General features: G+C 49.8%; 47 protein-coding genes, 2 rRNA genes and 1 pseudogene (1 of these 50 running past the window's edge). 23 read left to right on the top strand and 27 right to left on the bottom strand.

Translation table 11 applies throughout. The features are described 5' to 3' along the window. From C7W93_RS00250 to C7W93_RS00230, 5 genes are all read right to left on the bottom strand, one after another. A protein-coding gene (locus tag C7W93_RS00250; protein ID WP_108440386.1) for a GMC family oxidoreductase crosses the window boundary here: on the bottom strand, positions 1-1,318 show its 5' portion. It extends 296 nt beyond the left edge of the window; 1,318 of the gene's 1,614 nt are visible here — the first part of the coding sequence; its start codon is at positions 1,316-1,318; its stop codon lies beyond the left edge, outside the window. 174 nt (positions 1,319-1,492) lie between these two features. Next, the gene (locus C7W93_RS00245; RefSeq protein WP_108438229.1) at positions 1,493-2,689 is read right to left on the bottom strand and encodes an MFS transporter; all 1,197 of its coding nucleotides are present in this window, start codon (positions 2,687-2,689) and stop codon (positions 1,493-1,495) included. 19 nt (positions 2,690-2,708) lie between these two features. After that, on the bottom strand, positions 2,709-3,797 hold the full coding sequence (locus tag C7W93_RS00240; RefSeq protein ID WP_108438228.1) for an oxidoreductase: 1,089 nt from the start codon (positions 3,795-3,797) through the stop codon (positions 2,709-2,711). A 3-nt stretch (positions 3,798-3,800) separates the two neighbouring features. After that, positions 3,801-5,177: a cytosine permease gene (locus C7W93_RS00235; RefSeq protein WP_108438227.1), complete on the bottom strand. Its 1,377-nt coding sequence runs from the start codon at positions 5,175-5,177 to the stop codon at positions 3,801-3,803. Between the two features lie 389 nt (positions 5,178-5,566). Beyond that, positions 5,567-6,340, bottom strand: a complete 774-nt coding sequence (locus C7W93_RS00230) for a DeoR/GlpR family DNA-binding transcription regulator (RefSeq protein WP_108438226.1) — start codon at positions 6,338-6,340, stop codon at positions 5,567-5,569. A gap of 164 nt (positions 6,341-6,504) precedes the next feature. Here C7W93_RS00230 and C7W93_RS00225 point away from each other — a divergent pair, with 164 nt between their 5' ends. Beyond that, on the top strand, positions 6,505-7,536 hold the full coding sequence (locus C7W93_RS00225) for a glycoside hydrolase family 3 N-terminal domain-containing protein (RefSeq protein WP_108438225.1): 1,032 nt from the start codon (positions 6,505-6,507) through the stop codon (positions 7,534-7,536). Between the two features lie 18 nt (positions 7,537-7,554). Further along, positions 7,555-8,571: a glycoside hydrolase family 3 N-terminal domain-containing protein gene (locus C7W93_RS00220; RefSeq protein WP_108438224.1), complete on the top strand. Its 1,017-nt coding sequence runs from the start codon at positions 7,555-7,557 to the stop codon at positions 8,569-8,571. A 302-nt stretch (positions 8,572-8,873) separates the two neighbouring features. Here C7W93_RS00220 and C7W93_RS00215 read toward each other — a convergent pair whose 3' ends face one another. Then, positions 8,874-9,821 (bottom strand): LysR family transcriptional regulator, encoded by a 948-nt coding sequence (locus tag C7W93_RS00215; RefSeq protein ID WP_108438223.1) that lies wholly within the window; start codon positions 9,819-9,821, stop codon positions 8,874-8,876. Positions 9,822-9,947: 126 nt separating this feature from the next. On the opposite strand from C7W93_RS00215, the gene C7W93_RS00210 reads away from it, so the two are divergent. The 7 genes from C7W93_RS00210 (at position 9,948) to C7W93_RS00180 (ending at position 20,190) form a co-directional block, all read left to right on the top strand. Then, entirely contained in the window at positions 9,948-11,456 is a 1,509-nt protein-coding gene (locus C7W93_RS00210; protein ID WP_108438222.1) for a CoA-acylating methylmalonate-semialdehyde dehydrogenase, read from the top strand. 11 nt (positions 11,457-11,467) lie between these two features. Beyond that, the gene (locus tag C7W93_RS00205) at positions 11,468-13,171 is read left to right on the top strand and encodes a GMC family oxidoreductase (protein ID WP_225869709.1); all 1,704 of its coding nucleotides are present in this window, start codon (positions 11,468-11,470) and stop codon (positions 13,169-13,171) included. Positions 13,172-13,197: 26 nt separating this feature from the next. After that, positions 13,198-14,022 (top strand): sugar phosphate isomerase/epimerase, encoded by an 825-nt coding sequence (locus C7W93_RS00200; protein WP_108438221.1) that lies wholly within the window; start codon positions 13,198-13,200, stop codon positions 14,020-14,022. A gap of 37 nt (positions 14,023-14,059) precedes the next feature. Beyond that, positions 14,060-15,667 (top strand): GMC family oxidoreductase, encoded by a 1,608-nt coding sequence (locus tag C7W93_RS00195; RefSeq protein ID WP_108438220.1) that lies wholly within the window; start codon positions 14,060-14,062, stop codon positions 15,665-15,667. Positions 15,668-16,230: 563 nt separating this feature from the next. Beyond that, a complete protein-coding gene (locus tag C7W93_RS00190) occupies positions 16,231-18,039 on the top strand; it encodes a thiamine pyrophosphate-binding protein (RefSeq protein ID WP_201747124.1) in 1,809 nt (602 codons plus the stop codon). Positions 18,040-18,108: 69 nt separating this feature from the next. Then, the gene (locus C7W93_RS00185) at positions 18,109-18,807 is read left to right on the top strand and encodes a hypothetical protein (protein WP_108438219.1); all 699 of its coding nucleotides are present in this window, start codon (positions 18,109-18,111) and stop codon (positions 18,805-18,807) included. A gap of 555 nt (positions 18,808-19,362) precedes the next feature. Beyond that, the gene (locus C7W93_RS00180) at positions 19,363-20,190 is read left to right on the top strand and encodes a helix-turn-helix transcriptional regulator (RefSeq protein ID WP_108438218.1); all 828 of its coding nucleotides are present in this window, start codon (positions 19,363-19,365) and stop codon (positions 20,188-20,190) included. Between the two features lie 345 nt (positions 20,191-20,535). On the opposite strand, the gene C7W93_RS00175 is transcribed toward C7W93_RS00180, so the two are convergent. From C7W93_RS00175 to C7W93_RS00140, 8 genes are all read right to left on the bottom strand, one after another. Continuing rightward, positions 20,536-21,672 (bottom strand): porin, encoded by a 1,137-nt coding sequence (locus tag C7W93_RS00175; RefSeq protein ID WP_108438217.1) that lies wholly within the window; start codon positions 21,670-21,672, stop codon positions 20,536-20,538. Between the two features lie 407 nt (positions 21,673-22,079). Next, positions 22,080-22,817 (bottom strand): cysteine hydrolase family protein, encoded by a 738-nt coding sequence (locus C7W93_RS00170; RefSeq protein ID WP_370446367.1) that lies wholly within the window; start codon positions 22,815-22,817, stop codon positions 22,080-22,082. Between the two features lie 163 nt (positions 22,818-22,980). Further along, positions 22,981-24,627, bottom strand: coding sequence for an ABC transporter ATP-binding protein (locus C7W93_RS00165; RefSeq protein ID WP_161539844.1), 1,647 nt, complete (start codon positions 24,625-24,627; stop codon positions 22,981-22,983). A 10-nt stretch (positions 24,628-24,637) separates the two neighbouring features. Further along, positions 24,638-25,588: an ABC transporter permease gene (locus C7W93_RS00160; RefSeq protein WP_225869708.1), complete on the bottom strand. Its 951-nt coding sequence runs from the start codon at positions 25,586-25,588 to the stop codon at positions 24,638-24,640. Then, the gene (locus C7W93_RS00155) at positions 25,585-26,520 is read right to left on the bottom strand and encodes an ABC transporter permease (protein WP_108438215.1); all 936 of its coding nucleotides are present in this window, start codon (positions 26,518-26,520) and stop codon (positions 25,585-25,587) included. The genes C7W93_RS00160 and C7W93_RS00155 overlap by 4 nt, the downstream gene beginning before the upstream one ends. 43 nt (positions 26,521-26,563) lie before the next feature. Next, complete coding sequence (locus tag C7W93_RS00150; RefSeq protein ID WP_161539843.1) at positions 26,564-28,126, bottom strand: ABC transporter substrate-binding protein; 1,563 nt, start codon at positions 28,124-28,126, stop codon at positions 26,564-26,566. Between the two features lie 187 nt (positions 28,127-28,313). Beyond that, complete coding sequence (locus C7W93_RS00145; protein ID WP_108438213.1) at positions 28,314-29,381, bottom strand: LacI family DNA-binding transcriptional regulator; 1,068 nt, start codon at positions 29,379-29,381, stop codon at positions 28,314-28,316. A gap of 395 nt (positions 29,382-29,776) precedes the next feature. Continuing rightward, on the bottom strand, positions 29,777-30,919 hold the full coding sequence (locus C7W93_RS00140) for a PLP-dependent aminotransferase family protein (protein WP_225869707.1): 1,143 nt from the start codon (positions 30,917-30,919) through the stop codon (positions 29,777-29,779). A gap of 462 nt (positions 30,920-31,381) precedes the next feature. Between C7W93_RS00140 and C7W93_RS00135 the strand changes: the two genes are divergently transcribed. From C7W93_RS00135 to C7W93_RS00120, 4 genes are all read left to right on the top strand, one after another. Next, the gene (locus C7W93_RS00135) at positions 31,382-33,502 is read left to right on the top strand and encodes a hydantoinase/oxoprolinase family protein (protein WP_108438211.1); all 2,121 of its coding nucleotides are present in this window, start codon (positions 31,382-31,384) and stop codon (positions 33,500-33,502) included. Further along, positions 33,499-35,331 (top strand): hydantoinase B/oxoprolinase family protein, encoded by a 1,833-nt coding sequence (locus tag C7W93_RS00130; RefSeq protein ID WP_108438210.1) that lies wholly within the window; start codon positions 33,499-33,501, stop codon positions 35,329-35,331. The genes C7W93_RS00135 and C7W93_RS00130 overlap by 4 nt, the downstream gene beginning before the upstream one ends. A 1-nt stretch (position 35,332) precedes the next feature. After that, on the top strand, positions 35,333-36,466 hold the full coding sequence (locus C7W93_RS00125; protein WP_108438209.1) for an alanine racemase: 1,134 nt from the start codon (positions 35,333-35,335) through the stop codon (positions 36,464-36,466). 139 nt (positions 36,467-36,605) lie between these two features. Then, positions 36,606-37,052 (top strand): cupin domain-containing protein, encoded by a 447-nt coding sequence (locus C7W93_RS00120; protein WP_108438208.1) that lies wholly within the window; start codon positions 36,606-36,608, stop codon positions 37,050-37,052. 227 nt (positions 37,053-37,279) lie between these two features. On the opposite strand, the pseudogene C7W93_RS24875 reads toward C7W93_RS00120, so the two are convergent. The 5 genes and pseudogenes from C7W93_RS24875 to C7W93_RS00090 all read right to left on the bottom strand — a co-directional run. Beyond that, positions 37,280-38,072, bottom strand: a pseudogene (locus C7W93_RS24875) (transposase); the annotation flags it as partial. 375 nt (positions 38,073-38,447) lie between these two features. Continuing rightward, positions 38,448-38,897 (bottom strand): DUF1178 family protein, encoded by a 450-nt coding sequence (locus C7W93_RS00105; protein WP_108438205.1) that lies wholly within the window; start codon positions 38,895-38,897, stop codon positions 38,448-38,450. Between the two features lie 114 nt (positions 38,898-39,011). Further along, a complete protein-coding gene (locus C7W93_RS00100; protein ID WP_370446366.1) occupies positions 39,012-39,704 on the bottom strand; it encodes a peptidoglycan DD-metalloendopeptidase family protein in 693 nt (230 codons plus the stop codon). A 280-nt stretch (positions 39,705-39,984) separates the two neighbouring features. Continuing rightward, entirely contained in the window at positions 39,985-40,419 is a 435-nt protein-coding gene (locus tag C7W93_RS00095; protein WP_108438203.1) for a hypothetical protein, read from the bottom strand. Between the two features lie 149 nt (positions 40,420-40,568). Next, positions 40,569-40,832, bottom strand: a complete 264-nt coding sequence (locus C7W93_RS00090; protein WP_108438202.1) for a hypothetical protein — start codon at positions 40,830-40,832, stop codon at positions 40,569-40,571. A gap of 283 nt (positions 40,833-41,115) precedes the next feature. Between C7W93_RS00090 and C7W93_RS00085 the strand changes: the two genes are divergently transcribed. Both C7W93_RS00085 and C7W93_RS00080 read left to right on the top strand, forming a co-directional pair. After that, positions 41,116-41,430: a high-potential iron-sulfur protein gene (locus tag C7W93_RS00085; protein ID WP_108438201.1), complete on the top strand. Its 315-nt coding sequence runs from the start codon at positions 41,116-41,118 to the stop codon at positions 41,428-41,430. A gap of 311 nt (positions 41,431-41,741) precedes the next feature. Then, the gene (locus C7W93_RS00080) at positions 41,742-41,960 is read left to right on the top strand and encodes a hypothetical protein (RefSeq protein ID WP_108438200.1); all 219 of its coding nucleotides are present in this window, start codon (positions 41,742-41,744) and stop codon (positions 41,958-41,960) included. A gap of 383 nt (positions 41,961-42,343) precedes the next feature. On the opposite strand, the gene C7W93_RS00075 is transcribed toward C7W93_RS00080, so the two are convergent. Next, complete coding sequence (locus C7W93_RS00075) at positions 42,344-42,913, bottom strand: DUF4337 domain-containing protein (protein WP_108438199.1); 570 nt, start codon at positions 42,911-42,913, stop codon at positions 42,344-42,346. Positions 42,914-43,264: 351 nt separating this feature from the next. Here C7W93_RS00075 and C7W93_RS00070 point away from each other — a divergent pair, with 351 nt between their 5' ends. Continuing rightward, a complete protein-coding gene (locus tag C7W93_RS00070; RefSeq protein WP_108438198.1) occupies positions 43,265-44,437 on the top strand; it encodes a D-alanyl-D-alanine carboxypeptidase family protein in 1,173 nt (390 codons plus the stop codon). A 184-nt stretch (positions 44,438-44,621) separates the two neighbouring features. Here C7W93_RS00070 and C7W93_RS00065 read toward each other — a convergent pair whose 3' ends face one another. Further along, positions 44,622-45,371 carry an SDR family NAD(P)-dependent oxidoreductase gene (locus tag C7W93_RS00065; protein ID WP_108438197.1) on the bottom strand — a complete coding sequence of 250 codons (750 nt, stop codon included), beginning with the start codon at positions 45,369-45,371 and terminating at the stop codon, positions 44,622-44,624. Between the two features lie 317 nt (positions 45,372-45,688). Here C7W93_RS00065 and C7W93_RS00060 point away from each other — a divergent pair, with 317 nt between their 5' ends. After that, entirely contained in the window at positions 45,689-46,699 is a 1,011-nt protein-coding gene (locus C7W93_RS00060) for a diguanylate cyclase (protein WP_108438196.1), read from the top strand. A 35-nt stretch (positions 46,700-46,734) separates the two neighbouring features. Here the strand turns inward: C7W93_RS00060 and C7W93_RS00055 are convergent, their stop codons facing one another. The 4 genes from C7W93_RS00055 to C7W93_RS24865 all read right to left on the bottom strand — a co-directional run bounded on the left by C7W93_RS00055 (position 46,735) and on the right by C7W93_RS24865 (position 49,268). Next, positions 46,735-47,874 carry a sensor histidine kinase gene (locus C7W93_RS00055; protein WP_108440381.1) on the bottom strand — a complete coding sequence of 380 codons (1,140 nt, stop codon included), beginning with the start codon at positions 47,872-47,874 and terminating at the stop codon, positions 46,735-46,737. A 124-nt stretch (positions 47,875-47,998) separates the two neighbouring features. Beyond that, positions 47,999-48,217: a hypothetical protein gene (locus C7W93_RS00050; RefSeq protein ID WP_108438195.1), complete on the bottom strand. Its 219-nt coding sequence runs from the start codon at positions 48,215-48,217 to the stop codon at positions 47,999-48,001. Positions 48,218-48,370: 153 nt separating this feature from the next. Then, positions 48,371-48,775, bottom strand: a complete 405-nt coding sequence (locus tag C7W93_RS24870) for a hypothetical protein (RefSeq protein ID WP_225869706.1) — start codon at positions 48,773-48,775, stop codon at positions 48,371-48,373. A gap of 46 nt (positions 48,776-48,821) precedes the next feature. Beyond that, positions 48,822-49,268 carry a S9 family peptidase gene (locus C7W93_RS24865; protein WP_225869705.1) on the bottom strand — a complete coding sequence of 149 codons (447 nt, stop codon included), beginning with the start codon at positions 49,266-49,268 and terminating at the stop codon, positions 48,822-48,824. Positions 49,269-49,894: 626 nt separating this feature from the next. On the opposite strand from C7W93_RS24865, the gene C7W93_RS00040 reads away from it, so the two are divergent. The 6 genes from C7W93_RS00040 to C7W93_RS00015 all read left to right on the top strand — a co-directional run bounded on the left by C7W93_RS00040 (position 49,895) and on the right by C7W93_RS00015 (position 54,758). Then, entirely contained in the window at positions 49,895-50,317 is a 423-nt protein-coding gene (locus C7W93_RS00040; RefSeq protein ID WP_225869704.1) for a transposase, read from the top strand. Continuing rightward, positions 50,305-50,649, top strand: a complete 345-nt coding sequence (tnpB, locus tag C7W93_RS00035) for an IS66 family insertion sequence element accessory protein TnpB (protein ID WP_146177496.1) — start codon at positions 50,305-50,307, stop codon at positions 50,647-50,649. The genes C7W93_RS00040 and tnpB (C7W93_RS00035) overlap by 13 nt, the downstream gene beginning before the upstream one ends. Before the next feature lie 75 nt (positions 50,650-50,724). Beyond that, the gene (locus C7W93_RS00030; protein ID WP_108438193.1) at positions 50,725-52,266 is read left to right on the top strand and encodes an IS66 family transposase; all 1,542 of its coding nucleotides are present in this window, start codon (positions 50,725-50,727) and stop codon (positions 52,264-52,266) included. A gap of 145 nt (positions 52,267-52,411) precedes the next feature. Next, positions 52,412-52,807, top strand: a complete 396-nt coding sequence (locus C7W93_RS00025; protein ID WP_161539841.1) for a transposase — start codon at positions 52,412-52,414, stop codon at positions 52,805-52,807. Then, entirely contained in the window at positions 52,804-53,151 is a 348-nt protein-coding gene (gene tnpB / locus C7W93_RS00020) for an IS66 family insertion sequence element accessory protein TnpB (protein ID WP_108438191.1), read from the top strand. Before C7W93_RS00025 ends, tnpB (C7W93_RS00020) begins: the two co-directional genes overlap by 4 nt. Positions 53,152-53,180: 29 nt before the next feature. Beyond that, positions 53,181-54,758: an IS66 family transposase gene (locus C7W93_RS00015; protein ID WP_108438190.1), complete on the top strand. Its 1,578-nt coding sequence runs from the start codon at positions 53,181-53,183 to the stop codon at positions 54,756-54,758. 152 nt (positions 54,759-54,910) lie between these two features. On the opposite strand, the gene rrf is transcribed toward C7W93_RS00015, so the two are convergent. After that, positions 54,911-55,023, bottom strand: a 5S ribosomal RNA gene (gene rrf, locus C7W93_RS00010). Positions 55,024-55,200: 177 nt separating this feature from the next. Then, a 23S ribosomal RNA gene (locus C7W93_RS00005) occupies positions 55,201-57,671 on the bottom strand; the annotation flags it as partial.

The raw sequence follows: 57,671 nt of genomic DNA, 5'->3' as shown, positions 1-57,671 counted from the left end.
TGGCTGGCTGCTTCATGATTTCCTGTGCCCTGAAGAAGCCTTCTGTAAGGCATGCTATATCGTAATCGTCGGACAAATAATTAGGCGCAATACGAGGTACGTCGAACGGATCGCCACTTCTTAGAGAAACCCGACCTCTTGAGCGAGGACGTACTTGTCCGAAATTGATGGTGCAACCATTTCCGCCTGGGACTGCGTTCACGCCCTCTTCAATTCCCGCGCCGACGACAAAGAAATATTGGAGATCGGGGATAGGGTCCGATAACGTCCCTCGGGAGAACGCACCGCCCTCAATAAGATTGGACGAAATGGGGCCGCTTTGATTAACCAGATATTGAAGCGCCGCCCACGGTTTCCATCTCAGCAATTTGTACTTATCATAGCTATCCGGGCCCTTCAGCTGGTACACCAGAGACATCTCAAGATGGTCTTGCAAGTTTTCTCCAACACCTTGCAAATCGACGTGCGGTGTGATGCCATGCTGTCGCAAGTGATCGGCTGGGCCAATCCCGGATAGCATGAGTAATTTCGGCGAGTTGATTGCTCCTGCCGAAATGATCACTTCACGTTCGGCACGCAGCGTAACCCGCGTTCCGTTTTCAAGGTATTCGACACCCACTGCGCGTCCTTGCTCGATCAGGATCCGAGTTACTTTTTTGCCCGTCAGTACCTGAAGATTTTTTCGAGATTGCGCAGGTTTCAAAAAGGCACTGGATGCGCTTGATCTCTTGCCATTTTTTGCGGTGATTTGATATAGCCCGCATCCTTCCTGATTGCCCGCGTTGAAGTCATCGACGTAGTTAAATCCGGCCTGCTGACACGCCTGCAGCCAGCGCTTGGTAAGCGGGTGGACATACCTCGGATCCGAAACGCCCAGCGGGCCACCGACACCATGGACATCATTGCAAAAGCGCTCGTTGTCTTCCGAGCGCTTGAAATAGGGAAGCACGTCGTTGTATGACCAACCATCCGCGCCAGACGCCTGCCAGAGATCGTAGTCAGCCGGGTTGCCGCGAATATAAATCATGGCGTTCACCGAGCTTCCGCCACCTAGAACGCTGGCCTGAACCATTGTGTCTTGATTCTCGCGCGGATGTCCCTCGGTGGGCTCCCACGGGTATCGCTTAAGCAACTCCCCTTGCGCCGTCTTGTAATAGGTGCCGGGAAACTTAATATATGGACTCGAATCTCGTGGTCCTTCCTCAAGTAGGGTGACCGTCACATTGGGATCTTCAGACAGCCGCGCAGCGATGACACAGCCGGTGGAGCCTCCGCCGACAATGATATAGGTTTGACTAACGTTATTACTGCTGGGCATTTTTATACTCTTTTCTACTTGCAAGTGGCCAGGCATTTACGATGCCTGCATCGTTCCAGACAGAATCAAACCAGATACGGCAACTTTTCAAGATGTTTCAATCGCCAGAATTCCACAGCTATTCCGAAAAAAATTTCAACATCAACTATGCCGTACCCGGTTATCTTTGGACGATTAGTGATGTGAAGGCAGCTTAATTCGTCCGAATATCCTTGCTGAAATGACGATAAGAAATAGCGCAGTCAGCGGCAGAAACAGGCCAACGGTTTGATTGAAACGACCGGCTACAATGCCGATTGCCAGCGGTTCCACCAATGCGCCTACATAGCCAACGATAGCGCAGACGCTTACCCCTTTTCCTGGTGCTGTTGGGACAAGCGCCGCAGCCCGTGTATATAGCATCGGAACCACATTGGCGAGCCCAAGTCCGGCCATAATGAAACCGGTCATTGCCATGATGGGAGTAGGAAAGACGATCGCAATCAGTACACCTGCACAGGATAACAATCCGCCTGCGGCAACCATCGCCACCGGTCCGATACGTCGTATCACCGCGTCACCGAACAGACGACTGAGCGCCATTCCCAGAGCGAAGCCACCGTTACCAAGCGTCGCCATCGCGGCGCTGGCGTGTGCTACATCACGGACATACTTGTAACTCCACTCAAACAAGCCGAACTCGGCGAATATTGCCAGCGATGCAAGCAACGCGATGCTCAACAATTTACCGTTGGTCCAGGGCGAAACGTTTTTTGCCTCACGCACGGGCTCTGGGCGTAAGTCGCCGATTGTCGGATAACACGACATGACGATGACCAAGATGAGGACCATGGCCACAAACAGGCAGTTCGCTGGACTCAATCCGTGGGAAAACAAAACGCCACACATTGCAGCTCCGGCCAAGGCGCCAAAGCTATAGGACGAGTGAAAAGTCGACATGATCTCCGCTCCCCAATCCCGCTCAACCAGGGTTGCGTGCGCATTCATCGAGATATCCATCACACTATTCGCGGCCCCCAATATAAAAATAGCCCCGGCTAGCAAGATCATCGTCGGCACGTTCCCAGGAATAAGCAGCGTTACCGCAACCAGTCCGCCCCCCACGAGAATCACGCGGCGGCTGCCGAATTTCGTCGTCAACCATCCGGTAATGAGCATCGATACAATGGCGCCGATCGCATAAGGGCCGAGAACAATACCGTAAGACTCTGGGTCAAGCTTAAGTTTGGTGGCAATCCCGGCAATGGCAGAAGACCAGGCCCCCATCGCAATACCGTTCACAAAAAATACTGCAGCCAGTGAATAGCGCGTCCATCGAAGTGAGTTATCTCTAGTCGCCGCAGCTGACTTCAAAGTTAATGTCGATTCCATTGAATACTCCAGTGCAGGTTTAGGTTGGAAAGGCTTTGCGCTCTTCGTCGGACAAATCCAACTCCAGCGTCGTTTTTATCGCTGCGGCCCGCGCTGCAGTCTCTAATACAGCCATCAAGACAACCGCCTGATGAGGCGTCACGGGATTCGCACCCTGCCCCCGCAAAGCGCGGTCGATCGAGGCGTAATATTGGCCTTGATCTCCCCTGCTCGCAGGAAGCAATTCGCGTTGCGTACGGTCACTGCTTTTGAATAACCACGCATCATCCGGATCGATACCCCAATCAGCATCAGCAGGCGAACCGCCGTTGATCATTTGCGCTTCTTGCGGATCTGCGCCATATTTGATTAGGCTTGCCGCTGTTCCGTGCACGGCGAAACGGAAAGATCCACCGACGACGTATTGGGCTGCGTGGAGAACCACTCTTAATTTATCGTACTCAAATACGACGTTGAACCAATCGTCGGTCTGCGCGCCATCGCGTTGTTGCGCGAAATTCGCCGTGATGGTCTTGGGGATACCGAAGAGAAGCAGGGCTTGATCGGCGATATGCGGTCCTAGGTCAAACCATGTTCCACCAGCTGGCGTGGGTTTTTCCCGCCAAGCGTTCGGCACCGTCGGTGAATAACGATCTATATGCGATTCAAAATGTAGGACGCTGCCCATGAGGCCATTTGCAATCGCGTCTTTGACAGTCAAGAAATCACTGTCCCAACGGCGGTTTTGAAAAACGGAAAGCAGGCAGTTATTCGCATCAGCCAATGCCGCCAGTTCGCGTGCCTCTTCGAGGGTCGGCGTAAATGGTTTCTCCACGACGACATGCTTCCCGGCCGACAATGCAATTTTTGCAAGCCGCACATGGTCGGCATTCACTCCTGCGATCACGACGAGATCTACTTGATCATCGGTAGCAGCGTCCTCAGATCGAAGAACGCGAAACGCGGGGCATTCTGCTTTAACCTCCTCGATCCGATTTGTGCCTATGACCGAAAAATCCAGGCCCTTAACCGAATTGATGAGCGGGGTGTGAAAATTCTTCGACACCCAGCCGTAACCGACTACCGCTACTCGAATTTTCCTTTCATGCTCAAAAAGTGCAACCGCCATTTTTTATGCCTCTTTCGTTTGAATTGTTTGAATTGCGTTGTGGCTTTGCGCCGATTTCATAAATAAAAGATAGAGTGCACCCGGCACGATCAGGGCCGGGACAAACGCGATATCCACATCAAGCCATTTGGCGATGGGGCCCTTGAAGAACGAGAGGCTCACGAATGGTATTTCTGCAAGAATGGCGAAGAAAAATGCTACGAAAGCCGCACGGTTGTATCTTCCATATTGGCCATGGACGTCGTATAACTCTGCGACGTTGTATTTACCCTTGCGTAAAAAATAGTAGTCCGCAAGGTTGATGGAACTCCACGGCACCAGAACATAAATTTGCCCGTTCAAAATATCGGCAAAGTAATTATCAAAGTTGTATTGCGTGGCTGCAGCTATGGCTGTAACAACAATAAAGACACAGAAAATAATCACAAACTTGAGAGCGAGACTGACCGTAGACATGCCGCGAAATCCGGTGAATATCGTGGTAATCGCCATATAAGCGCTATAGAAATTAAGCGCATTGATTTCAATAACGCCGAGCAAAATGACGATGAACGCAGCAACTTGATAATGCGGAAACAGCTGTGCAATCGCACTGCCTGGATCGGTGGTCGCGGCACCCACGGTAGCTGCCAGCAAAGCACCGAAAATCATTACCAAAGACGCGCCAATGCTGCTTCCCAGATACGTGTACCAAAAGGTCGATTGTGTCGAGACCTGTTTCGGCAGATATCTGGAATAATCCGCAACAAAGGTACAGAACCCCAGTGTCCAGGATGCGGCCTGTGCGACGACTAGCCAAAATAACGGTGATTTAAAGGCGATCGACTTGGCAGGATCAATGGGCAAGCCATACTTCCCTAGTAAAACCATGGTGCCTGAGGCGAAAATCGCCAAAGAGACCAACGACATTACCGCCCCGATTTTGTGTATAAGCTCGTATCCTGCGGCGCTTACGAGCAGCGTCACCGCACCAAATACGATAATCGACTGTGTATCTCCTATTGGCAGAAGCGTTTTCACAGCGTTTCGCATAATCACTGCATTCGCAGCCGAGAACAATAGATAGGTCACCACGACCACGACTAGCGGTAGAGCTGCGCCTAATACGCCAAACTGAGCACGGCTCTGGATCATCTGCGGAACCCCCAAATGCGGCCCCTGAGCTGAGTGCGCAGCCATGAATATGCTGCCCAGGAAATTCCCGATTAAAATGGCAATGGTCGTTGAGACAAAATCAAGTCCGCTCGCAATCCCCAGTGTCCCGACCACCAGAGCCGTGACCTGCATATTCGTGCTAAACCAGATGGTAAACAAACGTTTGGCGCTGCCATAGCGTTCGCTTTCGGGAACAAACTCAATACCCCGCGCTTCGATTTTCATATCAATCTGTCTCCTTTTTACTTAATTCATGAGACCGGTTCGCTCTTGGGGGGCTAACTCGGATCGTCCTGCGCTAGGGCGCAAGGTTTTTCAGTGCAGTCGACATTGCGTCGCATAACTATATAAATTTTTTTTTAATTATCTGACCCCAGAATCAATCAAGCAATTTCGCAAGCCCAAAATTCGTTACGTATTGCGACGCACCGCGTGCGTCACTTTGCGTCACAGCACATTAATGAGAGGTTTTGTTTGGCGTTTTACCGAGTTACCGGATGAGATATTTGCCCCGAATACTGAGCAAAAAAGCAAAACCGGAGAGTCAGATGACTGACACTCCGGTCTATTCGATACGACGCCGAACGGCGCAGCAGAAGATTACAACGCTAGAATTACGCTGCGACGATTATGTCAATATCGGCAGCGCGCAAGGTTGCCAGTCGATCCTGCGGAGCGTCGGATTCGACGATGACTGTACTGACCTGCGCACACGAAGCAACTTGATAGCGGGCGATGCTCGATAGTTTTTCATTAGTGACGGCAACCGTAACGAGGCCACTGCGCACGATCAATGCCCGCTTAAATTCCGCATCGTCAAAATCAAAAGCAGTAAGGCCTTCCTCAGCATCAAGCGCGCAGACACCCAAAAAACACTGGTCGAAGTAAATCTGCTGCAACTGCTGCAAAGCTGTGATGCCCAGCGCGCCGCCAGTATTCGCGTTAATGCGGCCGCCCAGCAGAATCACCTCCTTAGCTGTGGAGCCCATCAATGCGTGAGCGATGGCAGGCGAATTGGTGGCGACCGTAAGTGACAGCTCTGGCCTGATCGCACGTGCGATGGCCAAATTGGTCGAGCCTGCATCCAGAAATACGCACTGATCGGACCTTAACAGCGCAGCGCCTGCACGCGCGAGAGCATCTTTTCTATCCGTATTTTCGGTCGACCGCTGCACGATATCGCTGTGTGCCGGCGATATCGCTATGGCACCTCCATACACACGTTTGCACACGCCAGCTGCCACCAGGTCGCTTAGATCGCGTCGAATGGTATGGTCAGAAACGCCGAATTCAGTCGCAAGTTCAACAGCGAGAACCCGGCCGCGCTCAACTAACCGAGCACGAATAAGTTGTTGCCGTTCCTCCGGCAAAGCTGCATGAGTGAGCATTGACACCTCCTTTAAACGAGCTATAATAATCAATAACGAGCACAAACGCACACCAAATTGCGCCTTTGTGAACGCCCGCCCACTTGGGCGGCGGGCTCCACAAGCTGTCAAGTCGACTGTGTGAGCCCTAAAATACCCCTCAACAATCAGTCTAAGGAGCTGCCTTGTCAAACGATTTACACCGGGATGCCTACGCGGTATTACTGCCAGCATTTGCCGGACTAAACCTCGATGATCCCACACTTCGCTTTCTCGATTCGGGCGGCGTCTCAGTGCTCCTAGGGGAGTCGCGATCCGAATATGTCGCGCGAAAAATGAGTGCGGAGCGCTCGACCTCGGAAACCGCGCAACAATTCCGCCAACTTGTCGACGAAGTCACAGCCCGCATCGGCTGCCCGCCATTGGTAGCAGTTGATCATGAATTGGGCGGTATTGAGCGGTTGCATCGGCTGGTGCCTGCTCTGCCCACAACCGAGCAAGCGCATCGACTCAACGCATTGGAGATCGAGCGTCACTGCCATTTGACCGCTGCAGCTGCACGTGAAATAGGCGTTAACCTGTTTCTGGCCCCTATTGTCGATGTTGTAACTGGCATAAACCCTTGGCTGCACAATCGCAATCTGGGTCCAGAAGCATCCGAAGTCAGTCGAATCGCTTGCGCTTATGTGCGCGGCATACAGACTGCTGGCGTGGTGGCCACTGCCAAGCACTTTCCGGGGCACCACATTACTGAAAATGATCCGGCACTTCTCGAAGCGCACGTGCCCGGCACGCGTCACGACCTGGAAGCGGGTCTGTCCGTTTTCAAGGACGTCATCGCTAGCGGCGTAAAAGCGGTGATGGCCGGACCTGCCCTGGTACCAGCGATCGATGCATTGGAATCCTCCTCTACATCGAAAAACGTGATTAATCTGCTGCGTAACGACCTTGGCTTTAGCGGACTCATTATCAGCGACGACCTCGATGCCCCGTCGATTCTGCGCGGCAAGCGGATCGAAGACACCGCGGTTGCATCGCTAGTGGCGGGATCTCACTTGCTGCTGGTATCAAGCGAAGCCGGCCTGGACAGCATTGTCGCTGCGATTGTCCGCGCAGTCGAAACCGGTGTGCTGTCGCAAGAACATTTGACAAACGCCGCTAAAAAAGTGCGCGCGCTCGCGCGCGAGTTTCACGCAAAATCCTCAGTCCCTCGCTAAGATCCGGCACAAACAATCATGGACAACCTTTCCATCAAGGCACACAGCGTGTTGCTTCCCGCAATGGAGCAACTGCATCTCGGCGAAGATATTCAACACTTTCTTGATAACGGCGGAAAAAGTCTGCTTTTCGGTGAAACTGGGAACGAATACGTCAACGGAAAAATGGACCCAGCGCGGCTTAAAGACGAAACGCTGGAACGCTGGCATGCACTCATCGAAGACGCAACGCGACGGGCGGGTCCCCTGCTCAAAGCAACCGATGCAGACATTTCAGCAGTCCACCGTCTAGAAGGTTTAACCCCGCCACTGCCGAGCCGCGCGCAGGCACAATCCATGTCCGCAGAAGAACTGGAAGCGCACTGTCTGCAAATGGCGCTCGCCGTGAAGCAGACGGGCATCAACCTCGTGCTTTCACCGACCGCGGATGTCGTCGACGGTCACAATGTCTGGCTCAACGGTCGGACCTTGGCGGACGATCCGGGTGCCGCTGCCAAGATGGTCCGTGCGTATGTGCGCGGCGTACGCCGGGCTGGTTTGGCTACGACGCTAAAGCATTTTCCCGGGCATCCAATGTTATTGCGGCATCCCGCAAATGAAGAAGCGACCGTAACATTGTCACTCGATGAGTTGCGCTCGTATTGGGCACCTTTTCGGGCAGGGATTGAGGCAGGCGTGGAAGCTGTCATGATGGGTCCGGCCATTTTTAATGCGGTTCAACCACCTGTTGCTGCGTCGATCTCGCCGGATCTGATTTCGCTATTGCGGGGCGAACTCAACTTTAAAGGTCTCGTGATTACCTGTGACCTCGATCACAAGGCAACGATCCGCGACGCCACGCTCGGTGACACAGCGGTCGCAGCCCTAAAGGCCGGTGCGGATTTGTTACTGCTTTCGCCTAAAGCGGTGCCGAAGATTCGCGAGATCGTGGCCGCCATCGTCTCGGCAGTGCAGGCAGGGCAGATCCCGGAAACACGGCTGGACGCAGCAGTCGCGGCTGTTTTAAGGCGTGTTGACGCGCCGCAAGACCGCTGAGCGGGCAAAACCGCACAGGATCGCAGTAGCCAGCCGTTCGCACGGGTCCTCTCTACGAGGCCCCGCTTCGAACCTCATGCAAGCTGCCACCTCGTTCATTAACAACAAAATAGCACGTCATGAACAAGTCCCTGGGGCGTTGTCATGCTGAAGTGCTGCCAGAGCGTTTAAGCGGATGATATTGCTTCGATGCGGCTAGATCAGTGCAATCCCGGCAGGAGAACCGATTTGTCCTCAGTACCAATATTTATAGAATTATAGGATTTTTAGCCGTTTTGACAGCGGCATGATGCGGGCGGGATTCAGCGCATTCGCCAGACTTTATCGATCGCTGCCAATGCCGTCGCCACCACAGGATGGTCAACCCGGGTTTTCATGCAAACAAAGCTCAATGCGCAGTCCAGACTAACCCGGTCAGCAATGACCAAACCATGCGCCTGCGCTTCACGCAAGGCGATTTGTTCACGTACCAGGCTCAAGCCGGCGCCAGATTTGACCAAGTCCAGCATCGACGCCTCCTGATCAACCATTGCTACCCATTTCGGCGATATACCGGTACTTGATCCAGGCCCGAACACCCGCACTAAAAGGCGATGATGTATAGACGCCGGCGGTGTCGCCAGCCACGGTAAAGAGGCCAGGGCTTTCCAGTCTCGCCCCAACACTTGCGGCCCCCAGCCAACAGGGGCCACCACGCGATAAGTAAAATTGGTGAGCCTTCTGGTTTCCAGAACGGCGCTGTGATGCAATTCGTCAGGAGGGCTTGCTGGTAGTTTTTCCTGATCGACGCCAGATAGCACAGGCGAATCGAGATAAAAGCCGACATCCAGCTCGCCACGCAGAATTTTGGCCACGACATCGCCGCTCATGCCGTGCGATAGCTTAATTTCGATGTGATGTCCGAATTCCAGCAGCGCATTCAGGAATGCCCCCAATCGCGTGAACTCCGGATCGAGGATCGTGCCGATTGCCAGACTACCGCGCACCTCGCTATTCATGCGAATAGCGGCAGCCTTGAACTCCTGCTGTGCCTCAAGCACTTTTTCAGCCAGCAATAACAAAATCGCACCATTCGGCGTCAGGCTCATTCCTTGCGGCGTGCGCGTAAACAGCTCAAGTCCTGCTTCCTCTTGCAGACCTTTAATCTGCAAACCCACCGCCGGTTGCGTCAAATGCAACTGTTGCGCAGCACGCGTCTGGCTGCCCTCTCGTGCCACTGCGACAAATACTCGGAATGCCTGGATATCCATTGTCTATGCTAAACCATATAAATTTTACTTATATCAGATGCAAGAATTACTGCGTAGATTTTTGATTGCGACGAATGTAGAGTAACCCAACAGTGCCATTTCAGCAAATTGAAAAAGGAGATACATATGAGTTCTGCAAATATTAAATCGATAAGTCATTTCATTGGCAATCACTCTACAAACGGTGAGTCCTCGCGCTTCCAGGATGTATTTAACCCTGCGACAGGCCTAGTTACAGCGCAGGTAGCACTTGCTACCGCCAGCGACGTGGATGCTGCAGTGGCTGCGGCGCAAGCTGCTTTTCCTGGTTGGGCGGATACCTCTCCGATCCGTCGCTCACGTCTGATGTTCAAGTTTTTAAATCTATTGAATACCCATAAAGACGAACTGGCGCACGCAATTACCTTGGAACACGGCAAGGTATTCAGCGATGCTAAAGGCGAAGTCGAACGCGGGATCGACATTGTTGAATTTGCCTGCGGCATTCCGCAGCTACTAAAGGGCGATTTCACCGATCAGGTTTCGACTGGCATGGACAACTGGACCCTGCGCCAACCGCTCGGCGTGGTGGCTGGCGTTACGCCGTTTAACTTCCCTGTGATGGTGCCGATGTGGATGTTTCCGCTGGCGATTGCGACTGGTAATACCTTCGTATTGAAGCCAAGCCCGATAGATCCAACCGCATCGCTACTGATCGCCGATCTGATGAAACAGGCAGGATTTCCAACCGGTGTATTCAATGTCGTGCAGGGCGACAAGGAAGCTGTCGACGCGTTGCTGAACCATCCTGACGTAAAGGCGATTTCATTTGTCGGCAGCACGCCGATCGCCAATTACATCTACGAAACCGGAGCACGGCACGGCAAACGCGTGCAGGCTTTGGGCGGCGCAAAAAATCATATGTTGGTCATGCCAGACGCCGATATCGACAAAACGGTCGACGCACTGATAGGCGCTGCTTACGGCTCGGCGGGCGAACGATGCATGGCGATCAGTGTCGCCGTGCTAGTCGGTGATGTCGCAGAAAAAATCATCCCGCTGCTGATTGAACGCACCAAGGCTCTCAAAATCAAGAACGGTATCGAACCTGACGCGGAGATGGGTCCTATCGTCTCTAAAGCAGCGTTGCAACGGATCACTGATTACATCGCGAGCGGCATCACAGAAGGCGCAGAACTGCTGGTGGATGGCAGGTCGCACACAGTGGAGGGGCATGAGCATGGCTTCTGGCTCGGTGGCACCTTGTTCGACAACGTTACCGCTGACATGCGCATCTACAAGGAAGAAATTTTCGGCCCGGTGCTGGCCTGTGTACGCGTGAAAGATTTTGCCGAAGGCGTGAAACTGATCAATGCCCATGAATTCGGCAATGGCGTGAGCTGCTTCACCCGCGACGGCAACGTGGCACGTGAATTTGGCCGCCGAATTCAGGTTGGCATGGTCGGCATCAATGTACCGATCCCGGTACCAATGGCTTGGCACGGCTTTGGCGGCTGGAAAAAATCGCTGTTTGGCGATACCCATGCATATGGAGAAGAAGGCGTGCGTTTCTACACTAAGCAAAAAAGCATCATGCAACGCTGGCCCGAGAGCATCGAAAAAGGAGCCGAATTTGCCATGCCTACTGCCAAGTGAACCAAGGTGCCATGATGAACAACGCAGCATCTCAGGAATTTGATTATGTAATTGTAGGCGCCGGCACTGCCGGTTGCCTGCTGGCGAACCGCCTCAGTGCAGACCCAAACACACGAGTGTTACTAATTGAAGCCGGCGGGAACGATGATTACCACTGGATTCATATCCCGGTCGGCTACTTGTATTGCATCGGTAATCAACGCACCGATTGGCTTTACAACACCGAGCCCGATGTCGGCCTGAACGGGCGCACGCTGCGTTACCCGCGCGGCAAGACTCTGGGAGGCAGCTCCAGCATCAACGGCATGATTTACATGCGTGGACAAGCCCGTGATTATGATCAGTGGTCCGCGTTGGTAGGCGACGATGCATGGAAATGGGAAAGTTGCCTGGCCGACTTCAAGCGCCATGAATCGCACTATAAACTCGACGCTTACGATCCTGATTTCAAGAAGCCTGGCACCGGGACCAGCCACGACGCGTTAGTCAAAATGCATGGCTATGGGGGCGAGTGGCGGGTTGAAAAACAACGACTGAAATGGGAAATTCTGGACGCGTTTTCAGAAGCTGCGCAGCAAGCCGGCATCCCCGCCACGGATGATTTCAATCGCGGCAACAATGAAGGTGTCGGTTACTTTGAGGTAAACCAGAAAAGCGGATGGCGCTGGAATACGGCCAAGGCCTTCCTGCGTCCGCTTTGCATCTCGCGCCCCAATTTCACGCTATGGACCAAGTCACAGGTCAGCGATCTCAAATTCAATCGCTCTGCCGATGGTCAGTTACGGTGTATCGGCGCCACCGTGCACCGCAATGGCTCGAAGATAGATGCATTGGCGACACGGGAAGTTGTTTTGAGCGCAGGCAGCATAGGATCGCCGCAGATATTACAACTCTCCGGTATCGGACCGGGAGGTTTGCTTCAGCAATATGGCATAGATATATTGCACGATGCTCCCGGCGTCGGTGCCAACCTGCAGGATCATTTGCAGATCCGTGCAGTATTCAAGGTGCAGCATGTAAAAACGCTGAACACGCTGGCAAATAACATCTGGGGCAAGGCAATGATAGGCCTCGAATACGCATTCAAACGTAGCGGTCCGATGAGTATGGCGCCGTCACAATTAGGCGCATTCACACGCAGCGACCCATCGCAACCCTACCCAAATATTCAGTACCACGTTCAACCATTGAGTCTAAATGCTTTCGGTGAACCGCTGCACAATTTCAATGCATTTACCGCCAGCGTCTGCAATCTGAACCCCACGAGTCGTGGCTCGGTACAAATTCGCGACAAGAATTTTAATGTTGCGCCAGCGATTACGCCCAACTATTTGAGCACTGCAGAGGATCGCAAAGTGGCCGCTGACTCATTACGCGTCACCCGTAACATCGTCGCGCAAAGCGCACTGGCCCGATATAAACCGGAAGAATACAAACCTGGTACGCAGTTCCAGACAGATGACGAGCTCACCAAACTTGCCGGCGATATCGCCAGCACCATTTTTCACCCTGTTGGTACCGTAAAGATGGGACGCGCGGAAGATCCGATGGCCGTGCTGGATAACCGTCTGCGCGTACGTGGTGTCAGCGGCTTAAGAGTAGTCGATGCCAGCGTTATGCCAACCATCACCAGCGGCAATACCAATAGTCCGACTCTGATGATCGCGGAGAAAGCGGCAGATTGGATCAGACAAGATTACTTGAATCCGAACTGAGTATTTATCTTAGGAAGTAAATACAAATGAACCAACATACAGGCACTACTTTTCATGATTTTTCAATTTGTCAGATAACCACTAAAAATTGGTCGTTCCATGAGGATGTTGTGGCTTACGCTGAAGCTGGAATTAAAGGAATTGGAATATTTAGACCAAAAATTGAAAATATAAATTTATACGAAGTTCGTGATCATTTATTGAAAAATGGATTACTGGCAAAAAGCATGATTAGCCTGGATTCGCTTACCGGGGATGCGCATGTACTCGACCATGAAAAAATTAATGCGCATTGCAAATACATTAAAGAATGCAGTGTATTAGGGATTCAAAATTTAGTGGTTGTTCCCGGCAACTTAAACGGAAGAAATGCAAATTTAGTAGAAGACTTGACCATTTCAGCACTTACTGAACTTGTCCCTATTGCTAAATCATATGGGGTGACTCTTGCATTGGAGCCGATACGAAGCCCTTACTTTGATTTTATGAATACCCTGTTACATACTTCAAAGATAGTTAAGAATTTTTCACCTGACTCTGTTGGCATTGTATTTGACACATGGCATTTATGGGATGAGCCAAATTTAAATAATATAGTTAAAGATATTATTAATTATATTTCGATTATTCATGTTTCCGACTGGCGCAATGGCACGTCGATTCACAATGACAGAATGATTCCTGGTGAAGGTAATTTGCCATTAAATGAAATCATGCGCTTTGTTGACAGCATTGGATTTAACGGGCTGTATGAAATTGAAATATATTCTGAAATTCTTTGGCAATCAGATTATAGGGAAATTATAAATAAATGTAATCATTGGTTCAACGGATTGTGGACCAGACATTAATTAGAATTTTCCAATAATAAAGAAACACGGAGCTAAAATGGAACGAAAAATTAAGGCTGTCGATTATATTATCGTCGGTGGTGGAACTACCGGTTGCATTCTTGCCGCCAGACTCTCAGAAAACCCAGATATCAATGTACTTTTACTTGAGGAAGGGCCGACTGATTCAAATATTTATATCAAATTTCCTGGCACCTATTATAAAACAGCGCAAGGACCGCTGCTGAAAAGGTATCCATGGGAGCCTAATGGCACTGATATAAGAGAGTCCAATACTACTATGGTTCAAGCTAGTGTTTTGGGTGGAGGAAGTTCTGTAAACGGAATGGTTTATGTCAGAGGAAACCCAACGGACTACAACGAATGGGAACAATCTGGTGCAAATGGTTGGGGTTATAAAGATGTTCTTCCCTACTTTATCCGTTCTGAAAATAATGAAGATTTTTATAATGAACATCATGGCATTAATGGTCCTCTCGGCATTTCCTTTCCTGGAAGCATCCATCCACTAACAAGACGTTGGTTGCAGGCCTGTCAGCAATTTGGCTTGAAATATAAAGCAGATTTCAATGCTGGTGAGCAAGATGGTTGCGGCATATATCAAATTGCAGCTCGGGCTGGACGACGTTCCAGCTCGGCGAGCGCTTATTTGCATCCTGCTAAAAATAGAAAAAATCTCGAAATTTTAACAAATACGAAAGTATTAAAAGTAATTATAAAAAATGGAAAGGCTATCGGCGTAGATAGTATTTCAAATGGAAAAAATACTCAGATTTTAGCCGAACGTGAAGTCATCATCTCTGCAGGCGCAATAAATACTCCTAAGCTCCTATTACTTTCTGGGATTGGCGATTCTGGCCTTTTAGGCTCACTAGGAATCAAAACCAATATTCACTTGCTTGGCGTCGGCCGGAATCTACAAGATCATTTGGAGATGTCCCTTGTTTATCAATTAAAAAATACCGACAGTTATGATAAGTATAAAAAACTTCATTGGAAAATGTTGGCGGGTATTCAATATATCACTGGAAAAACAGGCCCGATAGCATCCAATTTAATTGAAGGTGGTGCATTCACAAACGGTTCTCGATTAAACGAGCTTCCTGATTTGCAATACTTCTTTCTCGTAGGCGCAGGTATCGAGGAAGGTACTGATAGCGTACCAGGTGGTGTTGGCTGCACATTAAATTTTGAACATGTGAGACCAAAGTCTCGCGGATTTGTTTCTCTATATTCCTCTGATCCATTAGCGTTACCGCGAATTGTGCCTAACTATATGAGTGAAAAATACGACTTGGACCGCCTTACAGAGGGATATCAAGTCGCACAAGAAATTATGGCGCAACCCGCACTTTCTCCATTTATTGCAAAACAATTCTATCCGAATAGAAATTTTTCCAACAGTAATGAACTATCCAATTTCTTGAAGAAGAATGCAAGGGCTGCTTTACATCCTTGCGGTACGTGCAAGATGGGTATAGATGAATTTAGTGTTGTTTCACCAGATCTTATAGTTTATGGAACTGAAAATTTACGTGTGGTCGATGCGTCTATTATGCCGAATATTGTTTCTGGCAATACAAATGCAGCCTGCACAATGATTGCAGAGAAAGCAGCAGATATTATATTAGGCAAAAAAATATAAGCGAATATTTCTATAGTTAAGTATTAGCCCCAAAGTGCCATGCTTCATATTGCGTCACTTTGACAGGCTTTGCGAGGCTAGCATAACAATTAAATAATATTGTAAGCGCCCAATTGCTAGCCTGACTGCAAAAACCTAATCATAGGAGTCGAATAAAAAAATATTGGGGTTTTTGCCATACGAAATGCGTCACTGTGCGTCACATCAGGAACGTGTTGCGAAATTGAGTATATGACTTAGACGACATATACTGCTTTGTATTGGTTTCTATTTTTTTAAAAAAACAATAACAAATTATTTGATTAATAAATCAATTCGACACCGAATATTCTTGCAATCGAGAATAGCATCGGCGGTGACACTGTCGCCAAAAAATCATCTAATTATTGAGCACGGTAATTAGCATGATCGAGAATATTAGAATTGGAACTGCAGTTAGTAATTAAAATAAAAAATATCGCTCATAAAGATATGTAGTGTGATTTCCAATAATAAGCTTTGTACTATTTCATGTAATTAATGGTTTTATTTATAATCTCATTTACGTAATAACGAGGAGTAACATGTCTGGCGAAACTAAGACTATGACTGGCGGTCAAATTGTAGTTGAATATTTGATCAGGGAGAAAGTCCCATTTGCATTTGCAATTCCAGGTCACGGCAATACTGCACTTCTTGATGCATTTGTCGATAGAAAAGATGAAATCACTCTTGTTCCTGCCATGCATGAACAAGGTGCTTCACATATGGCCGATGGCTACTATCGCGCTACTGGCAAGATAGCCGCTGTATGCTCTTCTATTGGCCCAGGTGCTACAAACACACTGACAGGTATCGCAACCGCATTTGCTGATTCAATGCCCCAATTGCTGATTACCGGTGGCGTTCATACGTATATGACCGGAAAAGGCGTTCTGCAAGAAATTGACAGGCCTCATGGGGATAACTTCCCGCGCATGGCGGAACCTGTTGTGAAGCGTTGGTGGCAACCTAGTCGCATTGAGCAAATTCCCGGCGTCATGGCGCAAGCATTCAATACAATGCTTGAAGGCCGCCGTGGTCCTGCTCTGATTAATATGCCGCAAGACTTGCAAGCGGATTCTGCAGAAGTCAGTTTGCCCGCCCCTGATGATCACCGCTCGCATGGTCGTCTCCATGGTGATCCTCTGGATATTAGTAAAGCAGCCGAATTACTGCTTAAGTCTGCGCGTATCGTAATTGTTGCCGGTGGCGGCGTTATTGCAGCCGAGGCCAGCGAGGAACTTGTTGCTATTGCTGAGCATCTTGGCGCGGCTGTAACCACTTCTTTTATGGGCAAAGGCTCCATTCCTGAAGATCATCCTTTATATGCGTGGCCGTGCGGGGACTTAGGGTCTATTCCGGGTAATGCAATGACACGCGAGGCAGACGTTATCCTTGCAATTGGCTGTCGTTTCAGCGACCGTATTACATCTTCATACAAGCCTGGCGTTACTTTCGATATTCCGAAATCGAAACTTATTCAGATTGATATTGACGGTTTTGAAATTGGAAAAAACTACCCTGCTGAGGTAGGCATTGTTGGCGACGCAAAGGCAATTCTTACATCTCTTCTCAATGAAATTCGGGATCTGGCAGCGCCGCGCAATTATGTCGAATCTCCTATGTTTAAGCGCCTGCAACTTCTCAAAGAGCAATGGCTTGAATATTTGCGCCCACTTCGTGAGGCTAACCGCTCTCCAATGACAGTATCTCAAATACTTTTTGAGGCTAGAAAAGTATTGCCCCGAAATACCATTGTTGTTACCGACTCAAGCAATCCACAAAATCAGGTATTCAACGAATTCCCTGTGTATGGGCCGAAGCAGCATATTACGCCGGGTGGATTTTCAGGTATTGGTTTTGCACTTCCTGCTGCCATTGGTGCGAAGCTTGGTTTGCCGGACACACCTGTTGTCGCTATTTGCGGTGATGGTGCCTTCTTGCAAACCGGACAAGAGCTGGCAACGGCCGTTATGATGGGCATTCCGGCAATTTTCCTCATTATTAATAACGGTGGCTGGGGCGCAATCCGCAATCTTCAACTTAATATGTTTGGAGAAGATCGCGAGATTATCACAGGCTTCACCACACCTGATGGCCAGCCGTACGAAGCACACATCGCTGATTTCGCAAAATCGCTTGGAGCAGCTAGCGAACGCGTCACTGATCCACTGCAAATTGGTGCTGCTCTAGAACGAGCACTTGCATCCGGTCGACCATACGTTATCGAGGCAATCTCCTCAATTGAACGGCCGTGGAGCAATATGCATCCAACAGGCTGGTGGGACATCACTGTTCCAGCATATCTCGGCGAGCTACGTGCAGAATATGTTAAGAATCGCGGATTTTAATAAGCAATAAGTCCCGGCAATTTTGATGGACTGGTTTTTGCCAGTCCATCTTTTGAGAAAATCAATTACATGAAAATTAACAACGTTCGAGATTTGGAATTCTCTGATCAGTATATAGATGCTTATCTGATTGAAAATGTTAAGGACTTTATTGTTCCCGAGGGCATTGTTGTCAATTTAAGCAATGAGCCTATTATTATTGGTGCGCAAATTGAAAGCATTGTTCCGGCATGGAAATCAGTCGTAGTTTTCAATGCCAACATTGTTCGAGCTGCACGTATCGCTATTATCAGAGTTCGATCAGTTAAAAATCTTGGCGGCCTTTCGTTGTCTGACAACTGGGAATGGTTCGGAAATAGGCTTGAGAAGTTCCCAAGAAATTCACCACTCTACATATCAAAATATGACACCGTAGGCACAATTAAAATTAATCCCTACACTTTCACAAAACAAGAAAAAGCCGGCTCTAAATCCGAATCTTGTTCTATTAGAATAAATTTATGGTGGGCGCCTGCGGAAACCGATTGCTCTATGCATAATGAACATCCTTTCCTTGAAATTCATACACAAATTCACGGTTCTGGCCGCATTCAAAAATTTCGTGAGCGCGATGAATCGACTAAGTACGAGGAAATGGTCTTGGCTCCAGGGCACACACATGATCCATTTTTCTTTGTTAACGATGACGGCGACTTTGTGTACCCCTGGCATCGCTACTACTCGGACAATGATTGTATTTGGTTAGCAATTGAGCTTCATCCGGGCTAAAATAACGCAGACTTGGATTGTTAGAAATATTGTAAGCGCTCCATAAACCCGGGCTGTCGATTGAATCTGATTTCTGGATGGCAACATCTTCATAAGCCTCCCAGCTTCAGACAAAACCGCACACGGACCATGATCTTTCTATTTAGCGGCGAGTTCTGAAATAACGCCGCAACTATGAGGTTCACGGAGGGTCAGGCGGCGCGCAAGGACGCTTTGCGACGTATGCAATGCGCCCCCTACTCCCCGTCAAATTTGACCGCCTATTGGCTGCCTTTTGCTCCAACTGCTGGATGAAGGTATCACGCTTGATACTTCACCCCTCAGCGGCAACGTGCTGTTTATGGATCGCTTATATTTAGTCTGTTTTACATGACAGCTATCCCGCACGCCCCAATCATCCACCGTCCGGGAACACCGTTATGTGGCGAGGCAATGCAGCATATAGCTGACATGCAGCTCAGTTCCGGCCTTGCATCTGAAAGCTATGCGCAATTACAAAATTGACGATACACTTCCTTAGGGCTCGGTTTAATTTCAACCTGGATGGCGTCCAAAATGAATCGTCAGCAGCACACAAAAAATCTTTCCGAAAACCTTGCAAGTTTGGCTGACTCGTTCGATTCAATTGCAGATTTCTGTCGGAAAGTAGGCGTCAATCGTCAACAATTTAATAAATATCTAGTCGGGCAACATGTCCCTTCACAAAAGATATTACTAAAGATTGGACGATACTTCTCTATGGAGCCAGATCATTTTTTTTTGCCCAACTCTGATTTCGTAAAATTTTACGAAGGGCAAGAACATGAAATTCCAGTTGACCTACGCAGCCTCCCTGAGTTTATGCGCTTTCTCCCCCTCGCATTAAGCTCCAGCCAACACATTAAACCGTTCTACGGCGTCTACAATCGTTACCATAATTCATCTATCTACACAGGCCGAATACTGAGGTCGATTACATGTATATACGAACGCAATTCGGTGGCCCAATACGTCACCATCGAGCGCTTCCCCAAGCTTGACGGTAGTGGAAAAATCGGGTGTACATTTACGTATCATGGATTCTGCTTCCTGCTTGGCGATCGGCTTTTCATGGTCGATTTTGAGGGCAAGCAAAAAAACGAGATGACCTTCTCCACACTGGTTCCTCAATTCAGAAATCCCGTACGCTTCTTATACGGCATCGTTTCAGGCCTGGCCGCGACAACATATCGCCAGCCGTTTTCAACAAGAATGATGCTTGAATTTTCCGACAAAGAAAAGATCAAGAAAAAACATCTCCGAAATGCCACTGCGTTGCTGCAGAGTGACTTATCGATTCCGCTTGAAGTACGAGAATATCTTAGCGGTGACCAATACAAAATTATTTGGGGCGGCGAAGGCTGAGTTGCTGATCTTGCGTGTCGCTACGATTAAGCACAACTTTTCAACTACGCCATTACCGGACCGAATCCCAACCTTTACCACCTGGCTTTAGTGGAACCCGTAGTCGTTCCGGACACCACGGTAACGGTCTTATAAAAAGTTGTCGTTCGATGGCTTTGCTACAGAACTAATACATGCAAAAACGCAGTCGGAAATTTTCGAAGGGAACGTGGATTAGCCTCCCTTCCTTAAACAACAAGTAACACCAAACTAACTTGGTGATGCTACCTATTTTTAAAGCGACAAAACGAAACGGCCTCGCAGTTTTTCTCTGATGAAGCCGTTATCGCCGTACCGCTACAAAAACTAAAAGCTATGTCGTATACCTACGCGGACAAGGGCCTGGCTATTCGTTGATGAAGCTGACAAACCCTGAATCTGCGCTGCAGGCCCACCATTTGCACCGGCAATAAAAGGGTCGCCACCAGCGCGCAGATAAATACCTTCGGCGTATAAAGTCGTACGCTTTGACAAGAAGTAATCTGCCAGCACACTGAATTGATTAAACTTTGAATTAACCACGCCAGGGCGACCGCTGATACCTACTGTAGTGTAGGTATAGGCGGCGACGAGCATCAGCGTTGGCGCGACCAAATATCGTGCGTTCAATTCATAATTATTAAAATTATTGGTGATCCCGCTGGTCAACGTCGGCCCTACATTGTTGTATTTGGAGCCCGTCCAGACTGCGCCCAAAAGCGCTGGGCCCAGCTGATAGCTGCCGCCCAATCCATACATCCGTGCACGTGAGGCCGTCACCGGCGCATCTGGCGCGGTGCCAGCCGGATTAGGACTGGTGGTGCTGGCGCCCCCGTTATCAAGTTCAAGATAACCTACGCCCAATTTAAGCGGACCATTTTCATATTTTGCGCCAGCGCTCCAGGCACGGTCATTTCCGAAAGCACCGATCTGATTACTAAACGCGTACATTACGCTCGAACTAAAACCCCCATACGTGTTACTTGCATACTTAACGGCGTTGTTAAATCGAATCGTGTTGTTGGTGTTGTCGTTATCAAAAGGATGCGCAAAATAGAGGCCGGTATAACCCCCATTCGAAGTCAATGGTGCCAAATTCCCCACCAACGGATCATATTGACGGCCCGCTGTCAGCGTGCCCCACTGCGTACTTTGCAAGCCGACAAATCCTTGCCGCCCGAAAAGTTTGCCGCCTTGACCAAGTGCACCGGTGTTTGGGTCAAATCCACTTTCCAGGGTAAAGATCGTTTTTAGCCCACCACCAAGGTCTTCTGAACCTTTAAATCCTAGCCGACTTCCTTGTACGCCGAGACTGGTAAATTGCAGGTTGGCGCTGCCTTTTTGGTTAGTGGAATAAGTGAAGCCCTGGTCGAACACCCCGTAGATGGTTACGCTAGTTTGCGCAGAGGCAAAATTTGCAGTGCAAGCGACCATTATTGCGGAACTAGCTAATACTTTTTTCATGATTTACACCCGTCTCCGTCAGTTAAATTGTTACTCATTTTTTTACCGCTGACACCCCATTTTTTATTTTGGCTACGTTGTCACGAGGCCTCCCCGATTAATATGAAACGATTCATTTAAATTAAATATAAAACGTGAAAACTACTTGGTCAATGCATTTTTAAGTTTCAGCCTTATAAAGCGACTTATTTCTATTTTTTCTCAAAAAAAATAAAATACTTAGCTCTAATTCTTCTCTAAAAATAGTCCGGCTTACTCAACAATTATGTAACGTTTCATTTTGTGAAAACAATAATGACGTTGCAATGCGAAGAGCATGAAAATACTTACCGCGAAAAGCGTGCTTCGGTGAGCACGGTGGCTAATTTAATCTGCTTACTTGTTACGTTTGCTGCATAAGGGCGACGTCAGGCACGGGCTATGATGGCCTGCATTTCGGCTTGCGAAAGGCAGTTCGCTCGCGAGGTAAATCCTGTCGCGACTAGGTGGTCATGCACCACCGGATCTGGGTCATAGCAACAATCCTTGACGCAGAAAATCCTGTAATCAGCATCACTTGCATGCGAAACACCAGAAAGCACAACCCCAGTGGTTTGAACGCCAGCCATAACAAGCGTGTCGATGCCAGCGGTTTCCAACAAAATTTCCAGCTCCGTACCGAAGAAGGGATTCACACGACGTGCGGTCACGATGGCTTCTCCGGACTGCGGCGCAACGTCGGCGTGAATCTGATCATTCACGAACAAGCCGGTGCTCTTTAGCCACATTCCGCTACGATTTCTTGGATTCACCTCGGGGTAGCCAGCACTAAAACCCATCCGAATAAAAATCACTTTCAGGTCATTTTTACGTGCCGAACTCAACAACGCCCGGGTATTTTTTATCACTGGCACTGCGCCCGGTATCAGCTTGAAAATATCGTTTTGATAATGCATGATGAGCACCGCGGTGCGTGCCGGATCAATCCGACTATCATTCAGGACTTTCTGCCCATTTACGGATTGCGCCGCCGCTGGAGTTGTAACGCCATACGCCGCTTGCGTGGCAAGGAGCGCGGCCGCACCTACCGTTGTGAAGGTTGATTGAAGGAATCCACGACGGGATAAATCTTGTTCATCCGGTCGCTTGGGTTGTTGTTTATCCATTTTCGTATTTGCTAACGGCTTCATTACAGTGGGAGCGCGGCGCCGCATAACCGCGCGCCACGAACATAAAAATGTTCCATTCGTTACTGGCGCAAAACTTTGCCCCTTCAAACATCAATTATTTCAACCCCACATCAACACGACACAACTGAATACGCAAACATTATCCAAGCCCGTCCCCATGACTAAAAATAGCACTCGGGCGCCCTGACAAGCCTTTCGGAATAGCCTCCAATAGCTCTTTGGTATAAGTATGTGAAGGAGCAGAAAGTACCTCGTCAGCAGGCCCTTGTTCGACGATAGAACCTCGACTCATCACCACTACGCGATCGCACAACTGATTTACCATTGCCAGATCGTGGCTGATAACGACCAAAGTCACGCCAGTCTTCGCGCGCAGATTACGCAGCAATTCTATGATTTCAGCCTGCACCGATACGTCAAGGGCCGAGGTAGGTTCATCGGCGACCAGCAGCCTTGGCTTACGTGCAATCGCCCTTGCGATGCACACGCGTTGGCGCTGACCTCCCGAGAGTTGATGCGGATATCTGCGCCCCATCGTGACCGGCAACTGTACCAGGCGTAACAATTCCTCCAATGTCATATCGCCGTCGCCAATAGACTCAAGCAATGTTGTTGCAATAGTTTTTCTTGGATTCAGGCTTGCATATGTGCTTTGAAATACCATCTGCACTTCGTTTCTAAAAGTATGCAACTGCTGCCCGCGCATGTCAGCGATATTTTGTCCCCGGAACAAAATCTTTCCGATAGTCGGATCAAAAAGCTTGGTCACCATCCTGGCCATGGTGCTTTTACCACTACCGCTCTCGCCGACGATACCGACCGCCTCACCTTCACAGATACTGAGAGAAATTTGGTTGAGCGCAGTTGAGCGCCTGCGATCGAATATTCTGGCGACGGCCGAACGCGCAACCGGATAGCTTTTTGTGACACCCTGAAAATCCAACAAAAAAGGGAGAATCGGCTCTGGCGCTGCGACAACTTCTGGCGGTTTGTCACTGGCAGTCAAACGCGGCACGCTGCGGAAAAGAATCTGCGTATATTCATGCTTCGGACGCAAAACGATGTCCTCTACGCCGCCCTCCTCCAGAATATGCCCGTGCCGCATGACGATTGCGCGGTCGCATAGCTCTGCCATCAAATCCAGATTATGCGTAATAAATACTAGCGATATACCAGAGTCTTTTACCAAATTTCTCAGCAGCGTAACGATCTGCGCCTGAACGGTGACATCAAGCGCAGTAGTCGGCTCATCCGCCAATATAAGTTGCGGCTTGCACGCGATCGCCATGGCAATCATGACACGCTGACGCATACCGCCGCTCAACTCATGCGGGTAAAGCTTCACGCAGCGCGCAGCTGATATACCTACTTTTTCTAGTAACGCATTGACCTCTTTAGCGATATGCGGCTTGGACATCGGCTGATGCGCTTTGATGACATCTGCAATTTGCTTGCCTACCGTCACGCATGGATTGAGTGCGGTAGTGGCGTCCTGAAATATCATTGATACTTCTGCCCCTCTTAACGCGCGCAGTTGCTTTTCTGGCAGACCGACCAGCTCCCTGCCATTCAGCTTGATACTGCCGCTGGTAATGACGCCGCCGCGCCCCAGCAATTGCAGGACCGACATCGCGGTAACACTTTTACCTGAGCCTGACTCCCCCACCCAGCCGACAATTTCGCCAGTATTGACGGTCAGATTAATGCCGTGCAGCACTTCATTTTTTGCCTGGCCTTGCCCAAATGCGACTCTGAGATCCTTGATTTCAAGTAACGGTACATTCATCATCGTCTCCTTAATCCCTAGATACACGGCGTGGGTTCATCACTGATTGCAAACCGTCGCCAATAAGATTAAAACCAAGCACGGTGAGAAAGATTGCGCCACCAGGAAAAATGTTGACCCACCACTCTCCCGAAAAAATAAAGTTTCTTCCTTCAGAAAGCATCCCGCCCCAAGAAGGTGTCGGCGGCTGCACTCCGAGACCGATGAAACTGAGCGACGACTCCACCACCAGACCGATCCCCAGTAGCAGACAAGCTTGGATCAAGACCGGCGCGATGCAATTCGGCAGTATCTCGCCAAACATCAGACGAAAATCTCCCGCGCCCTGAATCCGTCGCGCTGCCACGTATTCTTTTTGGACTTCTATCTTGGCAAAAGTGTGCGTCAGACGTGCCAGACTGGGCGAGTAGAGCACACCAATGACGATGATTAACTTGACCTCGTTACTGAGCGAGAAAGGCCCGATCTGCGTCGCACCGGTTCCTAAAATACCGACGACGGCAATTGCCCAGATCAGCAACGGAATCGACGCCAGAATCTCCATAATTTTCATGAGAATTTCTTCGGTCCAGCTACCGGAATAGAAACCGGCAAACAGTCCGCTGGCGACGCCCAGAATCATCCCGATTGCCACTACGGAAGTACCAATCCATAACGACGTGCGTGCACCCCAAATAACGCGACTGAGAATATCCCTGCCAGCATCGTCGGTGCCGAACCAGAAGGCAGCGCTGGGTGCCTCCAATCGGTGATCCATAAACATTTGGTCGGGCGAATGCAATGGTAAATAAGGTACTAGCAGTGCCATCAGCGCTACCAATAAAACGATTGCCAGGCCAAAGTAAAACATGCCATAGCGAGGACGCTGTATTTTTTCGGTGGGCGCAGGTACGCGCTTTTCAGAGATCATTTTTTTAGAAGGCAATTCAATGTTGATACTTTTAATCGCTTGGTGGGTCATCGTGCACTCCCAGCGGGATTGATGAGCTTTCCGAGCAGATCGGATAAGGTATTTGCGGTGATAAATATTGCCGTGATGACCAAAACTACCGCCTGCACCATTGGGTAATCCTTCTGCAGAATGGCTGTCAGCAATGCGCGCGACATGCCGGGCAGATTAAATACCTGCTCAATGATCAGCGCCCAACCAAACATATAGCCGTATATCAGTGCCGCCATAGTGACGAACGATGGCAACGCGTTTTTTAAAATGTACCACCAGATCGTGATCCGCTTAAGGCCCATTGCTTCGACCGTTCGGACATAATCCTGTCCCAGAACTTCTATCACTGTCGAACGGGTTAACCGGGTCAGCACCGCCATGTAATACAGCGCTATGGATAATGCAGGCATCAACAAAGATGCAAGATGCGCAAGTTTGCCATCCTCCCAAGGGATAATCCCGCCTGGCGGCAGCCATTCCAATGTCAGAGAAAACATTCGGATGAGCAACAGTGCCAGCCAGAATCCCGGCAACGACAAAAATACGATGCAAATAACACGCACAAATTGATCCAGCATGCGACCTTCATAAAAGGCCGCTGCCATTCCAAACACAATCGAAAAAATGGTCGTCATCACGAAAGCCACGGTGACGATTTCAAGCGTCACCGGCAGCGTTTCTGCAATCTGTGAACCGATAGGCAGACCGGTAATATAAGAGTCCCCAAACCCGGACGTCGCTGCTGCGCTAATCCAACGTTGGTATTGCGTTAAAACAGGCAAATCAAGACCGTGCTCGTGGTCAAACGCAGCGACCTGCTCGGCCCGCGCATCGGCTCCGAGCACGATGTGCGCGGGCGACGTTGGGGTCATACGGCACATAACGAAAAGCACACAGCTCACAACTAAGAGCACGATCAACGACGAAGAAATTCGGCGAACTATCCACATACCAAATTCCTCCGTTTACACCAAAAAAATATTATTTTCATGATCAAGCTAAATAAGTATTAAGTAACCGCAACGTCCCTGCTTCATTCACTTCAAATCCACGAACATTGGATCGCCATAAATTGGTATTTTTCAATGTGCCAATCCATATAACCGGTGCATCTTTGGCTAAGATATCCTGGATCTTGTACAACACCGGCTGGAGTTTTTCGCGTGCTTCAAGCGTATAACTTTCAGCGATCAGTTTTACTAAGGCCGGGTTCTGATAGCCGGTGGCTTTTGCTAGCGGTTCCGTGGGAACAAATAGGGCTTTTGAGACAAAAGTAGGATCTGCAGGACTCACCGCAGCAATCAGCGCGGCTTGATGATTACCAAGCGCAACCTGAGAAAATACCGTCACAAGTTCTGCCGGTTTGAGGTTAACTTTAATCCCAAGCTGCGCCAGTTGGGACTGGATAAATAACGCGGTATCTCCCGCTTTCAAGATGTAAGACTGGGCAGAAAACATCAGATCAAACTCGGCGCCTTTTGCATAGCGAGATCGCTGTAATAGCGCTTTGGCTTTTTCCAGATTGAATGACAGACTGCGATTTGCCTCTTGATTACACCACCAGGTGGAACTCGGCATTGGCGTAGCCGAAGGTTCGACCACACCCAGACAAACCTTATTACAAATTGTGTCGCGATCAATGGCGTTCGACACAGCGGCACGAAATAAAGGATCGTCGAAAGGGGCTTTGTTGTTATTGCCTGCAAGCAAAAAAGAACTGCCGCGGGCGAGTTTACTTTCGCCGACGATGCCCACCTTACCGCGCATTCCTGCGTAATCCCGGCCTGCTGGTGCGGCAATAATCTGAACGCTATTCGACATCAAAAACGCCAGTCGTGCGGACTCTTCTGGAACAACTTTGATGACCAGCTTTTCCCATTTAGGGAGATCTTTTTTCCAGTACGCCGGGTTGCGTTTAAGTTCGATGTAATCGTTCGTTTTGGATTCCACAAAGATTGCAGGACCAGTGCCGAGGCCTATCGGTGTATGCCTGAAATAATCTGCGCCGTATTTTTCTCGACTACCGACCGGGAAGATGCCCATGTACTTCGTCATGTAATCAAGGAAAGCACGATAAGGATGCTTGAGTACGAATTTAACTCTTAGCGGATTTTCAACCGTGATAGAAGCTATCGGTGTCCAAATATCGCGGCGGTAGGCCTTATTCACAGGATCGAGAATGTACTCGTAGCTATATTTCACATCCTCGGCGGTGAATGCCTGGCCATTCTGAAAGTGCACATTTTCTCTGAGGTCGAATGTATAAGTAAGCCCGTCCGGCGAGATATTTGGCAACGCGCGGGCCAACATGGGAACTCTATTGCCATTGCCATCAATTTCAATCAAGTTCTCGAAAATCAGCTGATTCACCACCATAGCGTCATGGTTGGTCTGATTGATGGGATCAAAAGTGGATGGATTGCTGGGAATTGCTACGGAGAGCGTTGTTGACCCTGCTGCCGCAGCCAAACCGCTGCTGCCGCCGGCGAGTATTAAAGCCGAGGCAGTGCTCAGGCCCTGGACGAAAGTACGCCTACCTTTATTGAAAAAGCTCATCATCTCTCCTAAGGATATTTGACTATTTTAATTGAACTATGAAACGTTTCATCTTTCGGTAATATAGAAATAATTCTTCCTCATGTCAACACTTTTTCCCTTTAATTTCAGATGCTTAACTATGGCGCAGCATTGTTTTTGATAGCCCCAATTTAGTGCTAGCCAAGCACTAAATTGGGGCTGGTATTCAGGCGGGCGTTTTTACGATGGTGCAAGACTCTCGAACCACCAATTCAGCAGGAAATACCACTTTTTGCTTGACCGTATTATTGGTTTTTCCAAACAGGTTTAATAACATTTGCGCTGCTGTGCGACCAACTTCAAATCCGTTGCCTCGGACAACCGTAATCGACGGCCGCAAAACCTCCATCAAATCAGTCTCGCCGATAGAAATAATGGAGAGGTCAGCAGGTACAGAAAGCCTTAGCGTCTTAGCGACTTTTAAGACCATTGGTATATCGCCTATATTTGCGATAACCGCCGTGGGGCGGGTGCTGGGGCTGAGAAGTCCCGCGCAGTTGGTCATGCTAAAGGACCCTGTGCGCAATAACAGACTATCGTCGACGGTTAAGCCTGCTTCGGTATAGGCTAAACAGTAGCCCCGCTCCTGCTCGCGCCCTGTCAGCGTGGCCTGGTGCCCGGTGACGATCAAAATGCGTGAATGTCCAAGGCTAATAAGATAACGTGTCGCCTGATACGCACCATCGGCATGATCGGTGATAACTGCATCAAACTCGCCATTGATGTCTCGCTCCCACAGCACAACCGGTATGCCAATCCGGCGCAGCAATTCAGCTCTGGACTTGTCTTCATCATTGGTGATAGTGAGCAGCAAGCCATCTAACTTACGCTGCCTGAAAAAATCGATATTTTGTAGTTCGCGCTGCATGTCGAAGTGTGATGACGTCACTAGCACTGCGTAATTAGCCTTGGCTAATGCCTGCTCGGCTCCACTCAGCATTTGCGCTGCCACTGCCTGCGACACATCCGTCACCATGCAACCGACGGCCCGAGTTGAACCTTGACGCATGCTCTGTGCAACGCTGTTCGGCTGAAAACCAAGTGTCTTGATTGCTTGGAGCACGCGCTCTCGCGTTGCTGGCAGCACGGTGCTGTTATTGTTGATGACGCGGGACACTGAACCAACGGAAACCCCGGCAAGTTTAGCCACCCCTAATATCGTGGGCATCTTTTCCCGGCCCTCTTGCATTGTCAATTTGGCTTCCAGTGCCTTATCACCGTTTATTTTTCGCATCTTTTCTTCTCACATGGTCTTGGGAAACTCAACGATACGGCCCTTGAATAAATCGTTCCATTCGAATTATATGCAGGATTGGCAAACGGTGTGGCGTTATTGTAGGCAAGTCAGATAAGAGTAAAAACAGAAAATTCGGAGAAGTCATGCATAAATTTCTCCAAAACAGAAGGAAAAAGCAGCTATTTTGAAAGAACTTCAATGCGCCGACATTTTCCGAAAACGTAAGGATCATTCTTATAAAAACCGCATTAAGCGCCTTAATATGAATCGATGCACCAATATCGCGTTAACTATGCCGAGCACTATCCCCATCTCATAGGCATGAAGGCGTCCACCCTATACGCCACCGTCTTGTAGACGCCCAAGGCTTGCCAAGGTTAAGACGAATTTACCTATTTACCAATATTAATATGCTCAATCACAAGCGCACTTAGGATTTTTATACCGGCTTCGATTTGCGTCGCATTTACCGTCGCAAACGACAAACGCATAGTATTACTGTGTGATGGCGTATGCGCAAAAAACGACCCACCGGGCACAAAAGCGACCCCCTTCTCAATTGCAGCATTAAGAAGATCAACTGTATTGACATGGATCGGCAGTGTTACCCAAATAAACATGCCGCCCATTGGATTGGTCCATTGCACTTCAGGAGGCATATTTATCTCCAACGCGCGCATCATTGCATCGCAACGCTGCTTGTACAAATCACGAATATTCGAGAGATGTGTATCGAAAGAACCATTGCTGACAACGGCATAGACCAGTTCTTGTGCGACAGAACAGGTATGCAAGTCAGTCGCCTGCTTGGCCTGTACCAGCTTATCCAGAATTTCAGTAGGCGCGACGATAAAACCCACGCGCAAACCCGGAGCCAACACTTTAGAAAACGAACCAAGATAGACCACACGCTCTGGATCCATCGACTGCAGCGTAGGAAACTGTTCGCCGGAATAGCAAAGTTGTCCGTAAGGATCGTCTTCCACTAGTAAAAGATTATGTGCCTGCGCCTTTTCAATTAACGCCTGGCGACGGCGCATGGAGAGCTGACGCCCGGTCGGATTCTGAAAGTTCGGCACGAGATAGAGAAACGACGCATTCTCACAATCCTCAGCATTAATCGCCTCGGTAACAATGCCATCTTCGTCCGAAGGCACTGTCACGTATTCTGGCTCGTATATTGAGAACGCTTGCAACGCGCCCAGATACGTCGGTGCCTCGACCAATAAGCGGCGGTTACGCTCAACGAATATCTTTCCCAGTAAATCCAGACCTTGCTGCGAGCCGGTAGTGATGATGACGTTGGCCACCGGGACTTGCAATCGCTCACCAATCCATTTTCGTAGCGATGGCTGCCCCTCTGTGGGTCCGTATTGAAATGCGCTTGGACGAGTTTTATCAAACAGGGTGTGCCACGCGTCGCTTAACGCATCAAGCGGAAACTTTTCTGCAGCAGGAAGCCCTCCTGCGAAGGAAATAACGTGAGGCTGTTGCGTGAACTTCATCATTTCTCTGATAACAGAACTTTTCATCATCAGCGTACGTTCCGCAAATTGTGGTGAGTGATTAGATTTCATGTTTTTCGGTGTTTAGGTTGAGTGGTAAATTTTTGACAACTGCATAAGATGAAGTGCGCCAGCGAAATGTCTAAATGATCGATAACCGTTATTGATAGCGCTCTGCCAATGCCATCAGCACACTCGGCGCGACTTGCGCTGCATCAAGCCGTCTTGCTATCCATCCATAAACGAGCGTCGTTATCGTTTTGCATGACAATTTGCTGAATATAAATTTTTTAAAACGTGTCATTATACGGCCACAATGAATCGTTTCATTGTAATATAGATAGACACAGCAAGGATTGCAAGCGTTTATTGACTTTTATCCACGCTGTTGTAATATATCGTTTCATCGGCATCTCACGCGCCGAACTTTGACTCACGCAAAGGGCTAAAAGCCACCTTGCCTGCAAAATTCAACACTTCATGAGGTATTAAATGGCCACAAATATTCGTTATCGGGCTGGCGTCGACATTGGAGGTACTTTTACCGACATCGTGTTACTAGGAACCGACGGCTCCATCCACACCAAAAAACTCTCCTCGACGCCCGATGATTATGGAAGAGCAATCGTGACCGGGCTCACATCGCTGCTTGCATCCTTAGGTGCCACTACAGCACAAGTCGATGAACTGGTGCACGCCACCACCATTGCGACAAATACCGTACTTGAAGCTAAGGGCGCTAAGACTGCGCTGATTACAACCAAAGGTTTCCGCGACGTTGTCGAAATTGGCCGACTCCGAGTTCCTGGGCTATACGACTTGAATTACGCTAAACCCACACCGTTAGCGCTGCGTCGGCATCGCTATGAGGTCACCGAACGCGTGTCTAGCAATGGCGATGTCGTCACACCTTTAGATCTTTCTAGCCTCGATTACGCCATCGAAAACATCAAGACTGAGGGCATCGAAGCAGTAGCAGTCAGCCTGCTGCACTCTTACGCAAATCCGCAGCATGAGCAATTGATTCGCGAACGTCTGGTGAAAGAATTCGGCGACGCCGTTTATGTCACTTGTTCAAACGAAATTCTGCCGGAAATCCGTGAATACGAAAGAACTAGTACCACCGTTGTAAACGCCTATTTGGGACCTGTCGTCTGCGGTTATTTGCGTAGTCTTATCGCAAAATTACGTGATGCAGGAATGAACGGCGCTGTTCAAATCATGCATTCAAACGGCGGCGTTATGACAGCCGATGCAGTGATGGTGAAACCGGCGGCGATTATCGAATCCGGTCCGGCTGCTGGCGTCATCGCTGGCGCGCACGTCGCCGCGATTTCGGGTTATCTGGAAGTTATCACCGTAGACATGGGCGGCACAACCGCCAAAGCAGCCATTATTGAGGGCGGTGAGCCAGCCCGCACAACAGAGTACGAAGTTGGTGCCGGAATTAACTTAAGCAGCAAATTGGTAAAAGGCGGCGGCCATGCGGTCAAACTGCCGTTCGTCGACGTTTCAGAAATTGGCGCTGGCGGCGGTAGCAAAGTGCGTATGGATGTCGGCGGCCTGATTCGCGTTGGTCCAGATTCTGCTGGGTCGGTCCCGGGTCCAGTGTGTTATGACATGGGTGGCGATATACCAACCTTGACCGATGCAGTGCTGACGTTGGGTTATTTAAATCCAGAATATATTGCTGGCGGCGAGGTTCGGCTGAATGCAAAGAAAGCGATTACGGCGATTGAAGAAACGATTGCCAAACCGGGCAATCTCGACCTTCTTGACGCTGCATTTGGCGTCTTTTCGATTGCGGCGGCCTCTATGACACGTGCTGTAAAAGCGGTATCGACCTATCGCGGCCGTGATCCACGGGATTTTGCATTGTTCGCTTTCGGTGGGAATGGCCCCGTCATTTCCCATGCCATCGCTGAGCTAATGGAAATGGATACACTCATCATCCCACCGCGTCCAGGAGTTTTCAGCGCAATGGGTCTTCTATACTCGAAGACCCAACACGAACACATGCGCACCCTTTTTAAACCGCTGAGCGAAATTGCCGATGGCGAATTGGAAAATGCATTGCTTGGATTAGCCCGGAAGGCTAGCGGCGACCTGATCGCTGAAGGCTACTCTGAAAATGATATTGCGCTGACCTACGCATTGGATATCCGTTACGCAGAGCAAGCTTATGAACTCAGCGTTCCCCTGTCTTTTAATGGCAAAGAAAAGATTGACCTAGAAAAAGTTGCTCTCGATTTCCATGCTGAACACCGTCGCACATACGGCCATGCATCAGAACATGAACCAGTCGAACTAGTCACCGTGCGCTTATCGGGCGGGCTTAAGTTGCAGGAAAATCGTCGCTACGAGGCTGAGAAATTAGAGTCTGGGGATCAAGTAGAAAGCGCCCGTGCGTCGAAAACCAGAAAAGCCTACTTTGGCAAAAAACATGGCCTTATCGATACGCCTGTACTGACCCGCAAGGAGCTGCTCGGCCGGCAAATAGTCGGCCCCGCGATTATCGAAGAATATGATTCGACCTGCGTTATCCCACCCGGTGCAACAGCAAGAATTGACAATCACCAAAACATCCACATCCAAATGGGAGTAGCCAAATGAGTACGCAACTCGATCCAATCACACTTGAAATAGTGAAGAACGCGCTAAGTTCGATAGCCGATGAAATGGCGCTTGTTATCCTGCGCACAGCTTATTCACCGATCGTTCGCGACTCAATGGATTACTCCACAGCAGTATGCGACCGCGAAGGCAGAACCATCGCACAGGGTCTGACCTTACCGATCCATTTGGGATCTTTTCCAAGTGCGATGCGCACCCTTATCGCGCAGCATGGCGAATCGATGCGGGCCGGTGACGCATTCATCATGAACGATCCGTACACCTCGGGCGGCATGCATCTTCCCGACGTATATATCATCTTGCCTATCCACTTCGAGGGAAAATTGGAAGGCTTTGCCGCCACGATTGTTCACCATACCGACGTTGGCGGTTTGATGCCGGGCAGCATGGCACTCAATGCCACCGAGATCTATCAAGAAGGACTGCGGATTCCTTTAGTCAAACTGTTCTCCGAAGGCACGCCGAATCAAGCAATCTTCGATATTTTTGCCACAAATTCAAGAATGCCAACACAGCTACTGGGCGATTTACGCGCGCAAATCGCTGCATGTCATGCTTGTGAGCGCGGCATTCTGCATCTGTTGCAAAAGTACGGTTCTTCATCGTTTAACGAATACGTCAATGCGCTGCATGACTACTCCGAAAAACTCACGCGTAACGCCATTTCTCAGATGCCAGATGGCGAGTATGAAGCCATCGATTACATTGATGGCTTAGGTGAAAGTGGCGAGCCTATCGTTTTCAAAGTAAAGATCATTGTCAGCGGCGAAGAGTTAGCCATTGATTGGAACGGCACACATCCACAAGTCCGGGGAGCAATCAACTGTCCTATCGCAACGACTATCTCCGTTGCATTCGCAGCGGTGCGTGCTGTAGCTTCTGTCGACATCCCAAATTGCGACGGTTTCGCTCGTCCAATTACAGTGCGCGCTGAAGCTGGCAGCCTGGTGAACGCGGTTGAGCCTGCGGCTTGTGCCGCCCGCGGCGTCATTGCTTACCGGATGTTCGATACATTGATGCTGGCGTTTGCAAAGGTCGTACCTGAACGTGTTCCCGCCGCTGGCGAGGGAGGCCCTACCGTCGTTTCAATGTCAGGTCGAAAAGCCGGAAAATCATGGCTAATTACTGATGGCATTTTGGGCAGCTGGGGCGGTCGTCAATTAAAAGATGGCGTTGATGGCATCTCCAGTCCGTTGGCGAATATGTCAAATCAACCGATTGAACTGATTGAGGCTCGCCTGCCGATTCGGGTCACCAGTTATGGGCTAGTTAAAGATTCAGGTGGTGCAGGTAAACATCGCGGCGGCCTTGCCATCAAACGGGAATACGAATCGACCGAAGAAGGTGCAAATTTCACGGTTCGATCAGACCGTCGTCTCCATCTCCCGCAAGGACTGAACGGAGGTTTCCCAGGCTCTCCTTCACTCAATATTCTGCACGATGACGCAGACGGTGAACTTTTACCGGTGATGCCGATGGGGCTTAATCCGATTAAAAAAGGACAAGTCTTTACACACATCGCCGCTGGCGGCGCAGGACACGGCAATCCAATTGAACGCGATCCTCAAGACGTGCTGGCAGATATTCTGGACGACAAAATATCCACTTCGCTTGCCCGCGAATTGTATGGCGTAGTTCTCACAAAAGGCGGCGACGCGATAGACGAAACATCGACCCGACAAAGCCGGGAAAAACTGGCTAAAGTGAGTTTTGAGCAGCGTGCGCAAACACAGATAGAAATATTCGGTACCACCAATGCTATCAAACCGGCATGGCTGCAACAAAGCGCTGCAAAGGGAGTAAATTGACATGCCATATCCTGGGGAAAAACTGCACGATGCGCGGTTACTCCGGCCGAGCTGGGTAGAGCTCGACTATTCCGTGATTCATCAAAATCTAGCTATTGCCCGCAAACTGATTGGCAAAGACAAACGCATTTATTTCGTCTGCAAAGGTGATGGCTTTGGTTTTGGTGCGGACGAAGTGGCGCTGGCTGCCGCAGCAGCGGATGTTGACGGTCTATGTGCTGGCAGCCCTGAAGAGGTAAAAAAAATACGGGATGCCGGAGTCACGCTACCCATTGTTCTATTTGCCTCGACCCTACCAAACGACTTGGGAAAGGCCATTGACTTAGGCGCAACGGTGACGATTCAGAGCGAGGAAGCATTAAATGCGGTTTTGGCACTGAACAGGGATGTAGAGATATTCGTCGAGATAGACTGTGGATTTGGACGGTTCGGCTTCACTGAAGATCAATGGAAGGTTGCATTTGCCAGACTGGCGGTCCAAGACAAAGTGCGTATGAAAGGTATTTATTCACACCTCAGTGCGCCCGATGACAGCGAAATTTCTACACGTCAACGCCAAGTTTATGAAACTGCGCTGGCCGATGCAGAGGCTTGTGGTCACGTCGATTTCGAGCGGATGCTGGCAAGTAGTCGCGTGATGATCAATTATCCTGACTGGCCTTATTCGGCGGTAGATCCGGGGCGTTTCATCTATGGCGCTTTAGACGGCGAACACATGAAACGTGCAGGATTGAAACCGCTGCTGCATGCCATTAGAGGACGTATCATCCACGTTCAGACGCATCCACCAGGTACGATGCTTGGCATCGGTTATGGGGTGCCTATTCGGATTGAAACGACCAAACGTCTGGCGATTGTTCCCATCGGATTTTGGGACGGCTTAAATCATGTTCCACCGTTAAGCCGGGCGATTGTGAATGGGCAATTCGTCTCAGCAATGGGACGCCGCACGTTCCAGCACACGCTGTTAGATGTCTCTGATGTTCCTGATGCAGGCGTTGGCAGTCTGGTGACTTTTATGGGGAACAGCGGAGATCTTTCTATTTCAATCGATGAACTCGCTCAAGATATGGGTATTCCGGTAATGGAAGCTATCCCGCGTCTGGTAAGAGCGCTACCCCACGTACATTGTTAGTGATTTAATCGTGGTCCCGACTTTATTATCTTAGGTCGGGACCATTTAAATACCGCCATGTTTGCGCTGTACAAACCCCAAAAAAATATTTTTAATAAAGCCAATTTTTTATTTTAAAAATCCAGTTTCATCAAATCAAATGAATCAAAACCCTACAACAGAAACGAAATTTTCCCACGTCAAGCCAGAAGACACCCATTTCAAAGCAGATGGACTCCGTGACTTCTTTTTATACAAAGACATGGGTATCGCCGAGGCAACAAATGGGAAGGTAGTCGCGCAATTGGTACGTGCCAACAATGCGCCCGAAAAAGGTACGGGCTGGCATGTCCATGAGGCCCAATTTCATATCGTATACATGCTAAAAGGCTGGGCGAAATTTATGTATGAGGATAAAGAAACGCACGTATCGGCTGGTGATTGCGTCCATCAAAATCCAGGCATTCGCCATTTCCTATTTGATTACTCCGCAGATATGGAATATTTCGAGGTCGTTGGTCCGGCGGATTTTTCCAGTATTTCGGTTGCTGGACCATGCTCAGTTCCCGCACCGAAGCCTTGGGATATTCGAAATAAGCAATTATAAATAGCGCGTGAATGTACCGGAGAGCGCACTTGAAACAGCCATGAATGGCCCGTTAAAAGTAATAAAATGGACGCCCTCTTTCAAACACGGCATCTAAATGCCGTAGTGGAAATCGTTACTGTCCGCTAAACAATGAAAGGAGCGTCCAAAATGAAGATTACTACTATCGACGTGATGCTGAGAACCATCGAACGACGCCATCCCAAGCTGGACTTTACATGTTCGATTTCGATAGTAGTAAAACGCCAAGGTGCTACCTGCTCAGCCGGACAATGGTATTCGTCATTTTGGGAGTTATAAATGAAATCACGTTTATCAAAGAGGCCTCTTGTGCTTGGGCCGACATTGACGCCAGCTGCGTACAATCATGACTAACATCAATCACTTCATGCGACACGATCAGATGATTTTTAGTGTCGACAGCCGTTTGGACGTTATATCCCACCATGCCAGTGCCTCGCCCGCTTGTGGCCATGAACCTGGCATCCGGATCTGTCAGTGATATTTGTTTGTCAGGAGTCTGCTGCAGTGGCTTGTTAATTTCATGGAATTCTTCAACCTTGTTCTTGATGGAGGCAATTTTTTCTTTCAGATGCGCGACCCGCGCTTCGGGAACCGATTCGGGTCGGCGGTCGGCACGATCCAGTTCCTCGAGATAGCGCGCAATGTTGGATTCGAGTTGTTCGATACGCACTTGAAGCTTCTTGTCAGTAAAGTTTTGTCACGATTGTTGACGGCTTTGAACTTACTGCCGTCAATAGCAATATCGGTATCGGCAAACAGATCGAGGTTACGGCAAAGCAGAACGAACTGTCGACAGACTTTGCTGATCGCTGCTCCATTGGTCTTGCGAAAGTCGGCAATCGTCTTAAAGTCTGGCATCAGGCGATTTGTCAGCCACATGACTTCGATATTGCGTTGGGCCTCGGGTTCCAACCGGCAACTGGACTGAACACGGTTGAGATAACCATAAATGTAGATTTTAAGCAGTACACCAGGATGATAAGACGGCTGTCCGGTCCTTTCCTTGGACAAAGCGTTTCATCGGAAACATCGATCAGTTATACGATAAGTATGTGATCGCCAAATCTGGAAATAGTTTACTAGCTGGATGCGTTTTCACACAGCCTCGGTCGTTAACGACCTATGGCGACTGGCCGCCACTGATTGCCGTCATTCAATTTTGCAAGCGCTGAACTGAACTCGCCTAAAGAACGGTCGTCAGTCACTGATAAATGATGCTAACAATCTCATGAGGGGCGGCGTGATATGACTATCGCTTAAATTATAAATGTTTTTGTCTCTGTCTATGCTTTAAACGCTAAGTACTCCTTTAACAGAGCACCTAGCGTTTAAACGATCTAATAACCTGACTACCAAATTCTCGCAGCAGTATCACTGCAGCGGTTGCGTCAACCGTGTCGGCAATGCCAGCTCCACCACATCAATCCCCTCCTCTGCCAACTCTTCGCGCTGACTGGCGCTGGCTATGCCGCGTATCGCATGCGTGGGGACTTCTTTGTAGTGAATACGGCGCGCTTCTTCTGTAAACCGCTCGCCGACATCTTCCGTATTTTTAATCACGTAATGCGCCATCTCCATAAAGGCTGCATTTTGTTTCATCGCAACATCCTCGCGTGCCGCATGGTTTGCCGTTGATGCGCCGGTCGCCGCTGCGTGGGACAAATTGAGATGCGGCGCAGAAGGCAATTTACGAATAGTAGGGCTATCGCATGTCGGGCAGGCGATTTGATGATGTTCCGATTGCGATAGAAAATCCTGCTCCGAAGAAAACCAGCCTTCAAAACGATGATCTTGATCGCAGCACAAATTGTAGACTTTCATCGCTATTCAAATCCCATAGAAGAAAGTAATCGCATCCAGTTCAGATGTGATTTTAGACCATTAACGTTAGCACATCATTTTGCGCCACTACCACCGCTATTGCGCTCGCCCGAATTAGCGCCCCGGAAATATCCCGGCCGGATCAATCGGCTTACCATCACGACGAATCTCAAAATAGAGCTTGACGGTGCTGCTATCGGATTTCCCCATTTCGGCGATCTGCTGACCTTTACTGACCATCTGGCCTTCTTTGGCGAGTATGACCTTATTATGCGCATACACCGATAGCAAACTGCCGGTGTGCTTAATGATTAACAAATTCCCGTAGCCGCGTATTCCTGATCCGGCATACATCACCTTGCCACTAGCCGCCGCCAGCACCGGCTGCCCACTCTGGCCAGCGATCTCGATACCTTTTTTCTTGGCAGAGAAACTGGCAGTTTTTACGCCATCCGTTGGCCATATCCAGTCAATCCCGGTTTCCTCAACTTTAGGCGATGACGATGGCGTTACCGATGGGGTCGAGGCTGCACGGGTCTTTGTTTCTGTCGCATTGCCACCAGCACTGCCCGGTGGTACCACCCGCAAAACCTGGCCTACTTCGATCCCGTTTGCATCGGCAAGTTTATTCCAACTAGCGATACTGCGATGACTCTGATTAAATTTGCGGCCGATACTATATAAAGTATCGCCCTTTTGGACGGTGTAATAACCGGGTCCGGCAGGGGCAGTGCCGCCGTTGGGCGTACTGCATGCGGCGATCATCGCGATTAAAACACCGAATACTGCTAAACGAATTTTCTGCATTCTCATTTCTTTTCACGGATTCGGAATATCGGCATCCGATATGAAGAATTGCATTCCTCTACATTCCTTTGATGAGCCTTAATTGTCGTATCCAGTTGACGACCAGCGCAAAGAAGACCCGTAAGCGGGGTCGGCAATCTCTGTTTCAAGGGCAAATAAAGGAAGTATTTTACCTACCCCGCGCATCAACTGTCGCATTTGTACCGTTTGCCACTGCAAGCAAACGGAAAGTTAAGACAATTGGACATCAAAGAAAGGCCGTAATTCGTCGCTGTAGTCGTTATTTTTCGTTAAAAGACCGATTTTGTTCCAGCGCACGCTGCGCTAAACACGCCTGCGTCGCCGCATTCGTCGTGTCAACACCAGCACCACTGGAATATGACTGATCGATTTGCTTACAATCCTTGTCAAATACGGCAGAGGAAGTTGCCTCGACAACAGATGTTCTTGGAATCGTCTTTAAGAAGAAATGCAGGCCGAGCCCGCTAATTCCCATCAAGACTATCGTCCCCATTTGCAACATCCACTTGCGGCGTTCCCATTCGCGATCTGGATCGGCTATACCCGCGGTATCGATACGTTGGGCATCGAAAATACCGGCATTGGCTTGATCCGATACGGCACTTTTCCCGCCCGAATTCATTTCACCATTATTTTTATACTGGCGAGATACGACATCGACTGCCGCATTGCCTTGAAATTTTGTAACGCCCATTCCCCTTGTCTCCGCCTTATAGTGCAAACAATTGCATTCCCGTCGCCGTGTAAAATATTTAATACCGTTGCCACCCAGATCCGCCGCACTGAACGGTATTTTTTAGCTGCGTTGGCTGCATAAGTATTAAATTCCCCTAAATTCTTACATCATCCTTCAAGTGCGGTGATTACCCCATCCAGAAACCCATTCAGGCTTGGATTGTCGGTACTGCTACGCAACTCCAGCGCCAGCTCATTCAAATCGGCCAGAGCGGTAAATAATTGCGCCTTACGTTCCGGCTTTAGCGACAGCCCCACTTCATAACCGATATCGCGGCAAATAACCACGAATTCCGGGTTAAAGCTATCCGTTGGCATATCTGGAATGGGGACGGCATTGGTGACATTCGTGACATTGGTGACATCGGTCATGCGAGCTCCTCGATAAAGCCGGGAGTTTAGCAAATCAACACGTGCGGTGGCAATTTAGCGCACAGTTTATTCTGTGAAATCGCGTATTTATGGCGTGAAGGGCGAATTGAGGTGCAATTGATGCGAACCGGCAACATAAGGCGATTAAATGTCGTCTCTGATAGGCAACCACGGACCAAAAAGTAATAAAGATAGTCAAAAAAATACGCGCAGGATAGGCCCGTGCTACGATCCCTGTCCACGGTAGAGGTACCGTCCCCATAACCCCAAAAACGGAGCACACATGAGTAATCGTAGAATATTTTTGAAGAGTATCTCCCAGATCGCGGCAGCATCTGCAATGGGCGTTGCAATCGGCGCACGCGCGCAGGCAGCAAAATTAGATGAGGCAAATCCGCAAGCAGTCGCGCTAGGTTACAAACACGATACGACCAAAATCGACAAGACCAAATATCCTAACCATACCGCGGCGCAGCAATGCGGCAATTGCGCGCTGTTTCAAGGCAAAGCTGGCGATGCCACGGGTGGATGCCCACTTTTTGCAGGAAAAATGGTAGCAACAACCGGATGGTGTAGCGCGTATTCAAAAAAAGCATAATCGGGAATTCCCCGGTTTGCTGCTTGTTGCAGCAAGACCAAGCCCAGCCAGCAGCTGGGCTTTTGTTTTTGGGCGATCAATTTCGTCCTGACGAGGCTGGCGTAATCAATACGCAAGATCCGGCCGAATAGTGCTTGCGTCGAAGCTATTGCAAGCTTAATGCAAGCCGCATACGCATTAGCCCGGCGTTTGATTAGCGTGAAATATCCGCAAATAATAAAGGCGCCATTAATAAAAGATGCGCCAGAAAATTATTCAAATCTGCTATTGTTATGACGGATATTCAATCCGCAACCAAAAGGAGACTCCCTATGGATTTGGTCTATAAATTCGATGCCAAAGGCGCAACCGGCGACTGCTATCACGTGCACGTGTATCAAAGTCCGATCACCGCATCATCAGCTAACGGTGAAGTTAACGAACTGCCAGGTCCCAAAAGTTATCAATTATCTGACGGGCGGGCGCTGACGCAATTATCAGAAACAAAATTTGAAATTGTTCATACTAGCGAAAGAATCTTCAGAGTCTAGCTAGCACCCAACAGCCCGCCGATGTCCATCGCGGGCTGAATTCATTCCAGGGAAGCCTGTCAGTGGCCCCGCTTACACTCTTCATTAATTTGTGGAATTTGGTGCCGATGATCGAGGCTATCGGCAAACCTGTGACGCCGAAAGCACTCAGTAAAATCAACTCTCGCGACGAGGAAGATGTTTTACCAAGAGTGTCCGCTAATCGACAAACAGGATGGTACATGCGCTATATGACCGCGCCATGACCATAAAAATAACACCGCAACATCAATGTTTCCCTTTCTGCTGCGGTTGGTAACGACTCAGCTGCAAATACTTCTGCCGCTGCCCTGTGTTGCTGTCCTTTATTGCTATAAGTACAGCGTCGACTTTCAAGTCCTGCCTCAAAGAAAAGCTGTCGCGGAACAAATAATCCCAATCGCTGCCGAAATCACCGAGCCCCAAATCAACCACCGCCTTCTTGTCAGCACTGTAATTGCCGCTAACGCTACGGCGATCTGAATAAATGTCATCCCCAGCGCCAGGCGCTCATGCGGTCGCAGTTTTGCCTCGGATTCCTCACCAAGCTTGCGCGATTCGGCCTGAAGCTTCTCGGCTTCAGTTTTTATTTCCGCCTTCTGCTTATCCTGTTTATCGCGATCTGCCAGATAACGCGCTTTCAAATCGGTGTTTTCGGTCAACGCAGCCACAGCTTCGTCGAGATGACTTTTAGTCGACTTCGACTGATAAAAAGCCCATTGATCGCTAGCCTCAGCCTGCTTCAAAATGCTTTGATTCTTTAAAAACATCGCTTCATTTTGCGCCGTGCCGCTTTGATAACTGACCAGCGCACCGATGGTCGCCAAAATCGCCGTCATCAGCGCCACTTTCTGCGCTAATCCATCGCGCTCCTTCTCCACAGCTTCTTCGATTGCGTGCTCGTGCGGGCTAGGCACTTCGTATTCTTCTTCCATATTTGTCTCTACGTGGGTTAGCGATTGAAAAGGGTTCAATGTTATCGTTAGATCATGGGCAAGGTTGGTTTTTATTCATCATTGCAGCAATTGTTACAAATGATTAGCAACGCCAAGCCAATTCTCTGTGCTTTTAGATACACGCAGCAGAAAACGACTGACCTCTGGCTATGCGCCATGAATAAAAACCATTAACTGTCCTACTTAATCCATCATGGCGCTAGCCGCTACCGCCCTTTTGGTGCATTATCTAAATACCAAGCTATTACAATATTAGTCATAAACAACGATTTATTCAGCGCGCCAGTTACCTGATCTGCAGCATTTACATCAGCAAATTTGGAGGAATAAATGAAAAGAATTTCAGCGATCCTCATCCTGAATTTTTTTGCTCTCTCGGCGGCTTGCACCCAAACCCCGACCACTCCTACATTGACGGCAAAATCGTGGTTATTACTCGACACAAATAGTAATCATGTGCTTGCCTCGCAGGATGCCGATGTTCGGGTACAGCCAGCCTCGCTGGTCAAATTAATGACGGGTTATCTGGCGTGTGCAGCCATTCAGGATAAAAAAATTGCACTGAATCAAATGGTGAATGTCTCCAACCGCGCATGGAAAGTTGACCGCGATGGGTCCAAGATGTTCATCGAGCCGGGCACGCCAGTCAGCATTCAAGATCTGCTATACGGATTGATCGTTCAATCTGGAAATGATGCTGCGGTCGCTATGGCGGAGGCAATTTCTGGCACGGAAGATACCTTTGTCGCGCAAATGAACAGCACGGCAAATATCTTCGGTTTAAAGGATACCCACTTTGCCAATTCGCACGGCCTGCCAAATCCTGACAACTATTCCACCGCGCGCGACCTGGCAACTTTAGCCACACATGTAGTGGAAGATTATCCGGAGTGCTACAAAATCTATTCAGTCAAATCATTTACCTATAACAAAATTACACAACCCAATCGCAATCAATTATTGTCCACGGACGCCGGAGTGGATGGCATAAAAACCGGACACACGGCGGAATCAGGCTATAGCCTGATTGCCAGCGCCAACCGCGCCAACGGATCGGGCAACAGACGCCTGATTGCCGTCGTGCTGGGAGCCAAGTCTGGCAATAGTCGGGCACAAGAAAGCGCAAGACTATTGCAATGGGGCTATCAGAACTTTGACACCATAAAATTGTATGGACCCCGCGATATCGTTGCCACACCGAAGGTTTGGAAAGGCAAAGAAAAGCAGGTAAAAGCGGGCTTTCTGGAAGACCTGTATGTGACCGTTCCAAAAGGACAATCGAAGAAGGTGAAGCAAGTTATTGAAATGAACGTTCCACTATTTGCCCCTATAGCAGAAGGCAATAAGCTTGGTCAGATTAAGGTGACCGTGGACGATACAGTGATGCTCACCCGACCGATTGTTGCGCTGGAGAATGTCGCCCAAGCGAATATTTTTTCACGCCTGTTCGATGCAGCATGGCTGTGGGCTAACAACACCATTGACGGGTTAATGAAACATTAATTGGCACAGCGTTTGGATACTGACGTTTGCATTTTTTTGCATTATTCAACTAGTTTGTACTGGCAGTAACCACATAAAAAAATGCCCCGATTCTTTTCAGAACAGGGCATTTTTTCACCAGAAAATAACTAACCGTCGCGCGCCAACGATGTTTAGTCGTCTCGCCTCCGGCCCGCTAAATAATTTAAGTGCTACGTTTAATCGCCAATCCAGCAAACCCCTGACAAGTCGGCATCATTTCAATACGATTGATATTAATATGCGCTGGCAACGTCGCAATCCAATACGCCGTATCAGCGATATCTTCTGCGGTCAGCGGTTGCGTGCCCTCATAGACTTTAGCCGCTGCATCGTCATTGCCGCGATAGCGGACGTTTGAGAACTCCGTACCACCACATAAACCCGGCGCGAGATCAGTTGCACGGACCCCGGTGCCAACCAAATCAGCGCGTAAATTCAGCGTAAATTGCTTAACGAAGGCTTTAGTCGCGCCATAGACGTTCCCACCCGGATAAGGATGCACACCGGCGACAGAACCAAGATTGATCACTGTTCCGCGTCCGCGCGCAACCATGCCCGGCAAAACCAGGCGGGTGATGGTAACTAAACCCTGGCAATTGGTAGCAATCATGGTCTCCCAATCTTCCAGCAATGCTTGCTGCGCAGTTTCAGTGCCCAATGCTAAACCGGCATTATTCACCAGCACATCAATTTCTTGCCATTCGGCAGGCAAAGCGTCCAACGCCGCCTGAGTCGTCTTTTTGTCGGTCACATCCATTACAACAGGCAATACTGCGTTGCCTAATTCGGCAACCAGACTATCAAGACGCTCTTTACGGCGGCCCGTTGCAATCACTTTATGGCCATTTTTTACAAATTTACGCGTCATTTCCGCGCCAAAGCCTGCTGTTGCACCGGTAATCAAAATGATCATGTTGAAAAATCCTTCTGGGAGAAATGGGATGGCAATAAATCGAATGGGGGCTAAAAGTATAGCCGAAACGGGTGAAATCCTTCCGGCGTATTTGCTGGGCGGATCGTTCGCTTATATATCCCCTATATTTTGATCAATCATTTCGGCACCGCAGAAAAGAACTGGCGCAACCGCGCTTATTTGGTGCGCTGCGAATTGCAATATATTTCCTTTGCGGTATTGTTGATGTCGAAATGCAATTTTCGTCCATATCTGTTGAATAACTGCGCATACTGCCAGTACCGGCTAACTAACCTAACAGCTACCAACGAGACTTCATGAAAAAAAATACATCTCATCAGCACCACCCGATCATTTCCGCGGAGACTGAAAAAGAGCGTAATTTTGCGATTCGCCTCATGCAGCACTTGGTTTTACCGACATTTGTACTAGATCCGCAATGCAAGGTCGTAGTCTGGAATATTGCCTGCGAACGCCTCACTGGCATACCGGCGTCGGAGGTCATCGGCACTTCGGACCACTGGCGCGGCTTCTACAGCGCCCCGCGACCGTGCCTTGCCGATCTGATCGTGCGAGAACGCGCCAAAGATGTTTCCGAACTTTATATGCAATACAAGCAACATAAAAATATCACCGAAACCAGCAAAGGCCTGTATGCAGAAAACTGGTGCGTGATGCCACAGGTTGGCAACCGACTCTATCTTGCTATCGATGCCGGTCCGATCTATGACGATGGCGGCAACCTGATTGCAGTGGTCGAAACATTGCGTGACATGACCGTGCAAAAGGAAGCCCAACGCGCATTACAAGAACTGGCGACACAAGATGGATTGACCGGTATTGCAAATCGACGCACTTTCGATGCTGCACTGCAAACCGAATGGGATCGGGCAGTCCGCGATGGCACAACGCTGACATTGCTGATGGTGGATGTGGATCATTTTAAAGACTATAACGACAACTACGGCCACCAGGCGGGCGATGAATGTCTTAAACGCGTCGCAAAAGCGATGGCCACCGCACCCCTGCGCCCCGGCGATCTGGTGGCGCGCTATGGCGGCGAGGAGTTCGCCGTCATTCTGCCGGATGTCTCCGTAGAAGGTGCCAAAGTAGTCGCCGAACGTATCCGCACTTCCGTAGAACAACTACAGATATCCGGCACGCAGGGGATGGACAAGTTTGTGACTGTCAGTATCGGCGCGGCCACCGCGAAGGCATGGACAACCAGCAGCTCGGCAGCCCTGATCGCTGCCGCCGATCTTTCGCTATATCAGGCCAAGCACGCAGGACGCAATCGGGTTGTCGCGGTCAAAATTGATCAGACCTGACAACCAACCAGCGAGAAGACGGATGAACTTCGCTGCTATTGGCTAGCCTTGACCCTCGGCAATCGCACCGTGAATACAGTGCCGGAAACCTCGTCCGATACCACCGATATGGTGCCACCGTGCGCTTCGGTAATTTGACGGGCGATGAACAAACCAAGGCCCAGACTGGTCGATGGCCGGGTGTGCACTTGCCCCTCTACAGAGAGTTGCGTCAATGGTGTAAAAATAACCTGTAAAGATGATGATGGAATAACTGGCCCAAGATTTTTCACCTTTACGGTAATCGCATCCGGCTCGCCCAGTGCCACAATCGTCACCGGATGTCCTTCAGCGCAATATTGGGCCGCATTATTCATCAAGTTGGAAAAGACTTGTAACAAGCGATCGCTATCGAATTGATCTTCCAGCTCTCCAGATGCCTCTAGAACAAATTCACATTCGGGATGCGCGGCGCTGGCGTCGTCCAACGCGGTCTGACAAACTTCTTTAACATCCACTTGCCGCATGACTATCGGCATTTTTCCGCCCAGCTGGGTTCTTGCATACTCCAGCAAATCATTCACCATTGCGTTCATAGTAGCCGCGCTTCTGACAACCCGGGCGCCGATCCGCCGCACACCATCCGTCGCCTCACCTTGCCTTATCAGCGAGTCGCCAGCCATGGCCATCGTAGCCAGCGGGCTGCGCAAATCGTGTCCCAGAATCGCCAGAAAAGTATCTCGGGTACGGGTTTCCTGATCCGAAAACGTTGTCACCGATTCGGTTAAAGCCTGATCTATCGCCTCGTTGAAGCGCACCATATCGTAAGTAGTCTCTTCCGAAACCTGTTGGATTTGAGGCAACCACAGGCGCAGCACAATCGCTCGCAAAGCGCGGTACTCAGCAGTCAGCTGTGCCAGCGAAAAGCCGCTGAGCTGACGCAATACGCCATGAGTACATGCAGCGCTGCCGTCTTCGACATTGGATTCAGGTGTACCTTTTAGTTTTTCGGTTTGTTGATGTGGACTTTGGGTCGATACAATATCCGACGCAACATCTTTCAAAATCTGCTTTATATGATCGCGTAACGCAATGGTCGAAATTTGATTAGCCGGCGCACCGAGTGTTCGCGCGATCGACTCCCACTGCTTGATGATTTGCTCGATGTGGGTGTTAATAAAATCAGATAATTTCATGATGGCAGCTGTATCGATAACGACCACAGCCCTTTCTTAAAATATTGTAAGAATCATGCCAGCCATTAGGACCTGACACCGACGTACATCAAGACACTTTCAAAAAAGTGATAAAAAAATAATTTTATCGCAAAATAGAATATGTACCCTTGAATGCTGAAGCATTCGGACAGGCCAGGATGAACAGATAGACGATGCCTTGCGCCGCATCTAAGAGGGCGTCGCAAACATGCATATATGCCGGAGCTTTATTATTCACTTTTACATTACAGAAAGCCAGTTCATCATTCATTTTACGCAATATTGCACCACGATTTATCACCGCAGCCAATGCGGCATCCACTTTTTATTGCGTTGTGACATCTCCCGCGATCTCAGATAATTATCCTGCCCGGTGCAATCACGTATGACGCATCGTTATTGCGAACTTCTACTGGCAAAAAATTGTTACGCTATTCCTACGTCGATCTTAAGACGCTTGCCAGTGCGCCAATGATTATGGCGCACCGACAGATTGTGAGGGAACCGAGGGAGCTGCCTGCACTAGCGCCGTTGGCATGCCGATGGATTGCAAAAAGACCTGTGTTTCCGGCCACCAAATTGGCAAACCGTCAATACTGCTGCTCATGCCATGAGAATCATTTTTAAAAGAACCATAGGCAACCAGCTTCGCCTGCCCGCCTGCATTGGTATAGGCCGTATACATTTTTGCAGCTACTTCTGGATTGAAGTAACTATCGTTGGCACCATAAAACCAAATACTCGGCACTTTCGTCTTGGCACCAAAATCAGCAAAAGCATCCACCAGCACAGACTTCCATTGACAATCGTCAAGACGGAGTCCTCCGGCAAAATTGATCAACCCTTTCACGCCCGGAAAATTGCGCGTGCCAAAAGCCATGGTAGTCAATCCACCGTGTGACTGCCCAGCCATCACAATCCTGCTTTTATCTGCCCAAGGCTGCTGAAGTGCATATTCCAGCCCCGCAAATCATCAGCCTGTGCGCATTGCCATTACCAGCAATATTGCAGCCGCCTGCGACATACAGCCCGGTCGATTGAGAAAATCCTTTACGCATCGGGATCACAACCGCGTAACCGCGTTTGACAAATTCCCGACTAATGACCAAAAACCGCGCACGTGGCTGAAAATGTGGATTACCCGAGGCCTTGCCGTGATTCATGATCAGCAGCGGGAAAGGGCCATCTCCTGCGGGTTTAAAAATGGTGGTTTCCAATTTGACCCCGAACAGGCCGGAGCCAACCGGAACCATCACTACCTGCTCATTAAGTGCGGCATCCAAAGTAGGCGTTTGTGCAAGACAAATACTGCTTAGTACACTTAGCATTAGCATCAAAGAACCAAGCGCTGTAAGACGTTTTTTATTTTGCATCGGTTTTATCGCCATTAAATGACAGGTTTTATATTAGCGTAACGGTAGCTGGTCGGCGCCCCATCACTAACAAACTGATTCCAGCGATCACTGCAGGTATAGCGACAAGTACAAAGATCAATGGCAAACCCCAGCTCAGCGATAACATCAGCCCACCAGCCATTGAACCTATAATTGATCCAAGACGGCCTATCCCGGAAGCCCAGCTGACACCGGTAGCTCGGCTAGTTGTTCCCTTAAATTTAAACCTGATTTGCGACAATAAAGCCTGAACTACGATTTTTGTACAATAAAACTTGAACCTCAAGGCGCATCTTGACTTTGAAATTTACAAATAAAACCTGTACAGGAGCGAATTTACTTGGCTTTAGACGATTCAAAATCTAACTCTAGATAGAGTAAATTTTGTCAGACTCGGCACAAAACACAGATGAATTCATCTAATGGTAAAACTAGTTGGAGAGCATAAAAATTTTCCTATATATATCAAACACTTATAGATATCGTCTCCAATAAAACCTGAACCAGCCAAGTACCTCTTCCAATAAAACTTAAACTAAAGACCAGTTCGCCGTAAGCGTCCAGCGAAGCCATCTTGAGGAGGTAGTGGTTTCTAAGCGACGATCGTGTCCACTACTATTTTAGATGGACACGTGCACACTATGGAAGCGATCGAAGTATTTTCTGAGGTAGTCTCACCCACTGGGCGGCGTCGGCATAGCAAAGAATTTAAAGCGCAGGCGATACGATCTGCGATGCAGCCGAACGTTTCCATCGCAGCGGTGGCATTGCATTACCGTCTGAATGCCAACATGCTCCGGAGGTGGGTCGCTGATAAGGAGGAGCTCGATGAATCTGCGGAGATGCGCAAATCCATGAGCATCCCGACAGCGGAATTTGTGCCGCTACAATTGGGAGCTTTGGGTAGTCCAGCAGGTGGGCAAGATATTCATATTGAAGTACGTCGTGGTGCGGCGACCATTACGATTCGCTGGCCTTTGTGCACCGCGGGCGACTGCGCTACCTGGCTGCAAGGTTGGTTGCGTTGATCCGGGTCGATGCCATCTGGTTGGCCACGGAAGCACTGGATATGCGCGCTGGTACCGACACCATCCTGGCACGTGTGGTCAACGTGTTTGGCTCTGCCAAACCGCATCACGCCTATCTGTTTGCGAATAAAAATTCAACCCGCATGAAGGTCCTGGTCTATGACGGATTCGGTATCTGGCTGGCAGCACGCCGATTAAACAAGGGACGGTTTGTCTGGACAAATGGCGTTACTGCGGTCGCCACTCCTATGAATCCCGAGCAATTGCGCGCACTGGTGATTGGTCTGCCATGGGGATCGCTGGCAGAGGGGCACGCCATTTCAGTGTTGTAATACAGCACATTAAAATGCCAGTGACGTAAACGGTTGTCGTTCCTTGTCAGGGACAGGTATGGCACACTCAATCCCATGACATCGCCCACCCTCCTTGACGACTTGAGCCGAGATCAGCTTCGTACGCTAGTGGCGACGTTGACGGCGACCCTCAGCGACAAGGAGCGCGAATTACATTATCGCCAGACGCGCATCGATCAACTCACGCATGAGATTTCGGTCCTGCGGCGCTATCAGTTCGGTAAAAGTAGCGAACAACGCGATACCACGCAGGCCAGCCTACTCGATGAAACCATCGACGCTGATATTGCCGCCATTGAAGAAGAGCTGGAAGAGCTGAGTGCGAACGGGCCCTCCGGCAGGGAGCGCAAACAGCCCAAACGTGCATCGCTTCCACCGCAATTGCCGCGCATTGACATTTGCCATGAGCCAGATAATTTGACCTGTCGCTGTGGCTGCCAGCTGCAACGCATTGGCGAAGACATCAGTGAGAAACTCGACTCTACGCCAGGCGTGTTCAGCGTCGAACGCCATGTTCGCGGCAAATGGGCTTGCGCGATCTGTGAAACATTGATTCAGGCACCAGTCCCGGCGCAAGTGATTGACAAGGGTATTCCCACTGCAGCGCTGCTGGCTCAGGTGCTGGTGGCCAAGTATGCCGACCACACCCCTTTATACCGTCAAGTCAGTATCTTCGGACGCACCGGTTTATCGTTGCCACGTTCGACGCTGGGTGCCTGGGTAGGTATTTGCGGATTGCGCTTGCAGCCACTGGTGGATGCGCTGCGCGCTGAAATGCTGCGCGAGGAAGTTCTTCATGCCGATGAAACACCGCTGCCCATGTTAAGTCCGGGAAATAAGAAGACCCACCGTGGCTATCTGTGGGCATATGCAAGCACACGTTTCTCTTCCCTGCGGGTCGTCGTTTATGACTTTGCCGAGAGTCGGGCAGGAGAACACGCCAGAAATTTCCTCGGGGACTGGAATGGCAGTCTGATTTGCGACGATTATGGTGGTTACAAAAAAGGGTTCCAGCAAGGCATTCTGGAAATTGGCTGCATGGCACACGCACGCCGAAAATTCTTTGATCTGCATATTGCCAATAAAAGCCAGATTGCCGAGCAAGCCTTGAAATTCTTTACGGCCCTCTACGATATTGAGCGGGAGGCTCTCACGTTCACGCCCGAAGAACGGCGGCAAATTCGTATGACGCGCGCAAAACCGATTGCCGACATGTTGCACGCGTGGATGCAGAATCAACGCCACCTGGTACTGGAGGGTTCCGCGATTGCCAAGGCACTGGACTACAATCTCAAACGCTGGAATGCGCTCGTTCGCTTCTTGGACAATGGCCACCTTCCCATCGATAACAATTGGATCGAGAACCAAATAAGACCGGTGGCAATTGGGAGAGGAAACTGGTTATTTGTTGGCTCCCTGCGTGCCGGGAAACGCGCCGCAGCGATCATGAGTTTGATTCAATCCGCCAAGCTCAATGGTCACGATCCGTATCTTTATCTTAAAGACGTGCTCACGCGTTTGCCTACCCAAAAAGCCAGCGACATATCCTCCCTTTTGCCGCACCGCTGGAACCCTGATCGGCCAGCCATCTCATAGCTGACATGATTAAACGTCGTAGCTGTCAAGGTGACTTCGCTGGTCGCTTAGTAAGCGTGCGCTCAAAACCGTCTATACCTAATCCTCAAATGTCCGCATGATTGCGTTGGAGGGTACAAATCGATTGTGCCCACAACTTCAAATTATGGACACAAATATTGAGTCGGTTACTCCCTCTAAGCGCAGTGGTTATCGGCAACATTCGATTGATTTCAAACGCATGGTGGTCGAACAATCCTTGATGGCTGGGGCCTCGGTGTCGCGGGTGGCGCGGGCCCACGATGTGAATGCGAACCAGGTATTTACCTGGCGTAAATTGTTTCGTGCAGGAGCCTATGAGATTGCCTCAGGCAAGTCCGTCAAATTGCTGCCAGTAGTTCTTGGCGACCCTCGGCAACCATCCCCTGCCAAGCCAGTCTTCACCACGGCCGTTACACCGACCGGCGTGATGGTCCTGGAAATAGGTAAGGCGCGACTTCGAGTCGAGGGCGTGGTGGATCCGTCTATGCTTTCCATGGTGCTGGCCCGGTTGCTGGCATGATCGGTTTGCCAGCAGGAACGCGGATCTGGATCGCAGCAGGCGTGACCGATATGCGTTGCGGTTTTAATGGGTTGGCAGCCAAGGTGCAAACGGCATTGGCCGATGACCCGTTTAGCGGTCACGTCTTCGTGTTTCGTGGCCGACGTGGCGATATTTTGAAGATCTTGTGGTGGACCGGCGACGGGCTGTGTCTGCTGGCCAAACGGCTGGAACGCGGCCGCTTCATCTGGCCGCAGGCAAGCGAAGGCGCGGTTTGTCTGTCGCAAGCGCAACTGTCAATGTTGCTGGAAGGGATCGATTGGCGACGTCCCGAGCGCACGCAACGGCCCCTGTCAGGCTTGTAAACATCGACGTCATTCGGTAAACTACGGGCATGTCAACGCCGCCCCACCTTCCCGACGATATCAGCGCTTTAAAAGCGATGATTACCGATCGTGATGCGGTCATTGCGTTGCACGGGGAAACGGTGGCGCAGCTACAGGACGCACTGTCCTCACATCGCATCGAAATCGAACACCTCAAGCTCTTCATCGCCAAACTCAAACGGCTGCAGTTCGGCCGCAAATCCGAGAAGCTGGACCGGCAAATTGAACAACTCGAATTACGGTTAGAAGATTTGCAGACAGAAGAAAGTGACGTTGCCAGCGCTGCCCCGGCAACGAAGCCAGTGCGTCCGAAGATACCACGCAAACCGCTACCGCCCCATTTGCCCCGGGACGAGAAGATCTATACGCCAGAGCATGCCGCCTGCCCCGATTGCGGTGGCGATTTGCGTCATCTCGGCAGTGACGTTGCCGAGCAACTTGAATTCGTCCCGGCCAGCTTTCGGGTCATCCGGCATGTGCGTCCCAAACTCGCTTGCACCTGCTGCGACTGCATCGTCCAGGCGCCGGCACCCAGCCGTCCGATTGCACGCGGTCTGGCGGGGCCCGGATTACTCGCCCATATTCTGGTGAGCAAGTTCGCTGATCATCTTCCGCTCTACCGGCAATCGGTCATCTATGCCCGGGAAGGTGTGGAACTGGATCGGGGATTATTGGCAGACTGGGTCGGTGCTGCCAGCAGCCTGCTGCGACCGCTGGTCGATGCGGTACGCCGTCATGTGATGGCAACGACCAAATTACATGCCGACGACACCCCGATCCCGGTACTGGCACCCGGCAATGGCAAGACCAAAACAGCCAGACTGTGGACGTATGTCCGCGACGACCGGCCATCGGGATCAACCGATGCCCCGGCAGTCTGGTTCGCTTACACGCCGGACCGCAAAGGTATCCATCCTCAGACCCATCTGGCGAAATTCGCCGGCGTTCTGCAGGCCGATGCGTATGCCGGATTCAACGCGATTTATGCAACCGGTCGTGTACAGGAGGCTGCGTGCTGGGCGCACGCGCGACGCAAATTCTTCGACTTGCATGCAGCACGGGCCTCGCCAATCACCACTGAAGCCTTGCGCCGCATCGGCGCATTGTATGAGATCGAAGCAAGCATACGTGGCAAACCGCCACAGGTAAGACAGGCAGTGCGCCAGGCGCAGTCGCGCCCGCTCATTGATGCGTTGGAAAGCTGGCTGCGGGCAAGTTTGTTGACGCTGTCGCGCAAATCCGATACTACTGCGGCGATCCTGTACGCCCTCAATTTATGGCCAGCATTAACCCGCTATTGCGACGATGGCAGCATCGAGATCGATAATTCGGCCGCCGAACGCGCATTGCGCGGTATCGCCATTGGACGACGTAATTATCTGTTTGCAGGCTCCGACAATGGCGGCGAACGTGCCGCCGCTATCTACTCGCTCATTGGGACGGCTAAACTCAATGGCGTCGATCCGGCAGCATGGTTGCGCTACGTCCTGACGCATATTGCCGATCATCCCGTCAATCAAATTGATGACTTCCTGCCTTGGAATCTGGCATCTAGGCTGGCGATCATATCTGCGCCAAAGCAATAGCCGCTGAAATGCGGGGCTGTCAATACGGCCTTTGAACGACGCTTACATATGAAGAATGGTGGTACCGGGACTATCGATCCGATTTCGATTCGATTTCGATTGCCCAAAGCAAAAACCCTCCCAGATTTCTCTGGGAGGGTTTTCTAATAAAAGCCTGACGATGACCTACTTTCACACTGGTTGCAGCACTATCATCGGCGCAAAGTCGTTTCACGGTCCTGTTCGGGATGGGAAGGGGTGGTACCAACTCGCTATGGTCATCAGGCATAAACTGTAGTGTCATATGTTCCCAATCGGGCAACACACAACGCAATCTAGAAGAAGTAAAGTTTTGTTTCATGTGTTGGGGTAACGAGGGTTTCGTTACCCCAACACTGGGTATGATTGCACTTTTCAGGCAAACACATATCTCATTAGCTTATATATAACCTGCTAAGGTTATAGGGACAAGCCGCACGGGCAATTAGTACTGGTTAGCTTAACGTATTACTACGCTTCCACACCCAGCCTATCAACGTCCTGGTCTCGAACGACCCTTTAGGGGAATCTAGTTCCCGGGAAATATCATCTCAAGGCAAGTTTCCCGCTTAGATGCTTTCAGCGGTTATCTCTTCCGAACTTAGCTACCCGGCAATGCCACTGGCGTGACAACCGGTACACCAGAGGTTCGTCCACTCCGGTCCTCTCGTACTAGGAGCAGCCCCCTTCAAATTTCCAACGCCCACGGCAGATAGGGACCAAACTGTCTCACGACGTTTTAAACCCAGCTCACGTACCACTTTAAATGGCGAACAGCCATACCCTTGGGACCGGCTACAGCCCCAGGATGTGATGAGCCGACATCGAGGTGCCAAACTCCCCCGTCGATATGAACTCTTGGGAGGAATCAGCCTGTTATCCCCAGAGTACCTTTTATCCGTTGAGCGATGGCCCTTCCATACAGAACCACCGGATCACTATGTCCTACTTTCGTACCTGCTCGACTTGTCAGTCTCGCAGTTAAGCACGCTTATGCCATTGCACTACCAGCACGATGTCCGACCGTACCTAGCGTACCTTCGAACTCCTCCGTTACACTTTGGGAGGAGACCGCCCCAGTCAAACTGCCTACCATGCACTGTCCCCGATCCGGATAACGGACCAAGGTTAGAATCTCAAACAAACCAGGGTGGTATTTCAAGGTTGGCTCCACGCAAACTAGCGTTCACGCTTCAAAGCCTCCCACCTATCCTACACAGATTGGTTCAAAATTCAATGCAAAGCTACAGTAAAGGTTCATGGGGTCTTTCCGTCTAGCCGCGGGTAGATTGCATCATCACAAACATTTCAACTTCGCTGAGTCTCGGGAGGAGACAGTGTGGCCATCGTTACTCCATTCGTGCAGGTCGGAACTTACCCGACAAGGAATTTCGCTACCTTAGGACCGTTATAGTTACGGCCGCCGTTTACTGGGACTTCAATCAAGAGCTTGCACCCCATCATTTAATCTTCCAGCACCGGGCAGGAGTCACACCATATACGTCCACTTTCGTGTTTGCATAGTGCTGTGTTTTTATTAAACAGTCGCAGCCACCTTTTTATTGCAGCCCTTTCACCCTTCTGGCGCAAGCCAGTCAAGCTACCGGGGCGTACCTTATCCCGAAGTTACGGTACAAATTTGCCGAGTTCCTTCTCCCGAGTTCTCTCAAGCGCCTTAGAATACTCATCTCGCCCACCTGTGTCGGTTTGCGGTACGGTCTCGTGTGACTGAAGCTTAGAGGCTTTTCTTGGAACCACTTCCGATTGCTTCGTGAATAAATTCACTCGTCTCAACCCCTTGAATTACGCTGCCGGATTTGCCTAACAGCCTTCTCTGAGCCAAAAACCGACTATTCCAACAGTCGGACAACCTTCCGCGATCCGTCCCCCCATCGCATCACACGACGGTGCAGGAATATTAACCTGCTTCCCATCAGCTACGCATCTCTGCCTCGCCTTAGGGGCCGACTCACCCTGCTCCGATGAACGTTGAACAGGAAACCTTGGGCTTACGGCGTGGAGGCTTTTCACCCCCATTATCGCTACTCATGTCAGCATTCGCACTTCTGATACCTCCAGCATCCTTTACAAGACACCTTCGCAGGCTTACAGAACGCTCTCCTACCATATCAATAAATTGATATCCGCAGCTTCGGTGACTGGCTTAGCCCCGTTACATCTTCCGCGCAGGACGACTCGATCAGTGAGCTATTACGCTTTCTTTAAAGGATGGCTGCTTCTAAGCCAACCTCCTGACTGTTTTAGCCTTCCCACTTCGTTTGCCACTTAGCCAATCTTTGGGACCTTAGCTGGCGTCTGGGTTGTTTCCCTCTTGACGTCGGACGTTAGCACCCGGCGTCTGTCTCCCAAGCTCGCACTCATCGGTATTCGGAGTTTGCAATGGGTTGGTAAGTCGCAATGACCCCCTAGCCATAACAGTGCTCTACCCCCGATGGTGATACTTGAGGCACTACCTAAATAGTTTTCGGAGAGAACCAGCTATTTCCAAGTTTGTTTAGCCTTTCACCCTACCCACAGCTCATCCCCTAATTTTTCAAACATTAGTGGGTTCGGACCTCCAGTGCGTGTTACCGCACCTTCATCCTGGCCATGAGTAGATCACTTGGTTTCGGGTCTACACCCAGCGACTGAACGCCCTATTCGGACTCGATTTCTCTACGCCTTCCCTATACGGTTAAGCTTGCCACTGAATGTAAGTCGCTGACCCATTATACAAAAGGTACGCAGTCACGGAACAAGTCCGCTCCTACTGTTTGTATGCACACGGTTTCAGGATCTATTTCACTCCCCTTCCGGGGTTCTTTTCGCCTTTCCCTCACGGTACTGGTTCACTATCGGTCGATTACGAGTATTTAGCCTTGGAGGATGGTCCCC

Source organism: Glaciimonas sp. PCH181 (assembly GCF_003056055.1).
Lineage (GTDB): Bacteria > Pseudomonadota > Gammaproteobacteria > Burkholderiales > Burkholderiaceae_D > Glaciimonas.
The sequence above is the reverse complement of the archived record's forward strand: the minus strand, read 5'-3'. Positions and strand labels throughout refer to the sequence as shown.

Bases quoted from the DNA above. Each gene is read 5' to 3' on its own strand.
- C7W93_RS00245 (WP_108438229.1), bottom strand. From the start codon at position 2,689: ATGGAATCGACATTAACTTTGAAGTCAGCTGCGGCGACTAGAGATAAC.
- C7W93_RS00240 (WP_108438228.1), bottom strand. From the start codon at position 3,797: ATGGCGGTTGCACTTTTTGAGCATGAAAGGAAAATTCGAGTAGCGGTA.
- C7W93_RS00235 (WP_108438227.1), bottom strand. From the start codon at position 5,177: ATGAAAATCGAAGCGCGGGGTATTGAGTTTGTTCCCGAAAGCGAACGC.
- C7W93_RS00230 (WP_108438226.1), bottom strand. From the start codon at position 6,340: ATGCTCACTCATGCAGCTTTGCCGGAGGAACGGCAACAACTTATTCGT.
- C7W93_RS00220 (WP_108438224.1), top strand. From the start codon at position 7,555: ATGGACAACCTTTCCATCAAGGCACACAGCGTGTTGCTTCCCGCAATG.
- C7W93_RS00215 (WP_108438223.1), bottom strand. From the start codon at position 9,821: ATGGATATCCAGGCATTCCGAGTATTTGTCGCAGTGGCACGAGAGGGC.
- C7W93_RS00210 (WP_108438222.1), top strand. From the start codon at position 9,948: ATGAGTTCTGCAAATATTAAATCGATAAGTCATTTCATTGGCAATCAC.
- C7W93_RS00205 (WP_225869709.1), top strand. From the start codon at position 11,468: ATGATGAACAACGCAGCATCTCAGGAATTTGATTATGTAATTGTAGGC.
- C7W93_RS00200 (WP_108438221.1), top strand. From the start codon at position 13,198: ATGAACCAACATACAGGCACTACTTTTCATGATTTTTCAATTTGTCAG.
- C7W93_RS00195 (WP_108438220.1), top strand. From the start codon at position 14,060: ATGGAACGAAAAATTAAGGCTGTCGATTATATTATCGTCGGTGGTGGA.
- C7W93_RS00190 (WP_201747124.1), top strand. From the start codon at position 16,231: ATGTCTGGCGAAACTAAGACTATGACTGGCGGTCAAATTGTAGTTGAA.
- C7W93_RS00185 (WP_108438219.1), top strand. From the start codon at position 18,109: ATGAAAATTAACAACGTTCGAGATTTGGAATTCTCTGATCAGTATATA.
- C7W93_RS00180 (WP_108438218.1), top strand. From the start codon at position 19,363: ATGAATCGTCAGCAGCACACAAAAAATCTTTCCGAAAACCTTGCAAGT.
- C7W93_RS00175 (WP_108438217.1), bottom strand. From the start codon at position 21,672: ATGAAAAAAGTATTAGCTAGTTCCGCAATAATGGTCGCTTGCACTGCA.
- C7W93_RS00170 (WP_370446367.1), bottom strand. From the start codon at position 22,817: ATGGATAAACAACAACCCAAGCGACCGGATGAACAAGATTTATCCCGT.
- C7W93_RS00165 (WP_161539844.1), bottom strand. From the start codon at position 24,627: ATGAATGTACCGTTACTTGAAATCAAGGATCTCAGAGTCGCATTTGGG.
- C7W93_RS00160 (WP_225869708.1), bottom strand. From the start codon at position 25,588: ATGACCCACCAAGCGATTAAAAGTATCAACATTGAATTGCCTTCTAAA.
- C7W93_RS00155 (WP_108438215.1), bottom strand. From the start codon at position 26,520: ATGTGGATAGTTCGCCGAATTTCTTCGTCGTTGATCGTGCTCTTAGTT.
- C7W93_RS00150 (WP_161539843.1), bottom strand. From the start codon at position 28,126: ATGAGCTTTTTCAATAAAGGTAGGCGTACTTTCGTCCAGGGCCTGAGC.
- C7W93_RS00145 (WP_108438213.1), bottom strand. From the start codon at position 29,381: ATGCGAAAAATAAACGGTGATAAGGCACTGGAAGCCAAATTGACAATG.
- C7W93_RS00140 (WP_225869707.1), bottom strand. From the start codon at position 30,919: ATGATGAAAAGTTCTGTTATCAGAGAAATGATGAAGTTCACGCAACAG.
- C7W93_RS00135 (WP_108438211.1), top strand. From the start codon at position 31,382: ATGGCCACAAATATTCGTTATCGGGCTGGCGTCGACATTGGAGGTACT.
- C7W93_RS00130 (WP_108438210.1), top strand. From the start codon at position 33,499: ATGAGTACGCAACTCGATCCAATCACACTTGAAATAGTGAAGAACGCG.
- C7W93_RS00125 (WP_108438209.1), top strand. From the start codon at position 35,333: ATGCCATATCCTGGGGAAAAACTGCACGATGCGCGGTTACTCCGGCCG.
- C7W93_RS00120 (WP_108438208.1), top strand. From the start codon at position 36,606: ATGAATCAAAACCCTACAACAGAAACGAAATTTTCCCACGTCAAGCCA.
- C7W93_RS00105 (WP_108438205.1), bottom strand. From the start codon at position 38,897: ATGAAAGTCTACAATTTGTGCTGCGATCAAGATCATCGTTTTGAAGGC.
- C7W93_RS00100 (WP_370446366.1), bottom strand. From the start codon at position 39,704: ATGCAGAAAATTCGTTTAGCAGTATTCGGTGTTTTAATCGCGATGATC.
- C7W93_RS00095 (WP_108438203.1), bottom strand. From the start codon at position 40,419: ATGGGCGTTACAAAATTTCAAGGCAATGCGGCAGTCGATGTCGTATCT.
- C7W93_RS00090 (WP_108438202.1), bottom strand. From the start codon at position 40,832: ATGACCGATGTCACCAATGTCACGAATGTCACCAATGCCGTCCCCATT.
- C7W93_RS00085 (WP_108438201.1), top strand. From the start codon at position 41,116: ATGAGTAATCGTAGAATATTTTTGAAGAGTATCTCCCAGATCGCGGCA.
- C7W93_RS00080 (WP_108438200.1), top strand. From the start codon at position 41,742: ATGGATTTGGTCTATAAATTCGATGCCAAAGGCGCAACCGGCGACTGC.
- C7W93_RS00075 (WP_108438199.1), bottom strand. From the start codon at position 42,913: ATGGAAGAAGAATACGAAGTGCCTAGCCCGCACGAGCACGCAATCGAA.
- C7W93_RS00070 (WP_108438198.1), top strand. From the start codon at position 43,265: ATGAAAAGAATTTCAGCGATCCTCATCCTGAATTTTTTTGCTCTCTCG.
- C7W93_RS00065 (WP_108438197.1), bottom strand. From the start codon at position 45,371: ATGATCATTTTGATTACCGGTGCAACAGCAGGCTTTGGCGCGGAAATG.
- C7W93_RS00060 (WP_108438196.1), top strand. From the start codon at position 45,689: ATGAAAAAAAATACATCTCATCAGCACCACCCGATCATTTCCGCGGAG.
- C7W93_RS00055 (WP_108440381.1), bottom strand. From the start codon at position 47,874: ATGAAATTATCTGATTTTATTAACACCCACATCGAGCAAATCATCAAG.
- C7W93_RS24870 (WP_225869706.1), bottom strand. From the start codon at position 48,775: ATGGCTTTTGGCACGCGCAATTTTCCGGGCGTGAAAGGGTTGATCAAT.
- C7W93_RS24865 (WP_225869705.1), bottom strand. From the start codon at position 49,268: ATGCAAAATAAAAAACGTCTTACAGCGCTTGGTTCTTTGATGCTAATG.
- C7W93_RS00030 (WP_108438193.1), top strand. From the start codon at position 50,725: ATGACATCGCCCACCCTCCTTGACGACTTGAGCCGAGATCAGCTTCGT.
- C7W93_RS00025 (WP_161539841.1), top strand. From the start codon at position 52,412: ATGGACACAAATATTGAGTCGGTTACTCCCTCTAAGCGCAGTGGTTAT.
- tnpB (WP_108438191.1), top strand. From the start codon at position 52,804: ATGATCGGTTTGCCAGCAGGAACGCGGATCTGGATCGCAGCAGGCGTG.
- C7W93_RS00015 (WP_108438190.1), top strand. From the start codon at position 53,181: ATGTCAACGCCGCCCCACCTTCCCGACGATATCAGCGCTTTAAAAGCG.